This is a genomic window from Bordetella genomosp. 8 (assembly GCF_002119685.1).
Classification (GTDB): domain Bacteria; phylum Pseudomonadota; class Gammaproteobacteria; order Burkholderiales; family Burkholderiaceae_B; genus Bordetella_C.
Window position 1 is genome coordinate 5015738 of the sequence record NZ_CP021108.1, and the last position, 57446, is coordinate 5073183.

49 protein-coding genes (2 of these 49 running past the window's edge) are annotated in these 57446 nt (G+C 67.7%); 24 read left to right on the forward strand and 25 right to left on the reverse strand.

Annotation, left to right across the window (positions count from 1 at the left end):
- The 13 genes from tssK to tssA form a co-directional block, all read right to left on the reverse strand.
- A protein-coding gene (gene tssK / locus CAL12_RS22675) for a type VI secretion system baseplate subunit TssK (RefSeq protein ID WP_086066678.1) crosses the window boundary here: on the reverse strand, positions 1 to 567 show its 5' portion. The gene continues 825 nt to the left of window position 1, outside the view; the window shows 567 of its 1392 coding nt (coding positions 1-567); its start codon is at positions 565 to 567; its stop codon lies beyond the left edge, outside the window.
- Positions 551 to 1078, reverse strand: a complete 528-nt coding sequence (tssJ, locus tag CAL12_RS22680; protein WP_157793087.1) for a type VI secretion system lipoprotein TssJ — start codon at positions 1076 to 1078, stop codon at positions 551 to 553. Before tssJ ends, tssK begins: the two co-directional genes overlap by 17 nt.
- Positions 1071 to 1343: a hypothetical protein gene (locus CAL12_RS28165; RefSeq protein ID WP_157793088.1), complete on the reverse strand. Its 273-nt coding sequence runs from the start codon at positions 1341 to 1343 to the stop codon at positions 1071 to 1073. The genes tssJ and CAL12_RS28165 overlap by 8 nt, the downstream gene beginning before the upstream one ends.
- A 201-nt stretch (positions 1344 to 1544) precedes the next feature.
- On the reverse strand, positions 1545 to 1934 hold the full coding sequence (locus CAL12_RS22685; protein WP_086066680.1) for a DUF4280 domain-containing protein: 390 nt from the start codon (positions 1932 to 1934) through the stop codon (positions 1545 to 1547).
- Position 1935: 1 nt separating this feature from the next.
- Positions 1936 to 3930 (reverse strand): type VI secretion system Vgr family protein, encoded by a 1995-nt coding sequence (locus CAL12_RS22690; protein ID WP_157793089.1) that lies wholly within the window; start codon positions 3928 to 3930, stop codon positions 1936 to 1938.
- Positions 3920 to 6679, reverse strand: a complete 2760-nt coding sequence (tssH, locus tag CAL12_RS22695) for a type VI secretion system ATPase TssH (RefSeq protein WP_086066682.1) — start codon at positions 6677 to 6679, stop codon at positions 3920 to 3922. The genes CAL12_RS22690 and tssH overlap by 11 nt, the downstream gene beginning before the upstream one ends.
- 3 nt (positions 6680 to 6682) lie before the next feature.
- Complete coding sequence (tssG, locus tag CAL12_RS22700) at positions 6683 to 7747, reverse strand: type VI secretion system baseplate subunit TssG (RefSeq protein WP_086066683.1); 1065 nt, start codon at positions 7745 to 7747, stop codon at positions 6683 to 6685.
- The gene (gene tssF / locus CAL12_RS22705; protein WP_086066684.1) at positions 7732 to 9639 is read right to left on the reverse strand and encodes a type VI secretion system baseplate subunit TssF; all 1908 of its coding nucleotides are present in this window, start codon (positions 9637 to 9639) and stop codon (positions 7732 to 7734) included. The genes tssG and tssF overlap by 16 nt, the downstream gene beginning before the upstream one ends.
- 10 nt (positions 9640 to 9649) lie before the next feature.
- The gene (gene tssE, locus CAL12_RS22710) at positions 9650 to 10174 is read right to left on the reverse strand and encodes a type VI secretion system baseplate subunit TssE (protein WP_086066685.1); all 525 of its coding nucleotides are present in this window, start codon (positions 10172 to 10174) and stop codon (positions 9650 to 9652) included.
- Positions 10175 to 10291: 117 nt separating this feature from the next.
- A complete protein-coding gene (locus CAL12_RS22715; RefSeq protein ID WP_157793090.1) occupies positions 10292 to 10795 on the reverse strand; it encodes a type VI secretion system tube protein Hcp in 504 nt (167 codons plus the stop codon).
- Between the two features lie 104 nt (positions 10796 to 10899).
- Positions 10900 to 12402 carry a type VI secretion system contractile sheath large subunit gene (tssC, locus tag CAL12_RS22720; RefSeq protein ID WP_086066687.1) on the reverse strand — a complete coding sequence of 501 codons (1503 nt, stop codon included), beginning with the start codon at positions 12400 to 12402 and terminating at the stop codon, positions 10900 to 10902.
- Between the two features lie 25 nt (positions 12403 to 12427).
- Entirely contained in the window at positions 12428 to 13003 is a 576-nt protein-coding gene (tssB, locus tag CAL12_RS22725) for a type VI secretion system contractile sheath small subunit (RefSeq protein ID WP_086066688.1), read from the reverse strand.
- 14 nt (positions 13004 to 13017) lie between these two features.
- Positions 13018 to 14286, reverse strand: a complete 1269-nt coding sequence (tssA, locus tag CAL12_RS22730; protein WP_157793091.1) for a type VI secretion system protein TssA — start codon at positions 14284 to 14286, stop codon at positions 13018 to 13020.
- 316 nt (positions 14287 to 14602) lie between these two features.
- Between tssA and CAL12_RS22735 the strand changes: the two genes are divergently transcribed.
- Positions 14603 to 15595 (forward strand): DUF3626 domain-containing protein, encoded by a 993-nt coding sequence (locus tag CAL12_RS22735; protein ID WP_157793092.1) that lies wholly within the window; start codon positions 14603 to 14605, stop codon positions 15593 to 15595.
- An 83-nt stretch (positions 15596 to 15678) separates the two neighbouring features.
- Entirely contained in the window at positions 15679 to 16482 is an 804-nt protein-coding gene (locus CAL12_RS22740) for an alpha/beta fold hydrolase (protein WP_086066690.1), read from the forward strand.
- A gap of 34 nt (positions 16483 to 16516) precedes the next feature.
- Here the strand turns inward: CAL12_RS22740 and CAL12_RS22745 are convergent, their stop codons facing one another.
- Positions 16517 to 17107: a hypothetical protein gene (locus CAL12_RS22745; protein ID WP_086066691.1), complete on the reverse strand. Its 591-nt coding sequence runs from the start codon at positions 17105 to 17107 to the stop codon at positions 16517 to 16519.
- Positions 17108 to 17592: 485 nt separating this feature from the next.
- Between CAL12_RS22745 and CAL12_RS22750 the strand changes: the two genes are divergently transcribed.
- Positions 17593 to 18114: an MgtC/SapB family protein gene (locus tag CAL12_RS22750; protein WP_086066692.1), complete on the forward strand. Its 522-nt coding sequence runs from the start codon at positions 17593 to 17595 to the stop codon at positions 18112 to 18114.
- A 56-nt stretch (positions 18115 to 18170) separates the two neighbouring features.
- Here the strand turns inward: CAL12_RS22750 and CAL12_RS22755 are convergent, their stop codons facing one another.
- Entirely contained in the window at positions 18171 to 19619 is a 1449-nt protein-coding gene (locus CAL12_RS22755) for an aminotransferase-like domain-containing protein (protein WP_086066693.1), read from the reverse strand.
- A gap of 217 nt (positions 19620 to 19836) precedes the next feature.
- Here CAL12_RS22755 and CAL12_RS22760 point away from each other — a divergent pair, with 217 nt between their 5' ends.
- From CAL12_RS22760 to CAL12_RS22775, 4 genes are read left to right on the forward strand one after another with little or no spacing between them, the layout of a single operon-like run.
- Positions 19837 to 23103 (forward strand): response regulator, encoded by a 3267-nt coding sequence (locus tag CAL12_RS22760; protein ID WP_198298304.1) that lies wholly within the window; start codon positions 19837 to 19839, stop codon positions 23101 to 23103.
- The gene (locus CAL12_RS22765) at positions 23079 to 23933 is read left to right on the forward strand and encodes a CheR family methyltransferase (protein ID WP_232464604.1); all 855 of its coding nucleotides are present in this window, start codon (positions 23079 to 23081) and stop codon (positions 23931 to 23933) included. The genes CAL12_RS22760 and CAL12_RS22765 overlap by 25 nt, the downstream gene beginning before the upstream one ends.
- Positions 23930 to 24547 carry a chemotaxis protein CheB gene (locus tag CAL12_RS22770; RefSeq protein WP_086066695.1) on the forward strand — a complete coding sequence of 206 codons (618 nt, stop codon included), beginning with the start codon at positions 23930 to 23932 and terminating at the stop codon, positions 24545 to 24547. Before CAL12_RS22765 ends, CAL12_RS22770 begins: the two co-directional genes overlap by 4 nt.
- Positions 24544 to 25653 (forward strand): hybrid sensor histidine kinase/response regulator, encoded by a 1110-nt coding sequence (locus tag CAL12_RS22775; RefSeq protein WP_086066696.1) that lies wholly within the window; start codon positions 24544 to 24546, stop codon positions 25651 to 25653. Before CAL12_RS22770 ends, CAL12_RS22775 begins: the two co-directional genes overlap by 4 nt.
- Here the strand turns inward: CAL12_RS22775 and CAL12_RS22780 are convergent.
- The 3 genes from CAL12_RS22780 to CAL12_RS22790 are packed head-to-tail and all read right to left on the reverse strand — an operon-like array spanning position 25619 to position 28428.
- Entirely contained in the window at positions 25619 to 26596 is a 978-nt protein-coding gene (locus tag CAL12_RS22780; RefSeq protein WP_086066697.1) for a sterol desaturase family protein, read from the reverse strand. The genes CAL12_RS22775 and CAL12_RS22780 overlap by 35 nt on opposite strands.
- 19 nt (positions 26597 to 26615) lie before the next feature.
- Positions 26616 to 27422: a polysaccharide deacetylase family protein gene (locus CAL12_RS22785; protein WP_198298305.1), complete on the reverse strand. Its 807-nt coding sequence runs from the start codon at positions 27420 to 27422 to the stop codon at positions 26616 to 26618.
- Positions 27406 to 28428 carry a YVTN family beta-propeller repeat protein gene (locus tag CAL12_RS22790; protein ID WP_086066698.1) on the reverse strand — a complete coding sequence of 341 codons (1023 nt, stop codon included), beginning with the start codon at positions 28426 to 28428 and terminating at the stop codon, positions 27406 to 27408. The genes CAL12_RS22785 and CAL12_RS22790 overlap by 17 nt, the downstream gene beginning before the upstream one ends.
- A 203-nt stretch (positions 28429 to 28631) precedes the next feature.
- Between CAL12_RS22790 and CAL12_RS22795 the strand changes: the two genes are divergently transcribed.
- A complete protein-coding gene (locus CAL12_RS22795; protein ID WP_086066699.1) occupies positions 28632 to 29795 on the forward strand; it encodes a methyltransferase in 1164 nt (387 codons plus the stop codon).
- A gap of 144 nt (positions 29796 to 29939) precedes the next feature.
- On the opposite strand, the gene CAL12_RS22800 is transcribed toward CAL12_RS22795, so the two are convergent.
- Positions 29940 to 30623: a PepSY-associated TM helix domain-containing protein gene (locus CAL12_RS22800; protein WP_086066700.1), complete on the reverse strand. Its 684-nt coding sequence runs from the start codon at positions 30621 to 30623 to the stop codon at positions 29940 to 29942.
- A gap of 247 nt (positions 30624 to 30870) precedes the next feature.
- Here CAL12_RS22800 and CAL12_RS22805 point away from each other — a divergent pair, with 247 nt between their 5' ends.
- Positions 30871 to 31668 carry a fumarylacetoacetate hydrolase family protein gene (locus CAL12_RS22805; protein ID WP_086066701.1) on the forward strand — a complete coding sequence of 266 codons (798 nt, stop codon included), beginning with the start codon at positions 30871 to 30873 and terminating at the stop codon, positions 31666 to 31668.
- 6 nt (positions 31669 to 31674) lie between these two features.
- Here CAL12_RS22805 and CAL12_RS22810 read toward each other — a convergent pair whose 3' ends face one another.
- Positions 31675 to 32577, reverse strand: coding sequence for an IclR family transcriptional regulator (locus CAL12_RS22810; protein WP_086066702.1), 903 nt, complete (start codon positions 32575 to 32577; stop codon positions 31675 to 31677).
- A 191-nt stretch (positions 32578 to 32768) separates the two neighbouring features.
- On the opposite strand from CAL12_RS22810, the gene CAL12_RS22815 reads away from it, so the two are divergent.
- The 10 genes from CAL12_RS22815 to pgl all read left to right on the forward strand — a co-directional run bounded on the left by CAL12_RS22815 (position 32769) and on the right by pgl (position 46962).
- A complete protein-coding gene (locus tag CAL12_RS22815) occupies positions 32769 to 33761 on the forward strand; it encodes a Bug family tripartite tricarboxylate transporter substrate binding protein (protein ID WP_086066703.1) in 993 nt (330 codons plus the stop codon).
- A gap of 162 nt (positions 33762 to 33923) precedes the next feature.
- On the forward strand, positions 33924 to 34715 hold the full coding sequence (locus tag CAL12_RS22820; protein WP_198298306.1) for an enoyl-CoA hydratase/isomerase family protein: 792 nt from the start codon (positions 33924 to 33926) through the stop codon (positions 34713 to 34715).
- A gap of 15 nt (positions 34716 to 34730) precedes the next feature.
- On the forward strand, positions 34731 to 36869 hold the full coding sequence (locus tag CAL12_RS22825; RefSeq protein WP_086066705.1) for an acetate--CoA ligase family protein: 2139 nt from the start codon (positions 34731 to 34733) through the stop codon (positions 36867 to 36869).
- Positions 36870 to 37045: 176 nt separating this feature from the next.
- Positions 37046 to 37756, forward strand: coding sequence for an ROK family protein (locus tag CAL12_RS22830; protein WP_086066706.1), 711 nt, complete (start codon positions 37046 to 37048; stop codon positions 37754 to 37756).
- A 142-nt stretch (positions 37757 to 37898) separates the two neighbouring features.
- Positions 37899 to 39998 (forward strand): transketolase, encoded by a 2100-nt coding sequence (tkt, locus tag CAL12_RS22835; RefSeq protein ID WP_086066707.1) that lies wholly within the window; start codon positions 37899 to 37901, stop codon positions 39996 to 39998.
- The gene (locus CAL12_RS22840; RefSeq protein ID WP_086066708.1) at positions 39995 to 42838 is read left to right on the forward strand and encodes a bifunctional transaldolase/phosoglucose isomerase; all 2844 of its coding nucleotides are present in this window, start codon (positions 39995 to 39997) and stop codon (positions 42836 to 42838) included. Before tkt ends, CAL12_RS22840 begins: the two co-directional genes overlap by 4 nt.
- Before the next feature lie 76 nt (positions 42839 to 42914).
- The gene (gene gnd, locus CAL12_RS22845; protein ID WP_086066709.1) at positions 42915 to 43892 is read left to right on the forward strand and encodes a phosphogluconate dehydrogenase (NAD(+)-dependent, decarboxylating); all 978 of its coding nucleotides are present in this window, start codon (positions 42915 to 42917) and stop codon (positions 43890 to 43892) included.
- Positions 43892 to 45427, forward strand: a complete 1536-nt coding sequence (gene zwf, locus CAL12_RS22850; RefSeq protein WP_086066710.1) for a glucose-6-phosphate dehydrogenase — start codon at positions 43892 to 43894, stop codon at positions 45425 to 45427. The genes gnd and zwf overlap by 1 nt, the downstream gene beginning before the upstream one ends.
- Positions 45409 to 46236 carry a Cof-type HAD-IIB family hydrolase gene (locus tag CAL12_RS22855; RefSeq protein WP_086066711.1) on the forward strand — a complete coding sequence of 276 codons (828 nt, stop codon included), beginning with the start codon at positions 45409 to 45411 and terminating at the stop codon, positions 46234 to 46236. Before zwf ends, CAL12_RS22855 begins: the two co-directional genes overlap by 19 nt.
- A gap of 9 nt (positions 46237 to 46245) precedes the next feature.
- Positions 46246 to 46962: a 6-phosphogluconolactonase gene (pgl, locus tag CAL12_RS22860; protein ID WP_086066712.1), complete on the forward strand. Its 717-nt coding sequence runs from the start codon at positions 46246 to 46248 to the stop codon at positions 46960 to 46962.
- 76 nt (positions 46963 to 47038) lie between these two features.
- On the opposite strand, the gene CAL12_RS22865 is transcribed toward pgl, so the two are convergent.
- Positions 47039 to 48205 (reverse strand): mandelate racemase/muconate lactonizing enzyme family protein, encoded by a 1167-nt coding sequence (locus CAL12_RS22865; protein WP_086066713.1) that lies wholly within the window; start codon positions 48203 to 48205, stop codon positions 47039 to 47041.
- Positions 48206 to 48412: 207 nt separating this feature from the next.
- On the opposite strand from CAL12_RS22865, the gene CAL12_RS22870 reads away from it, so the two are divergent.
- Positions 48413 to 49363, forward strand: a complete 951-nt coding sequence (locus CAL12_RS22870; protein WP_086066714.1) for a LysR family transcriptional regulator — start codon at positions 48413 to 48415, stop codon at positions 49361 to 49363.
- On the opposite strand, the gene CAL12_RS22875 is transcribed toward CAL12_RS22870, so the two are convergent.
- Positions 49272 to 49835, reverse strand: a complete 564-nt coding sequence (locus tag CAL12_RS22875) for an ASCH domain-containing protein (RefSeq protein ID WP_232464605.1) — start codon at positions 49833 to 49835, stop codon at positions 49272 to 49274. The two genes, CAL12_RS22870 and CAL12_RS22875, sit on opposite strands and share 92 nt — an antisense overlap.
- A 152-nt stretch (positions 49836 to 49987) precedes the next feature.
- Here CAL12_RS22875 and CAL12_RS22880 point away from each other — a divergent pair, with 152 nt between their 5' ends.
- The 4 genes from CAL12_RS22880 to CAL12_RS22895 all read left to right on the forward strand — a co-directional run bounded on the left by CAL12_RS22880 (position 49988) and on the right by CAL12_RS22895 (position 55835).
- Positions 49988 to 50869 (forward strand): LysR substrate-binding domain-containing protein, encoded by an 882-nt coding sequence (locus CAL12_RS22880; RefSeq protein ID WP_086066715.1) that lies wholly within the window; start codon positions 49988 to 49990, stop codon positions 50867 to 50869.
- Positions 50870 to 50964: 95 nt separating this feature from the next.
- Positions 50965 to 53685 (forward strand): aconitate hydratase AcnA, encoded by a 2721-nt coding sequence (acnA, locus tag CAL12_RS22885; protein WP_086066716.1) that lies wholly within the window; start codon positions 50965 to 50967, stop codon positions 53683 to 53685.
- Positions 53682 to 54755, forward strand: coding sequence for a lactonase family protein (locus CAL12_RS22890; RefSeq protein ID WP_086066717.1), 1074 nt, complete (start codon positions 53682 to 53684; stop codon positions 54753 to 54755). Before acnA ends, CAL12_RS22890 begins: the two co-directional genes overlap by 4 nt.
- Before the next feature lie 84 nt (positions 54756 to 54839).
- Positions 54840 to 55835 carry a Bug family tripartite tricarboxylate transporter substrate binding protein gene (locus CAL12_RS22895; RefSeq protein ID WP_232464606.1) on the forward strand — a complete coding sequence of 332 codons (996 nt, stop codon included), beginning with the start codon at positions 54840 to 54842 and terminating at the stop codon, positions 55833 to 55835.
- 56 nt (positions 55836 to 55891) lie between these two features.
- On the opposite strand, the gene CAL12_RS22900 is transcribed toward CAL12_RS22895, so the two are convergent.
- The 3 genes in view from CAL12_RS22900 to CAL12_RS22910 are tightly spaced (at most 27 nt apart) and all read right to left on the reverse strand, a layout consistent with a single transcriptional unit that may run on beyond the window.
- Positions 55892 to 56827 (reverse strand): LysR family transcriptional regulator, encoded by a 936-nt coding sequence (locus CAL12_RS22900; RefSeq protein WP_157793093.1) that lies wholly within the window; start codon positions 56825 to 56827, stop codon positions 55892 to 55894.
- 27 nt (positions 56828 to 56854) lie between these two features.
- On the reverse strand, positions 56855 to 57172 hold the full coding sequence (locus CAL12_RS22905) for an NIPSNAP family protein (protein ID WP_086066719.1): 318 nt from the start codon (positions 57170 to 57172) through the stop codon (positions 56855 to 56857).
- Between the two features lie 26 nt (positions 57173 to 57198).
- Positions 57199 to 57446, reverse strand: partial view of a mandelate racemase/muconate lactonizing enzyme family protein gene (locus CAL12_RS22910; protein WP_086066720.1) — the 3' portion only. The gene runs 898 nt beyond the window's last position; 248 of the gene's 1146 nt are visible here — the last part of the coding sequence; the start codon falls outside the window, past its right edge — the gene reads right to left on this strand; the stop codon is at positions 57199 to 57201.

Below are 57446 nucleotides of genomic sequence, written 5' to 3' on the forward strand. Positions count from 1 at the left end.
GCGAACCACGCCCAGCACCGCATGGCCTTCCGCGACTTCATGGTGGAACGCCAGCCGCAGGCGCAACCGTCCGACCTGCAGCACGGCATCCTGGTCCGCGTCGGCATTGCTGTCGTGGACCGTGCATTCGGCGATGCGGTAGCGCGCCGGGGCCGCCCCCGGGTTGCCAGCCACACCGTCGGCCACACCACCGACCATATGATCGACCACATGATCGGCCACATCGTCGGCCGCGGCCTCGGGCGCGCCGGGCCGGGAAAGCGGCAACGCGAGCACCGCCAGCACGTCGCGCGCGCCATCGGGCACGTCGCGCGCCCCCGGCAGATCGTCGTCCAGCGGCAGGCTGAACGGCGTGCCGTCCGGCATGATGCCTTCGCAGGCCAGCAACGCCAGCTTGCCCAGGGCCAGTTGGTGTTCGTCCAGCTCCAGCCTGGAATATCCCCAGCGCCGCGGACCGCGGCCCAGCCGCCCGTCGATGTAATTGCGCCAGTAGCGATCGTGCTGCTGCAGATGCTGCTGCTGCAGCAACATGCCTTCCGACCAGACGATCTTATTGTTCCAGTACATCTATCCCCTCCTTCCAGGAACCCAAATCATTCTTGCCATCGCGCTCGGCCACGGCCACGCTGCCCGCGGCCAGCGTCACCACCCAATCGATGTCGCCGCTGTCCGGAAGACCGACCACGGCCCGCCATCGGGCGCGATAGATGTCCCGGTAGGCAACGAACACGGCCAGGTATCGCGTGCCCGGCACGAGCGATGGACGCAATACGAGCCGTTGGCCAGGCCGGACCGCCAGCACCGAGCGCGACAGCAGGTTCTTCCCCAGGATGCGCTTGTCGTTGTCGTACAGGTCGAAGAAATCCGCCTGGCAGAAATCGTCGGACTGCGCCAGCTCGTAGATACGCACGATGACGGGAGACGGCCGCCCATCGCGATCGGGATTGAGATCCGGCGCGGCCGTCAGCCGCAGGTGGATGTCGTGATCGGGGACCTCGGCCGTACCGCATGCCGCCAGGCATGCGAGCAGGCAACTGGTGGTCAGCAGGCGCGCGGCAAGGCGTCGGCACTCATGCATCGGCGTCCAGGCACCATGCCGTTGCCGGATTCGCCTGCATCGGCAGCCGGCAGGCGTAGTGCTCGGGCGAGACGGCGTCGCGCGCGGCCGCCCGGCAGTCTCCCGGCGACGGCCGGCGCGGTGTGCGCAGGCCCAGCGGGTCGGCATCCGCCAGCACGGCCAGGCGGCGGTCCAGGGCGGGATCGCCGGCCAGCAGGTCGACACGGGCCAGCGCATCCAGCGCGCCCGCGCGGGTATTGAAGGTGTTCCAGAAATTGTCGTTCATCTGCTCATCCTCGAAGCGGCCGGCGCGTGGGTTCGCGGCGGCGCCGAATTGATCCCGCGCCGCGCCACCCCAAGCGCCCCATGGTCAGGGGCCTGGATGCGCGCCGCGCGAGACCGGTACGATCGATACCCTTAAGGAATCCGATGCCTGAGGAGAGGATCGCATCATCCCGCGGTCCGGACACCGGGAAAAATCGTATGCTCAGGGCACCATGGTGCGCACGCATCCCGGCACGACGACGGAGATGACGCCGGCCCACTGGCACATGCAGCGCGAGTTGTTGTCCAGCGCCGGCAAGCCGCCCACCAGCACGGTGGGCGCGCCCGGCAGCCAGGGCGCCTCGACGATGGGAATGCATGGCATGGGCGTCAGCACGCCCATGGCGGCCGTGGTCGCCGCCTCCACTTCCGGATTCGCCAGCGACATGCACATCAGGAAGGGCGTGATGTTGAGCAAGGGCTTGTTGTCCTCGATGTTGGCGGCGGGCCGCCCTTCGACGAGCACGCGCGACTCGGGCTCCACGATCAACGTGGACGGCGCGGTGCCGAACGTGCACATCAACTCGGCGCCTAGTACGACGGGCAAGGCCATGTCAGTTTTGCTTCACCGACGTGCCGTCGTCGGCTTTCCTGGGATGATCGGGCGCGGTGGTTGAGCCGCCGGGCCCGCTGCCGGCGGCGCCACCCGAGTTCAACAGCACCATCGGGCCCGATATCTGCACGCCGGCGGGCGTCACCGATACGAAGCTGTCGCCGACCTTGAGCGACAGCATGGCCGCGGCCTCCAGGACCAGCGTCGCGCCGGCCTTGACGTGCACGAGCTCGCTCTTGACCACGTATTTTTCGCCGGCTTCATGGACGATGGCCAGGCTGGCGTTCAGCGACACGTCGCGCGCGCGCGTCAGCTGGCTCTCGCCGACGGTGACGTGCTGCGATTTCGCTTCGACCAGATGGGCGTTCTTCACGATCGTGTGGGCGTCGTTCCCCACGTAGGCCAGGCTGTCGCGCTCGATATAGTTATCCTGGTTGCCGTCGGTGTAGAGCAGGATCTGCAGCTTGTCGTCATTGAAGCGCAGTTCGTTGCGCTTGCCGGCATTCTTGCCACCCGTGCCCTGCGTATAGAGGGTCGACACCGCGGCGGCATCGGGCAAGACGTAAGGCGGCTTGTTCTTGCCGTTGTAAAGGCCGCCCACCACCAGCGGCTTGTCGGGATCGCCGTTCAGGAAATGGACCAGGACCTCGTGATCCTTGCGGGGCAGGAACATGGCGCCCCAACGGCCGCCGGCCCAGGGCTGCGCGGCGCGCACCCAGCAGCGTTGCATGATCCTGCTGGCCGCGGGCGGATTGAATTGCTCCCAATGGAACTGCACCTTGACGCAACCATGCGCGTCGGTGGCGAAGTCGTCGCCGTCCGGCGCCACGACGGTGGCGGTCTGCGGACCGACGTTGGGAACGTACGCCCACGGCGCCGGATAGTAATGGCTGTAGCGCGGGATCGCCGCGAACCGGCAATCGAACAGCGCGCGATGCCGGCGGCCCGCCGCCTTGCGCGCCAGGAACCGCTGTCCATCGTTCATCCGGTACTTCACGTCGGTGACCAGGTAATCGCCGTCCTGGTCCGCGCACGGATGGCCGGACAAGCCGAACCAGCCGCCGGCGGCCATGCCCAGGGCGGTGGCGCGGCCACGCACCCGCGCCGAGCGTGCCAGATGCGTATCGAGCTGAACGCGGGCATAGCGCTTTCCCACGGCGTCGTCCACATACCAGCGTGCCGGCTCCTGGTGCCCGTATTCCTTGTCTCCCGCCGGGTCGTCGGCCTTGGCCTTCAGACCTCCGGAAGCGCTGCGGCCGACATTCAAATAATCGAAGGCATTGGCCTCGCTCAATCCCGCCACGACGCGCCGCGATGCATGCCAGTCGTAGACGGCATCGGCGGCGGGCCCACCGTCCGAATCCCGCCTGACATGGTCGAACGGGATCGTCCGGTAGTCCTTGATGGCTTCATGCTGCTGCGTATCGTCCACCAGGACCAGCTTGTCCGTGCCATCCTGCTGGTGCTCGAAGTAATAGTAGATGCCTTCCCGTTGCAGCAGGCGGTTGAGGAAGTTGAAATCCGTCTCGCGATACTGCGTGCAATGGTCCAGCTTGGGATAGGACCGGGTGCAGGCATTGCGGAACTCGACCTTGCGCTCGTCCAGCAGCAACCGGACGATATCCGGCACGGACTGGTCATGGAAGAAGCGGCAATGCGAAGACCGCGTCAGGCGCCATACCGTCGGACGGACGATCGCGCGATAGGCCTTACGGGGCAGTTCGGCATTTTTTGTCAGCACGCCCAGCTCCAGCAGGCTGAACTGCGCGACGATCCCGTTCAGGAAGCGGTCGCCGCGCTGCCCCCGCACGGTGATGGAGACATTGCTGCCGAGGAACCTGGACGACGGCTCCCCGTTCGCGCAGGAAAACAGGATCTTGATCTTGTAGGGCCGGCCCAGGCGCTCGCGGCCTTTCACGTCGTGCAGCAGGGTGTCGGCCGGAAGCCGGGCGCCGGTTATCCGCAAGGGCCGTTCGCCCTGCGCGTCACTCGCCATCGGCAGCCTCCGTGCTTGCGTCGCTGAGCGCATAACGGAATTCGCCTTCGCCGGCATCCACGCGGATCTCGCGCGGCGCCCGCCCTTGCTTGCGCCACTCCAGCAGGCGCCGGCCGACGCCGGGCAATACCGCCTGCATCAGCACCGCGTCGACCAGGCGCGCGCCGCTCTGCCTTTCGGTGCAGCGCGCGGTGATCTCGTCGACCACCGCATCCGTGTAGGAGAAGGACAATGCGTCGCTGCCATGCAGGCGTTGTGCCAGGCGGTCTAGCTGCAGCTGTACGATGCGGCGCAGGTTCGCCGGGGCCAGCGGGTAATAGGGAATGGCGGTCATCCGGCCCAGCAGCGCGGGCGGGAATACCTGCAGCAGCGGCGCGCGCAGCGCCTCCAGCAGCTGTTCGGGTGCGGGGTATGGCACATCGTCCACGCACAGGCGTTCGATCACGTCGGAGCCCGCATTGGTGGTGAGCAGGATCAGGCAGTTGCTGAAGTCGATCACCCGCCCTTCCCCGTCTTCCATCCAGCCCTTGTCGAACACTTGATAAAAGACCTCATGCACGTCGGGATGGGCTTTTTCCACTTCGTCCAGCAGCACGACGCTGTAGGGGCGGCGACGCACGGCCTCGGTCAGGACGCCGCCTTCTCCGTAGCCGACGTAGCCGGGCGGCGCGCCCTTCAGGGTGGAAACCGTATGGGCTTCCTGGTACTCGCTCATGTTCAGGGTGATGACGTTGTGCTCGCCACCGTAAAGCACGTCGGCCAGGGCCAGCGCGGTCTCGGTCTTGCCGACGCCGGATGGGCCGGCAAGCAGGAACACGCCGACGGGACGGCCAGGGCGGTCCAGCCCGGCTCGCGCCGTCTGGATGCGGCGAGCAATGCATGCGGTGGCCGCGGGCTGGCCGACGATGCGGCGGTCGAGTGCCCTGTCGAGCTCGAGGAGGCCGTCGATTTCGTCGTTCAGCATCCGGCCCACGGGGATGCCCGTCCAATCCTGCACGACGGCGGCCACCGCGTGCCGGTCCACGCAGGCGGCCACCAGGGGCTGGTCGTCCTGGGTCGATACCAGTTCGGCCTCCAGCCACGCGAGCTCGGCCAGGCAGGCCTGCGCGGGATCGCCGCCATCGGCGTCCGCCCGGGTTTCCTGTCCGCCCTCCTGCCCAGCCCCCGGTCCAGTCCCCGGCGCGGCTCCCGGTGCGGCTTCTGGTGCGGCTTCGATCAGCTTGGCGCGGCACCGGGCAATCCGGGCGACCAGATCCGCTTCCGCGTTCCAGCGCGCTTCCAGCGCCATGCGGGCCTGCTCCTCGAGCACCAGCGCGGCCGCGATGTCGGCCGCGCGCGTGCCATCGCCCAGGCCCAGCGCGGCCTCGCGCTCCAGGAGGGCCAGTTCGGCGCGCAAGGCGTCGATATCGGCGCGGCGGCGGTCCAGGGCAGCGGGCGTGGCATGCCGGCTGACCGCCACGCGCGCGCACACCGTATCGAGCAGGCTGACCGCCTTGTCGGGCAATTGGCGATCGGGAATGTAGCGATGGCTGAGCCGTACCGTCGCACGCAGCGCGTCGTCCAGGATATGGACGCCGTGGTGCGACTCCATGGGCGCCACCAGGCTGCGCAGCATGCGCAGCGCCTTCTGTTCGTCAGGCTCGTCGACGGCGACCGGCTGGAAGCGCCGCGTCAGGGCCGGGTCTTTCTCGATATGGCGTTTGTACTCGGCCCACGTCGTCGCGGCGATGGTGCGCAAAGTGCCTCGCGCCAGCGCGGGCTTGAGCAGGTTCGCCGCGTCGCCGGTGCCTGCCGCGCCGCCTGCGCCCACCAGCGTATGCGCTTCGTCGACGAACAGGATGATGGGCTTCTCCGCGGCCTGCACCTGGTCGATCACCTGGCGCAGGCGCTGTTCGAATTCGCCCTTCACGCCGGCGCCGGCCTGCAGCAGGCCCACGTCCAGCGTGCGCAGCGCGACATCGCGCAACATCGGCGGGACGTTGCCCGCCACGATGCGCTGCGCCAGGCCTTCGACCACGGCGGTTTTGCCGACACCGGCCTCGCCCGTCAGGATGGGATTGTTCTGGCGCCGGCGCAGCAGGATGTCGATGACCTGGCGGATTTCGTCGTCGCGGCCGACGATGGGGTCCAGCTTGCCATCGCGGGCCAGCGCGGTCAGGTCGACGGTGTAGCGTTGCAACGCCTGCTGGCCGGGCTCCTGCCCCGGCAGCGATCCTGCGTGCTGGGCGGGCGGGTTGCCCTCCGGCAGGCCATCGGCGCCAGCCGCGGCCTCTTCCGGCGAACCGCGCAGCCAAGTGCCGAAGCCCTCGCCCAGGGCGGCGTCGTCGATGGCCGCGAACTGGCGCGAGATGCCGATCAGCGCGCGCCGCAGCGATGGGGTGCGCAGCATGCCCAGGACCAGGTGCGCGGTCCGCACCCGGGCTTGCGCGTACTGCAGCGACGCGTACATCCAACCGCATTCGGCCGCTTCCTCGATCTGGCCGGAAAGATCCAGCATCCTGCCCGCGCCGGGCGGCAGCCGGTCCAGCGCGCCCGTCAGATCGCGCGCCAACGCGGCGCTGTCGACCTGGAAATGGCGCAGGATGCGCAACAGGTCCGAGTCATGGAGCTGCAGGACCTGATGCAGCCAGTGCTCCAGCTCGACGTGCGCGTGCCCGCGCAGCTTGCAGAAGGTCGTGGCGCTTTCCATGGCTCGATAGGCGAGCGGGGAGAGTTTGCCGAATAAAGCAGCGCGGCTGATATCCGCCATATGTCAAAGTCCTTGGCCGCGCCGGTCAGCGCGTGTGTAAGTGTTTTCGCGCGGCTGGATGCGCACGGCCGGCGTTACGCCAGCCGCCGTGCGGCGGCCCAGCCAACTGGTGTATGCCAGCCGCGCGTGGCCATCCAGCCGCATGCATGCCGCGGCTGCGCGCGTCAGGCGCAGTTCGATGTCCCATTCCAGCAGGCCGCCGGTGTAGAGACGGACCCAGTCGACCAGACGTCCGTGGCTGGCCGTGCCGGGCAGCAGGCGCCGCATATCGTCGGCCCCAACCGGCCCTATCAGTACGCGGAATTTGCTTTGCCGGTCCCACACGCGCTTGCCGATGACCAGGCCGCGGCCCAGCGAGCGCGGGGGCACCCTGCTCCCCAACCGGGTGCGGTCGTCAGCGCCCAGCCGCAGCCAGGTACCGACGAACTGCCGGATCCGCACGGGTACGCCGAAGTACTGGCCCAGCAGCAGCCCCAGGCCGCTGGCGTGGCGGGTACGCGTGGACAGCAGGCCGCAGAATTGCAGCCTGTCCAGCAGGTCTCCCGCATCCGTCGCATCCCGCGCGCCCGCCTTCGCCGCGCCCGTGTCGGACCAGCCGCACAGGCTGGCGACGTAGTAGCCATAGCCGGTGCGGGCAGGCCGCCGCGGGTCCAGCCCGACCACGGGCTGGCCGGCGGCCCAGGCCCGATAGAACAGGCTTAGCTGCCGATGGTGGAACACGTCGGCGAACGCGGCGAGCGTCGCATCGCCGGCGTGGGCGATGCGGTTGTGCACATACTCGGCCAAGTGCAATGGCATAGGGCCGTTGGCGCCGAACAGGCCACCCACATTCACCGACAGCCGCGCCGGCCCGCCATCGCCGCCCGGCTGGTAGGCGTTCAGTTCGGCCGCGACGAAACCCAGGCGCGGCCGCTGGCCGATCCTGACCGCATCGTCGCGGGGATGCTGCGTATAGCCCAGCCGCGGCCGGTCGCGATGCGCGGCCTCGATGAGCCGCAGCGCCTGGAAGAAACCGAAGCGGCGCGTGTCACGCGCCAGCAGGCCGTCGGGGCCTACAGCATGTGGCACAGGCCCTCCTTGCCGGCCCACCGCATGATCTCGCCCCGTGCGGGCGTGCGAACGAGGGTTTCGGCAAAGTGGTTGATCGACACATAGCCCGCGAAGAAGGCCTGCAGCACGGCGGAAAGAAGAAAGGCGCCGCCACCCTGGAACGCGCCGTCGTCCAGGGTCAGGGTGACTTCCAGGCCGCGCCCGAACGCAGCGCGCCCGGGCATGGGCAACCTGCGGGTAATGCCGCGCGATCGCACGCCGGCGATACCGGATATCTGCCGCCTGCCGACGACGTCGGTCTCATGGCAGTACAGGTCCAGCAGCTCGCGTATGCCACACCCGTCCGCGCCGTCGTCGTCGAACAGCGAACGGTGATTGAGCGCCAGGTGGTTCAGCAGGCGCCAGGTCGAGGCGTTCGCCGTCATGCCGGGCCGCGGTTCGCTCGGCCCGGCGACGCAGCGGATGCTGCGCACCGGCATTTCGTCATCGAAGAAGAAATCGGTGGCACCCACGCCCACCGGCATCGACAATGGGAGGTCGCGGTTGGTGCACCACGCGTCTATCCCCAGCTGCCGGATGTCGTCGCCCAGCGGGGCGGCGTCCATGTCGAGCAAGGCGATGAACACATCGCTGCCCAGGTAGCGCGAGCGCGGACCATCACGCAGCTCCCTCTGCGTCGCGCGGCGCGGTTCGCGGCGCAACTGGAAGAACCCTCCGCCGCCACGGCGCTGCGCCTCCGGGTCGCGGACCCGGAAGAAAGGCTCGAATGTGCGTGGCGGGGTATCGGATGCGCCATAACCGTGAGCCGCCTCCACGCCATGGATCTCCAGATCGATCGGCCGGCTGCGATCCGGTACGACATGGAATTCGAACTTGCCCGGATCCAGGATGAGCCGGTCGGAACGGCAGGGAAACAGGTTGATCGCCGGCGTGCAGTTCAGGCAGAAGTTCGACGGGCCGACGACGCGGTCGAGATGCGGGTCGTGGTTGTCGAGCAGCAGCACGACGTCGAAGGCGGATCCGTCGCGGCCACGCAATGCGTCGGCCAGGCCATGCAGCTCGACGAACAGATAGCGCTCCGGGAAAGCGAAGTACTCCTGCAGCAGCCGGTAGCCACGAAAGGCCTGGCGGGAAGGCGGCAGCAGCGCCTCCTGGTCGGACAGCCCGGCCGCCGTGACGCAGCCTTCGCCCAGGGGTACGAGCCAGCCTCTCGCGGCGGTCCCCGTGCCGGCAGTCGCGGGCGACGCGGCGGGCGCCGACAGCCAGCCCTGGATGACGTGGCCCACCAGGAGTTCGTACAGCCGGGATGGCAGCGCGTCCGCGCCGCGCAGGAACAAGGCCAGCTTGTCCATCGCCAGGGACCGCGCGGGTATGCCGCCCGGCAAAGAGAACCGCAGGCGCAACATGGCTTCCGGCCGCCGGCCATTGTCCATGCGGGCGCCGTTGATGCCGCCCATATAGGGCGTGTATTCGGCGGCATCGAGGCGCAGCGGCCAGAGCGTCACATCGTGGGCGGTCCGGTACTCGCAGCGCGTCGTGCCGAACTTGTCCAAATGGCTTTTCAAGGACGTACCGCGCGCGACCCGATAGCCGCGCGCCAGGGCGGGATGCCCCCACTCGGGCTGGAACTGGATCACCGCCATGGAGGGCGTGGGCGCGAGAAACCGCGGGTAGATCATCTCGGCCAGATGCCGCGTGAAGCGCGGGAACTCGGCCTCCAGCCGCATGCGGGTGCGCGCGGCCAGGAAGCTGAAGCCTTCCAGCATGCGCTCCACATAAGGGTCGGCGCATTCGAAGCTTTCCAGCCCCAGGCGCCCGGCGATCTTGGGATAGGCCGCGGCAAACTCGCCACCCATCTCGCGCAGATAGCGCAGCTCCTCGCTGTAGTAACGCAGGAATTCCGGATTCATTCACGCCCCCTCATTCACGACCCTGTGTGGCGCCAGGGTCGACCACGATCTGGCCGTTTTCCAGATCCAGCTCGGTCATCAGGTACAGGCGTTCGGGATAGGGTTGCGCCCAGAGATCGCCCTCGACCAGGAAGGCCATGGTGTTGTGCCGGGCGTCCTGGTCGGGCGTCACGGGCGATACCTTGAGCGTGTCCGCCAGGATCCTCGGCTCGAAGCGCCGCAGGGTCTCGGCGATGTCCGACGCCAGCCGCAGCCTGTCGACGTTGGACGCGACCTTGCCGGCGTAGTCGGGCAAGCCCGCGTTCAATACGGATCCGGCGATCTCGGGATACGTTTCCAGCCCGCTTTGCGCTCCGGGGGTATGGAGCCGGCGCGCATTGAGCAGTTGGCGCACGTCGCGCAGCACGCCTTCGCGCAGCTGCCGCAGCGAGATCACCCTGTGCTCGCGCGATTCCAGCGCCGATCCAGGGTTGAGGTCGGTGAGCCTGTCGAGTAGCGCCGGCTGCAGCCGATTCCTGCTGACGAGTTCGGTCATCTCTCGTGTGCAACCATCAGGTGATGAAACGATGGGAAGGCGGCCGGACCGCCTTATCGGCGGCCCGGCCGTACCGGCTGGCGCTCGGATAAAGCGCAACCCGGTTCAAGCCGCCTGTCAGAGGGCTTCGTGCGTGACGCGGTCGTAGCCGCGGGTGCCGGTGGGTTTGAGCGTGCCGTCGTCGGTCACCTCGAAGGTATCGATCATGATCCGCTTGTAGTCGATGGCGAAGTTATCGACGCCGCCTACCGAACCGGGTTGGAAATCGATGATGTAGCAGTTGCTGAGTGTCCATTTCTCTGCGATCGTCGGCTTGCTCTCGCCGTCCCGCGTGTATTGGTAGATGGTGATCTCGGGCACCTCCAGCCGCTTGTCGAATGCGGAAGCCAGCTTGGGCGTCGCCGCCGACGTGGGCTTGGACACGACGACGTCGCTGTACACCACGCTGCCCGGGCGCATCTGGCCGCCCATCTTCAGGCGGCCGGCGTTGCCGGACTGGTAGTTGGCATGGAACAGGTCGACCTGCTTTTCCGCCCCGGCCAGCTCGGAAGCGCCGGGAATGTCCTTGCCGAAATCGCCGGTCCAGCGAATCGGTTGCTCTCTATAATCCATGTCGCTCATGCGTGACTCCTGATACGTGATACGCAAAAAATTGCCGAACATCGGAGCCAGCGGCGGATATGCCGCCGGCCCCATACGGCGGCGCCATGACGCGTCCGACGTATTTACTTCCCTTCGACGGCGGGAAGCTTGCTGACCAACCGCAGCGAAACGGTCAGCCCTTCAAGTTGGTAGTGAGGCTTCAGATATATCTTGGACGTGTAGAAGCCAGGATTACCCTCAACTTCCTCGACCGTCACGGCCGCGTCGCTGAGCGGCTTCATGGCCTTGACGAACTCCGACGACTGCGTCGGCATGCCGTCCATGTATTTCAGGATCCAGCGGTACAGCCAGCGCTGCATTTCTTCCTTCGTCTTGAAGGAGCCGATCTTGTCGCGCGCGATGCACTTCAGGTAATGCGCGAAGCGGCAGCAGGCGAACAGATACGGCAGCCTTGCGGACAGGTTGGCGTTGGCGGTGGCCTCCGGATCGTCGTATTCCGTCGGCAGCTGCAGGGACTGCGCGCCGATGAAGGCGGCGGTGCCGCTGTTCTTCATGTGCACCAGCGGCAGGAAACCCGCCTTGGACAATTCGGCCTCGCGGCGATCGCTGATGACCACCTCGGTCGGGCAGATCACGTCGACGCCACCGTCGTCGGTGGGGAACATATGCACCGGCAGCCCGTCCACCGCACCGCCCGACTCCACGCCGCGGATGCGCGAGCACCAGCCGTATTCGATGAAGGATCGATTGATGTTGACGGCCATGGCGTACGCCGCGTTGGCCCAGGTGAAGCGTTCCGGTTCTCCCGAGCCGGTGTCTTCTTCGAAGGCAAACTCATCCACCGGATTGGAGCGCGCGCCGTACGGCGTCCGGGCCAGGAACCGCGGCAAGGTCAGGCCGATGTAGCGCGAGTCCTCGGATTCGCGCAGCGCGCGCCAGGCGGCATGTTCCGGCGTCTGGAACAGCTTGTTGATATCGCGCGGGTTGGCCAGGTCGCGCCAGGATTCCAGCAGCATGACCGACGGCGATGCGCCGGCGAAGAAAGGCGTATGGGATGCCGCGCAGATCCTGGCGATCTGCGTCAGCAGGTCGACGTCGCGCGCGCTGTTGTCGAAGTAATAATCGCCCACCAGGGCGCCGTAGGGCTGGCCGCCGAACTGGCCGAACTCTTCTTCGTAGATCTTCTTGAAGAAGGGGCTCTGGTCCCACGCCGAGCCCTTGTATTTCTTCAGGGTCTTGTGAAGATCCGTCTTCGAGACGTTCATCACGCGGATCTTCATCTGCTCGCTGGTTTCGGTGTTCGACACCAAGTAGTGCAAGCCGCGCCACGCGCCTTCGACGCTGCGGAACTCGGCGCAGTTCAGGATCCCGTTGATCTGGAGGGTCAGCTTGCGGTCGATCTCGGCGATCATGGCCTGGACGGTGTCCATGACATCAGCCGAGATCAGCGTCGCGTCCTTGAGGGCATATTCCGCCAGGGTGGTGATGGACTGCTCCACCGCACGCTTGGCCTCATCGTTCTTCGGCTTGAATTCCTTCAGCAACAGGCTGGAAAAATCGCTGCTGGCGCCTTCGATCTCCACCTGCCCCTTGGCCTGTTCGGCCGCCGCCACTGCTTCACTCATGTTCTAACCTCGTATCCTGGGGAATTCACGATTGGGGTGCCGCGCCTTCCGGCTCGCCGGAAGCTGGCGCCTGGCCGGCGCCGGCATCGTCGCCTTCCCCGCCTTCGCCTGGCGTGGCCGGTTGCGCGAGCGTCTGCATCAGCGCCGGATCCGACAACAGCCTGGACACCATGTCTTCCGCGCTGACCTTCCCATCCATATAGGTCATCAGGTTGGCCAGGTGGCTGCGTGCTTCCAGCATCCGGCGCAGCGGTTCGACCTTGCGCGCGATGGCCGCGGGCGAGAAATCGTCCATGCATTCGAAGGTGATATCCACGCCCAGGTTGCCCTCGCCGGTCAGCGCGTTGGGCACCGACGTGGCCACGCGTGGCTTGATCGCGGCCATGCGATCGTCGAAGTTTTCGCTGTCGATCTCCAGGAACTTGCGCACGGCGACCGGCGGCAGCGCTTCGAGCGACTGTCCGGACAGGTCGGACATCACGCCCATGACGAAGGGCAGGTTCACCTTCTTTTCCGCACCGTTCACCTCGACTTCGTACTCGATCTGCACACGGGGCGGACGCATGCGTCCGATGGACTTCTGACTGTTTTCCTTGGCCATCCGGAATATCTCCGTTAGTGGGTTGAATAAGCTTCCGACGGATCGATGCCGGGTTGAGACACCTCGGGGCGAATGCCGAGAAGAATGCCGATCTCCGCGGATCCCTGCGGCGCCAGCTCGGACATGAGCTCGAGGAAGTTCATGGGGATGAGTCCCTTGGCGCGCTGGAGCAGGACAGGCACGGGGCTGCCAGGCTCCTGTTGGGCGTAGTACTCGCAGATGCGGTCCAGCAGGCGCGCGACATCATCGCGGCAGCGGATGTCGCCGTCCGCGCCGGCATGGGTGCCCGCATGTATGCCGTCGTGCATACCGCCATGAGCGCCGCTGGCTTCGTCGTCGGCAGCCGGTCCGTCCATGTCGGTTTCCTGACCCGCCGGGCGGCGTCCGGACCGCAGCACATCGGGATGGCGCGACAGGTAGTCGCGCATCACCCTGGCCGCATGGCGCAAGACCCGGGGCAGCTTCTCCACGGCCAGCGCGTGGCCCGGTTCGACGCGTCGAGACAGCAGGTCGTCGATGCGTTCGAGGCTGGCGCAGGCCTGCTCCAGCCAGGCCAGGCAGGTTTCGATATCCGCGCGGCTGGCGGCGTGCACGGCAGCCTCGATGGCTTCCGGCTCCGGGGCGGTTTCGCCCTGGCGCGGGGTAAGTTCGCCTGTGACGAGTTCGATATCGCGCGGCGTCACGGCGCCGAAGCCCGCCGCGCGCACCAAGGCCGCCAGCCGCGCCTGGCGCAGCAGGCCATCGATGTCGTCGAGTTCGACGAGGATGTTCAGGCGCTCGACCGGATCGTTGTCTTCGTCCAGGGCGGGATGCAAATGTTCCCAATGGCGTTCGATGCAGGCCTCGAGCAGCGCCAATCCGTCGAGCAGGCCGGCATGTCCATGCAGGCCGGTCAGGCAACGGACGTTCCACACCAGCACGCGCAGGTCGCGAGTGCGCGCCAGCAGCTTCAGTACCGCCGGCCCGGCCGATCGCCAGTCGGGATCGGCGGCGTCGATGCGCATATCGCCGTATTCCACCGCCGTCGTGCCCTGCATGAGGCGGGTCAGTTCGATGTAGTCGGCGTCGTACTGCAGGTCGGGACCGCAAGGCGCGTCGGGCGCGATGTCGCCCAGATACGCGTCCAGGTCCATGGCGCCTGCGCGCTGTCGGGCGTGCCCCGCATCCTTGCCCGGCACGTCCCGCGCGACGCCGTGCGCCAGGCCGGAGGCCTGCGCGGCCTCCGGTGGCGCGGCGTCATCCTGATGCGCGGCTCGCTCGGTAAGTACATCTTGAACAGACACGATAATGTCTCTCTGGGACAGCAGCACGCTGGCTTGTGACTGGGGCTGCATCGATACGAAGCGAGTCGCTTCGATCTGGCGATGCGGGTTGCGCGAGGCACATCCTGTGGGATGCACGCCGACGAACGAAACTTTACGTGCGCGGCAAGGTCGCAAGAATCCGAGAAATCTGAGGACGTCGAAAAATCGCGCGCATGGGATCGCCGCATGTTGCGCGTCGATCACTTTGAGATTTATCGGCAGGCCACGATCGCGGCACGCCGCTATGTTTTCGTCTCAGGCAATCCTGCCCGACCGCAACATGACGGAGACATCGATGCCCACGACGATCGACGACCCTAGACTCGCCCGCATGCGCCTGGCGCGCAACCAGGTATTGGGAACGCGCCAATACCTGAAGGACGATGGCGATTACAGGGAACGCGCCTTCCAGCGCTATCTGCGCATATGCCGCCCACCCCGTGGCCAGGACACCCGCAACTTCCAGGCCATGGTGACGCTCCTGACGGATGCACGCGTCACCATCAACTTCAATGCGGCGACTTTCTTCACGGCGGAGTGCCCCTACGAAAGCTATATCAACTGCTTCGAACGCGCCGCCCAGGGCCTTGCGCCTTCCCATTCGATCAAGCAACGGGACCAGGTCGAGACGCGCGTGTTCGATTATCCCGGGAAGGACGAATACCATGCCGCGCTCGGCGCCGGCAGGAAAGCCGCGCAGGTCCGAAGGCAGATCCAGCACTACGCCGCCGACTGGCAGCGCTATCCGATGATGCGACCGCGTTATGGCGCTCTGGACTTCGCCTACTGCGTCAACGGCGGCGTGGGCAGCGAGTACTACGGCAAATCCTTCTTCATCCTGGAGGACTACATCAAGGCGGCCAGCAGTTACTCGCATACGGACTCCTTTTTCGTCGAACAGGACTTCCGCGCGCGGCGGGCCGAATACGGCGGCGTGGCTCCCCAGGCGCACCAGGCCATCGCGTTGTTCCACGAGATGCCCAAGCTGCTCTACTACTGCCATCCCTTCATGCTGAAGCAGATATATCGCTATGCCAGTGGCGCGGCCAGCCGCGGCAGCGAACTGAGCCTGCCCGGCGTCCATGATGGCAAGCTGAACTACATCGAGTGCCAGATGCAGTCGGACGTGCAGTTCTCGCGCGACGTGCGGGGCATGGTCATCTCGCACAGCGATATCCGGACCGCGGTCGCGGCCTACCGCAACAAGGGCTACCAGGGCTACCAGATGCAGAAGTTCGCGCAGCGCTTCGCGCACCGGCATGGATTCCCCGTCCGCTTCGTCGCCTGAGCGCATCCGGGATGGCGGCCGCCTCGGCGGGCTAGAATCGAGGCGCCGAGTCCAAGCCAGCCGCCCCTGATCCGCCATCCGCGATGCCTCACGATTTTCCCTATCCGATCCATCAAGCCGCCGCCGGCGACCTGGCGCATGCCGTCCATGGCGCCGGCCAGCCGGTCGTGCTGGTGCACGGATCGCTCTGCGATCTGCGCTATTGGAAAGCGCAGGTGCCGGCGCTGTCGCGCGACTTCCGCGTGTATTCCCTGAGCCTGCCTGGGTATTGGCCGGCACCGGCGGACACCGACCTGGCGGGCTTTTCCGTCGAGGACCATGCGGATGCCCTGGCGGCCTTCATCGACCGGCATTGCGGCGGGCATGCGCACGTCGTGGGACATTCGCGCGGCGGACGCGTCAGTTTCGAGCTGGCACGCCGGCATCCGGACAAGGTGGGCGCGCTGGTGCTCGCCGATCCCGGGCTGGTGCTGAGCGAGCATGACGACAACCGGGACGATTTCCGCCGCAGGGCGCTGGAATGCATACGCGCCGGCCGGATCGAACCCGGGCTGGCCCTGTTCATCGACACGGTCAGCGGCGAAGACACCTGGCGCCGCATGGTGCCGTGGTTCAAGGACATGGTGATCGCCAACGCGCATACGCTGACGGCGCAGGCGCATGAGGCGTCCTACATGCTGACGCCGGCGGACGCCGGCACGGTGCCGCACCCGGCATTGCTGATAGGCGGGGCGCTCAGCCCGCCTCCCTACCCCGCGGTGCTGGATGCCTTGCAGGATTGGCTGCCGAACGCGCAGTCGGTGCGGATCGCGGGTTCGTCCCATGGCATGAACCTGGGGAATCCGCGCGCCTTCAACGAAGCGGTCCGACGTTTCCTGACGGCCTAGGCGTGCTTCCTGGCTGGCGGCTTGGGGGGCGGGCTTAGCCGCCGGAGCCGCGGATGCTGTCCAGGGTAAGCCTGCCGCTGAACAAGTCTTCCAGCCGCTTGGAACGCGCGGGCAAGGGCGGCGGCAGTCCGGTGTCGGGCCGTTCGGCGGGCGGCGTAGCGGGACTTATCCCCGGTTTCAGGCGCACCCCGTAGAACGCCGGACTGCGGGATGGCGTGTCCGTGCTGACGGTTCGCGCCGGACTGGACAGCGATCGCGTCGTCCAGGTGCCATGCGAGCCGGGGGAATCGTCGACGCCCGTCGTGCTCGTCATGCCTGTCATGCCTGTCATGCCGGTGATGCCGGTCATGCCCGTCATGCCCGTGGCCATGACCGGCCGCAGGTCCAGCCTGGCCAGGCTGGCACGGGGCCCGCCGCCCGGGCGCGTGCCGATTACCGTCGCCTTGTGGGTACGGGCGTGCATCAGCCGCCCCACCAGCCGGCTGATCGAGCGTGCGGCGCGCGTGACGCGCCCCTTGCACGTCCGGAATACGCGCGCGCCCAGCCGGCCGCGCGGCGTCTCGATGCCGGCCATGCCTGCCGCGCCCAGGGCGGACGGCGAGGCGCCGGTTAACTGTATAGCCATACGATGAATCTCCAAGGCCCTGCCATGAAAGGGCGTTCTCCGCTCGACGACCGAGTTCCGGCGGGATGCTGTTGCGGGTCGGCGTCCATCCTCGGGCGCGCGGGGCGGTGCGCCGGCAAGCTGCCGGAAGGACGCGGCCTGTGCCACGACGCGCGGATCACGCGCGCCGGGCGCAGGCCGCATGCGAACCGGCCACTGTATCGTCGCCAGGATTTCCGGTCTGTCAGGCCTGGCCGCGCAAGGACCGGCACGCCGCGCGTCCCGCGACGGAAACGCCGCCCGGCAAGCTTCCTGCACGGGCAGCCATTCGTAGGACTGTTTGACCACATGTAGGACCAACTAACCCACCAAACCCACCCAACACCTTTACAACCTCGATCCGGACCCGCATGCCGCGCGGCGGGCCGCTCCGGCATGGCCGCGTGGTAAAACACCGGCGACGGCCCGCCGGCGGCGCCCTCCCCCATCCCCATACGGACCGAAGCATGACCACCCTTTCCGCCACCGTGTGGCAGACCCTGCAGGAAGAGTTCTCCGATATCGCCGACGCGCAGGCCTATACGCGCATCGTCACGCGGCTGCTCATTGCCGTGCTGCTGGGCGGCCTGATCGGCTACGAACGCGAACGCAGCGGCAAGGCCGCCGGCCTGCGCACCCATATGCTGGTGGCCCTGGGCGCGGCGCTGTTCGTATTGGCGCCGCAGCAAGGCGGGATGGAGGTCAATGACCTGAGCCGCGTGCTGCAGGGCGTGATCGCCGGCATCGGCTTCCTGGGCGCCGGCGCCATCATCAAATCGAGCGCCGAAGGCGAAGTCCGCGGCCTCACCACCGCGGCGAGCATCTGGCTGACGGCGGCGATAGGCATCGCGGCGGGCATGGGCAAGGAAGTCGTGGCCATCGTCAGTGCCCTGATGGCGCTGGTGATATTGGATGTGCTGCACCGGGTGGAGCGACGCATCAACGGCAGCGCGGCGAATCCGCGTCCGGGTTCGGACGGCCAGGCCTGACCTGCTGATTTCGCCCCGCCCGCCCGTATCTCCGCGGTATCGCCGCGGCCATCCCCTCAGGCGGATACCTGCCGGGCAACGATCTCGCCCAATACCCGCATCGCGTCTTCCAGCGTGTCGTCCCACGGATGGCCGTAGTTCAGCCGCAGGCAGTCGCGAAACTCGCCGCGCGGCGAAAAAATGGGCCCCGGCGCAACGCTGATGCGCTGCTCCAGGGCCGCGCGATAGACGGCCAGGGCATCGGCGCCGGGCGGCAGTTGCACCCACAGGAAATACCCGCCCTGCGGGCGCGACGCGCGCGTACCTGCGGGGAAATAACGCGCCAGCGCCGCCATCATCATCTGTTGCTGGCGCGCCAGGGTCAGGCGCAGCTGGCGCAGATGGCGGTCGTAGCCGCCGTGGTCCAGGTACTCGGCCAGGGCCAGCTGGTTGGGGCTGGGGGAAGCCAGCGTCGTCATCAGCTTCTGCCGTTCCACGTCACGCGCATAGCGTCCGGCGGCGACCCAGCCGACCCGATAGCCCGGCGCGAGGCATTTCGAGAAAGACGCGCAGTGCAAGACCAGGCCTTCGCGGTCATAGGCCTTGGCGGGCAGCGGCCGCACCCGCCCGAAATACAGCTCGCCATAGACGTCGTCCTCGATCAGCGGGATGCCATGCTGGGCCAGCAAGGCCACCAGGGCCTGCTTGCTGGCGTCCGGCATCAGGCTGCCGGTGGGATTCTGGAAATTGGACATGATCCAGCAGGCGCGCGGGCGATGGCGCTCGATGGCCTGCGCCAGCGCGTCCAGCTGGATGCCGGTGCGCGGGCTGGTCGGCACCTCCACGGCATGCAGCTTCATGCGTTCCAGCGCCTGCAGGGTGGCATAGAAGGCCGGCGACTCGATCAGCACCGTGTCGCCCGGCCGCGTGACCGCCAGCAGGGCAAGCTGCAGGGCTTCCATCGCGCCATTGGTGATGACCAGGTCGTCGCCCCGCACGTCCATGCCGTCGATCAGGTAGCGCACGGCGATCTGCCGCCGCAGGGCGGCATTGCCCGTGAACATGTCGGCGATGCTGCTGCGCGGGTGCATGCGCCGCAGGCCCGCCTTCAACGAGGACGCCAGGCGCATCAAGGGAAACAGCGTGGGCGAGGGGAAGGCGGAGCCCAGGGGGACGGTATCGGCGTCGCGTACCGATCCGAGGACGTCGAAGACCAGATCGGCGACGTCCACCTGCGCGGCGCCGCCATCGGGACGCGATATCTCCGGCTCGGGTGGCGCACGCCGCGTCGGGCTGACGTAATAACCGGAGCGGTCGCGCGCCTGGATGTAGCCGCGCGACTCAAGAAGGTAATACGCCTGGAATATGGTGGACACGCTGACGCGCCGCGCGGCGCTGGCCTGGCGCACGGACGGCAAGCGATCGCCCGCCCGCAGCGTGCCGGCTTTGATCGACCTGGCGATATCGGCGGCGACCGCTTCGTAGCGTTTGAGGGGCGCGCCCGAGGTGGAAGGGGAATCTGGCATGGCTGCTAAGGTAACAATTCCCACATGCCGGCGCGACAAAAGCGCCGTTTTGTTGTCGATTTGACCATACCCACCGCCTTGCGGGGCCTGGCCTGCCTGGGAGACCGGGTGCCGGGCACGATACTTGCTACTACGGCGCCCGCCGCGATACATGAAGTAACGTGCGGTACTATTTCTTCCGCCGCTGCGATAAGGCGAAGCTTTCAACCGGAACTCCATGCAACTGTCCCCCAAGAACGACGACATGCCCGTCCACCTGGGCATAGCGATCCTCAGCGTGTTGATACTGGCCATCGACATCGTGACGCCGCTGGGCGTGGCGATCTGGGTGTTCTACATGCTGCCGGTCGTGCTCAGCGTCTTCCAGCGCAACCGTTACGTCCCGCTGATGGTCGCGCTGCTGGAACTGGTGTTCATCATTGCGGGCACCTTCCTGCCCTTGGGCGGCAATATCCCGACGCAGAACCTGATCAACCGCAGTTTCGGCCTGGTGACGATGTTCACCGCCGCGCTGCTGTGCATGCAGGTCATCTCGGCACGGCTGAACGCGCAGCGGCTGATGTGGCTGCAGCAGGCCGAGAACGCGCTGGCGCAGGACCTGCTGGGCGAACAAAGTGTGCAGGATATCGGGCAGAACGCCCTGCGGGCGCTGGCCAGGGTCACGAACGCCCAGGTGGGCGCGATGTACCGGCTGCACCGCGGCGCCCTGTCATGGGTCGGAGGCTATGCGCGCGACCAGGCCGAGACGCCCGATGCCATGCCGGGCCGCGGCATGGCGCTGGAAGTCGCCAACCAGGGCACCCCCCTGGTCGTGCGGGACCTGCCGCCGGATTACACGCGTGTTTCGTCCGGCACCGGCGAAGCCGCGCCGCGCGTCCTGGTGCTTGCCCCCATCACCGCAGACGGACGCGCGCAGGGGGTGGTGGAACTGGGATTCCTGCAGGACGGCGGCGATTTCGAGCGCGAGCTGGAGTTGTTGCGTACCGGCGGCGAGGTCATCGGCGTCGCCCTGCGCTCGGCCCTTTACCGTGAGCACCTGAAGGAGCTGCTGGAAGAAACGCAGCGCCAGAGCGAAGAACTGCAGACGCAGCAGGAAGAGCTGCGGGTCTCCAACGAGGAGCTGGAAGAACAGGGCCGTGCGCTGCGCGAATCGCAGACCCGCCTGGAAGAACAGCAAACCGACCTGATGCAGAGCAATGCGCGGCTGGAAGAGCACACGCAGCGCCTGGAGCAGCAGAAGCGCGAATTGCAGCGGGCCCGCGCCACGCTGGAAACCAATGCGCGCGAGCTGTCCCGCGCCAGCCGCTACAAGTCGGAATTCCTGGCGAATATGTCGCATGAGCTGCGCACGCCGCTGAATAGCTCGCTGATCCTGTCGCAGATGCTGGCCGATCCCAAATCGGCCAACATGGCGCCCGGGGAGATACAACGCTACGCGCGCACCATCCATGCGTCGAACGCGGATCTGCTGACCTTGATCAACGACATCCTGGACCTGTCCAAGATCGAGGCGGGCCACGTGGACATGGCGCCGGAGACCGTGTCGGCCGCCGGCGTGCTGGAACCGCTGCGCCAGATGTTCGAGCCCATCGCCGCCGGCAAGCAGCTGGATTTCCGCATCGACATCCACGATAGCGCGCCGGCCACCTACGTGACCGACGCCGCGAAGCTGCAGCAGGTGCTGAAGAACCTGCTGGCCAATGCCTTCAAGTTCACCGAGCGGGGTGAAGTGGTGCTGACCGTAGGGGGCGCGGCCGACGGGCGCGTGGCCTTTGCCGTCAGCGATACGGGCATCGGCATCCCGCCGCAACAGCAGGAAGTCATCTTCGAGGCGTTCCGCCAGGCCGACGGCACCACCAGCCGCAAGTACGGCGGCACCGGGCTGGGGCTGTCGATCTCGCGCGAACTGACACGCCTGCTGGGCGGCGAGTTGCGCGTGGAAAGCGAGGCCGGCAAGGGCAGCACGTTCACCGCCGAAATCACCGCCGACCTGGCCGCCCATCTGGCCGCCACCGAACAGCAGGCAGCCACCACCGCCGACGCCGCGAGCCCGCACAGCGAGGCCGAAGCGGGCGCGGACCCCGCCCTGCCCGCCGCCGCGGGCGCCCGGCCCGGCGCGGCGTCGTCCGCCGACGGCGCTGGCATGCGTGCCGCCTTCGCGCGCTTCGATCGCCACCAGCGCGCCGAGGCCGGGGAAGTCGCCCCACGCGCGGCGGCCGGCCCCGCCGGCGCCGGCGAACGCACGCTGGGCCCCGCGCCCAACATCGGCGTCTTCCGGCCGGCGCGCGGCGATATCGAGGAACGCCGCCACGAGCGCATGGTGATGGTGATCGAGGACGACGAGCGCTTCGCCGACATCCTGTACGAACTGGCGCACGAACTGGGCTTCGATTGCGTGCTGGTCTCGCACGGCGCGGAAGCGATGCGCCTGGCGCGCGAGCTGCGTCCCAGCGGCATCCTGCTGGACGTGGGCCTGCCCGACCAATCGGGCCTGAGCGTGCTGGACCAGCTGAAGCAGGACCCGAGCACCCGCCACATTCCCATCCACGTCGTATCGGTGGCTGACCACATACAGACGGCGCTGGAGCTGGGCGCGGTCGGCTATGCGCTGAAGCCGGTGGCTCGCGAGGAACTGGTGGAAGCCTTCAAGCGTGTCGAGGAAAAGTTGCAGCGGCGCGCCAGCCGCCTGCTGGTGGTGGAAGACGATCCCGACCTGCGCGCCAGCATTTCGCTGCTGCTGCAGGCCGACGATATCGAGATCACCACGGCGGGCACGGTGGCCGAGGCCCTGGAACACCTGGCCGCGCGCACCTTCGACTGCATGGTCATGGACCTGATGCTGCCCGACGCTTCGGGCTACGATCTGCTGGAACAGATGGGCGCCGGCCGCAAGTATGCCTTCCCGCCGGTGATCGTCTACACCGGCCGCGCGCTGACGCGCGACGAAGAACAGCGCCTGCGCCGCTATTCGCGTTCCATCATCATCAAGGGCGCCAAATCGCCGGAACGGCTGGTGGACGAAGTGACGCTGTTCCTGCACCGGGTGGAAGCGACCCTGCCACCGGACCAGCAGAAGCTCCTGATGCAGGCACGCCAGCGCGACATGGTGTTCGAAGGCCGCCGCGTCCTGCTGGTGGAGGACGACGTGCGGAATATCTTCGCCTTGTCCAGCGTGCTGGAACCGCTGGGCGCCAAGCTGCTCGTGGCCCGCAACGGCCGCGAGGCGCTGGACGCGCTGGCCAAGGACGCGCACGTGGACATCGTGCTGATGGACCTGATGATGCCGGAAATGGATGGCCTGACCGCGACGCGGGAAATCCGCAAGCGGCCGGAATTGCGCGACCTGCCCATCATCGCCCTGACCGCCAAGGCCATGACGGATGACCGGCGCAATTGCCTGGAAGCGGGCGCCAACGACTATATCTCCAAGCCGATCGACGTGGACAAGCTGATTTCGCTATGCCGAGTCTGGATGCCCAAGTAAGCGGCCCCGCCGCGATGGACGCGCTGTTCGACCTGGAGCTGAAGCTGCTGCTGGAAGCCGTCTACCTGCGCTACCAGCACGACTTCCGCGGCTACGCCGTGGCGTCTATGCGCCGACGCGTCAAGCAGGCGATGACGCACTTCGACTGCGACACGGTCAGCCAGCTGCAGGACAGGGTCCTGCACCAGCCCGAGATTTTCGCGCGCATGCTGCAGTACTTCACGGTACAGGTCAGCGAAATGTTCCGCGACCCGGACTATTTCCAGGCCGTTCGCGAACACGTGGTGCCGGTGCTCAAGACCTATCCGTCGGTGAAGATCTGGGTGGCGGGCTGCAGCAGCGGCGAGGAAGTCTGGTCGCTGGCCATCCTGCTGGATGAAGAACAGCTGCTGTCGCGCACGCTGATCTACGCCACCGACATCAACACCGAAGCGCTGCGCCAGGCCGAGAGCGGGATCTACCCCGTGGACCGCATCGCCCAGTTCAGCCGTAACTACCGGGACAGCGGCGGCACGCGCTCGCTGTCGGATTACTACACCGCCAACCTGCATGACGCCCGTTTCGACCGCCGGCTGCGCGAGCAGATCGTATTCGCCGATCACAGCCTGGCGACCGACAGCGTGTTTTCGGAAGTGCATTTCGTCTCCTGCCGCAACGTGCTGATCTACTTCAACCGGGAACTGCAGGATCGCGCGGCGCAACTGTTCCATGAGGCGCTGATACGGCGCGGATTCCTGGGATTGGGAACGCGCGAAAGCCTGCGCTTTTCCTCGCAGGCCGGCCGGTTCACGGAAGTCGCGCCGCGCCAGCGCATCTACCAACGCCTATGACGACCGCCGCCCCGCCCTCCTCCCCCGCGATAACGCTGGTCGCCATCGGCGCATCGGCCGGCGGCGTGGACGCCATCGGCACCGTGCTGGAGGCCCTGCCGGCCGATTTTCCGGCGGCGATCGCCATCGTCCTGCATCTGCCGCCAGACCGGCACAGCCTGCTGGCCGAGCTGTTCGCCGCCCGCTGCGTCCTGCCGGTCAAGGAAGTGGAAGACAAGGAATTCATCGTGCCCGGCATGGTCTATATCGCGGCGCCCGACTACCACATGCTGGTCGAGCCGGACCGTTCCTTCGCGCTGTCGCAGGACGAAGCGGTGAACTTCTCGCGGCCGTCGATCGACCTGCTGATGGAATCCGCGGCCATCGCTTACCGCGAGCGGTTGCTGGGCATCGTATTGACGGGCGCCAGCCAGGACGGCGCCGCCGGGCTGCAACGCGTGCGCGCGCTGGGCGGGCAGGCCTGGGTGCAGGATCCCGATAACGCGGACTCTCCCGCCATGCCGGCCAGCGCCATCGCGCAGGCCGGCGCGGACCGCATCATGGACAAGGCCACGCTGGCGCTCGCGCTGGCGGCCTTAGGCAAAGACCCTAGAAAAAACGGAAATCGACCGTGACTGAAAGCGTCAACATCCTGGTGGTCGACGACATCGCCCAGAACCTCGTGGCGGTGGAAGCCCTGCTGGCCAGGCCAGGCATCCACATCCTGCAAGCGCGTTCCGGCGTGGAAGCGCTGGAGCTGCTGCTGGTACACGAAGTCGCCCTGGCACTGATCGACGTGCAGATGCCGCAGATGAACGGCTTCGAACTGGCGGAACTGATCCGCGGCAGCGAGCGCACCCGCAGCGTGCCGCTGATCTTCCTGACCGCCGGCACCAAGGAGCGCGAAGCGCATTTCCGCGGCTACGAGGCCGGCGCGGTGGATTTCCTCTACAAGCCCCTGGACGCCGACGTGCTGATCAGCAAGGTCAATGTCTTCGTCGAGATGCACAACCAGAAGAAGCTGCTGGCGCGCCAGCTGGAGGAACTGCGCCAGGCCCTGACGCTGAACGAGATGTTCACCGCGGTGCTGGGGCACGACCTGCGCAACCCGCTGTCAGCGGTGCTGCACGGATCGGAGCTGCTGCTGCGCGGCTCCAGCGATCCCAAGGTGCAGACCAATGCCCAGCGCATCCGCTTCAGCGCCGGCCGCATGGCGCGCATGGTGGAACAGCTGCTGGACGTCGCGCGCATCCGTTCGAACGGCCTGGTGTTGCAGCCGGTGCGCAGCGATTACGCCGGCGTCTGCCGCGCCATCGTGGACGAAATCGCGGATCCCGCGCAGCGCGAACGCGTGCAGCTGCACGTCCAGGGAGACTGCCACGGCGATATCGACGTGGACCGCTTTTCGCAGGTGGTGTCGAATCTGCTGGGCAACGCCTTGCAGCATGGCGACCCCGCACATCCGGTGCTGATGCGCATCGACGGCATGGCGCCGGACCGCATCGTCGTGCAGGTCGCCAACCAGGGCGTCATCCCCGCCGACCAGTTGCCCAATCTGTTCAACCCCTTCCATGCCAGCCTGGAAAGCCGCGCGAGCAAGAACGGCCTGGGCCTGGGGCTTTATATCGTGAAGAAGTTCATCGATGCGCACGGCGGCACGGTGAACGTGCGGTCCACGCGCGCCGACGGCACCGTGTTCGAGATCGTCATGCCGCGCGCGAGCGGCGGCGGCGCAGCGTAAACAGGCGCTTGAAGCCCAGCCACTGCTGGGCCAGGAAGGTTTCGCCGTAATCGTGGCCGCCGGCATCCGGCAGCTGGTCGGCGATGCCCGTGGGGCCGAACTTGCCGTCGAAGCGGCCGGTGCGGAACAGGACGTCCCATATCGGAAAGATCACGGCGTAATTGCTGCCCACCACCTTGCCGGTGGGCGTGGTTTCGTAGGCAATGCCGTGGTGCTCGCGATGGAAGCGCGGGCTGACCAGCAAGCGCTCGCCCCAGCGGCCGAAATGCAGGCGCAGGTTGGCGTGGGAAAAGCTCTCGACCAGCTGCAGGATGGCGACGATGGCGACGAACTGCGCGGGCGGCACGCCGATCAGCTGCGACACCACCACGATCACGATGTCGTGCAGGACATCGTCCAGCAGATGGTTGCGGTTGTCGCTCCACATGGTCATCTGCCGCTGGCTGTGATGCACGGCGTGCAGCGCCCACATCCACTCGAAGGTGTGCTGGGCGCGGTGATACAGGTATTCGACCAGGTCGAAGATGAGCAGGTAGATCGCCAGGCTGATCAGCGGATTGTCCGTCACGCCGGGCCACAGCTGGTCCAGCTGCAGGGTCGACAGGCCCCACACATGCAGGGTGCCGAAGATGCCGTCCCAGAAGGGATCGATGGCGAAGAACAGCGCGACGCGGAACACGCCCAGGCGATGGATGACGGTGTACAGGATATCCAGGCGCACGGCGCGGCGGTCGGTCACCGCCTCGACCGGCCGCCAGCGCTGCAGCGGCCCGATCACGCAGATCAGCACGGCAATCTGCAGCAGGCCGGCGATCAGCCACAGGGTGGCGTCGTAGGCGTCTTCGATGACGCCGGACAGCCCGAGCTTGTACAGCACGGGCTGGATGACGGACTCGAACAGCCCTTCCTGGGCCATGCCGATGAGATGATTGAACGTATCCATCGCGAAAAAACCGGTAAACCTATTGACGATGCGCCGCGACCCAGGCGCGGTAAGCGGGATGCTGGTCCAGCGTGGCGAAGCAATAACCCTTGTCCCGCAGCCCAGTGATCAGGGGTTCCAGCACGGCGGGCGCCCAGGGATCCTGGCGCGACCAGATTCCCAGGTGGGCCATCAGGATATCGCCGGGCTTGATATTGGCGAGCGCGCGGGCAAGCAGCTGCTTGTTGGGGTATTTGTCGCTGGGCAGTTCATCGCCCAGGAAGCCGGCCGACGCCCAGCCGACGTGGCGATAGCCGCACTGCTGCGCCGCCTTGAGCAGCGCGGGCGAGGTGCGCCCGCCCGGCGCACGGAACAGCGGCAGCATGGCGTGGCCCGTCATTGCCTTGAACCGCGCGGCGGAACGCTGCAGTTCGTCGCAATACTGCTGCGCGGTCAGGACTTCCTTCTTGCCGGCATTGGGACCGAAGTCGGGCCGCATCTCGAAGCGGTCGCCGGGCAGGTCCTTCAGCCAGTGGACGTGATCGTAGGTATGCGAACCGAACACGTCGCCGTCGGCCACGCGGGCGCGCCACCAGGGCGCCCAGTGGTCGTCCAGCGAACTGCCGTTGGTCTGCGTGCGTTCATTGGCCAGGAAGAAACTGGCCTTGACGTCGTGCCGCTTCAGCACGTCGGCGATCAGGGGCGCCACGCCCATGTGGCCGGTGTCGAAGGTCAGATAGACGGGCTTGGCGCACAACGGCGCCGGCGCGGCGGCGGCGCCGCCGGCCATGGCCGTGGCAAGCAGGCCGCACAACGCGGCCGAGGCGCGTCTAGTGCATCGCGACATGATCCAGTGTCCATACCCCGTGCGGCGACCGGCCCACATTGATCTGCCGCACGACTTCCTTCTTGTCGATATCGATGAAAGTCAGCTTGCGCGCCCAGCGCGAGGTGACCAGCAGGGTCTTGCCGTCCGCCATCAGGTCCATGCAGTCCGGACCGCCGGGCGCCGGATACTCGGCCACGGCCTTCAGGTTCTTGAAGTCGATGCGGCTGATGGTATTGGCGGCGCGGTTGCTGACGAAGATGTGCTGGCCGTCACCCTGGATGCGGAAAGCATGGGCGCCGGCATTGGTCTTGATGCGCGTGATCAGCTTGGGCTTGCCCGGACTGGTCAGGTCGTAGGCTTCGACGTAGCTGTCGCCGGTCAGGGCGACCAGCATGACCTTGTCGCCCGGGACGATATAGACGTCAGCCGGCGTCTTGCCCACGGGCAGCGTCCAACGCTTTTCCTGCGTCGCCAGGTCGATGGCCACGACTTCGTCGCTGTCCTGCAGCGACACGTAGGCCGTGGTGCTCTTGCTGTCGATGCCGATGTGGCTGGGGGTCTTGCCGGCCGGCACGCGCTTCATCAGCTTGAGATCGAAGCCGTCGGCGCGCGGCACGTATTGATAGATGTCGACGTGGTCCAGCCGGTTGGCGGCCGTGACGAACCATTTCATGTCGGGCGAGAAACGCAGCTGGTAGGGGTCGACGATGCCCGTGATGGTGCGCTGGATCTGACCGGTGCGCGGATCCATCAGCGTCAGCGTATCGCCCACCGAATTGGCGACGATCAGCGATTTCTGGTCCGGCGAAAAATACAGGTGATGCGGCTCCTTGCCGGTGGGCAGGCGACGGATTTCCTTGTAGGTGACCGGGTCGATCACGCTGACGTTCGCGTCCAGGGAATTCAGGACGAAGATGGGATCGTTGTGGGAGGGACGGGCGGCCTGGCCTTGGGCCTGGGCGGGAGCGACGAACGCGAGGCAGGCGGCCAGCACGGCGCCGCAGGCAAAAGACAAACGATTCAAAACGGATCTCGCAGTATCGGTGAATAGCGTCCTGGATTTTGACACACGCCCCGCGGGTTGGAACGGGAGGCCGCCGGAAAGTTCGCTTCCCGGCACGTAAAATATCAAGTTATTCCGCCGGAACAACAACGCCGCGCGGCCAGCCCATCATCCAGGCCCGTAGCCAGCACGCCGGTACGGACCTGCCGCGACCCGCGCCCACGATGCACTCCCCTGCTCTACCTCAGCCGCCCCAGTTGTCCTGGACCCAGAACGGCGCCGACCATCACGCGGACTGGCGTTCCGAAAGCGGCGCGCCGCCGCCGCGGCGGGTGGTGGTCGCGGACGACACCATGAACGCGGATACGGCCTATCGCCTGGCCTGCGAAGGCAGCGCGCTGCTGTGGCGCGGCGACTTCCAGAACGCGCGGCAGCTGCTGCAGGCCCTGACACGGCGCATCGACCGGCGCCCGGCCTCGAAAAAACGGCCGGCGGATTTCCCGGAAGCCTTCCATCTGCACCGCCAGGCGCGCGCCCAACGGGCCCGCGCGCTGGGCATGCTGCTGATTCCCTTCGAGCCGGGCCACGTGATTCCCTTGCGGCGCGCGCCCGACGTGGCGCGTGCCTGCCGCGCCGTCCACGGCGAAGCCGAGCGGCCCTATGTCGCGTCCCTGCGCGAACTGCTGGGGCTGGTCGGCGCATGGCAGTGGCGGGAAAAAGGCGTTGAAATCGCCGCGCTGGGCGCACGCGTGTACCCGCATTACGGCGTGTATTCGCCGGTGCGCGGCGAGTACCTGGACCTGATCGCGCAGGCGCCCCTGCCGCGCCCGGCGGGCGTGGACCTGGCGTTCGACATCGGCACGGGCACCGGCGTCATCGCCGCGCTGCTGGCGCGGCGGGGCGTGCGGCAGGTGGTGGCAACCGACATGGACCCGCGCGCGCTGGCATGTGCCGAGGAAAACCTGGAGCGCCTGGGCTTGCGGGATCGCGTACGGCTGGAACGCGCGGACCTGTTCCCGTCCGGCCAGGCGCAATTGGTGGTGTGCAATCCACCGTGGGTGCCGGCCCGCGCCAGCGCGCCGGTCGAATATGCGGTCTACGACCCGGAATCGCGCATGCTGCGTGGTTTCCTGCAAGGACTGGCCGGGCATCTGGCCGATGATGGCGAAGGCTGGCTGATTCTGTCCGACCTGGCGGAACACCTGCGCCTGCGCACGCGCGAAGAATTATTGCAGTGGATAGAGGCTGCGGGCCTGGCGGTGGCCGGTCGGCTGGATACCCGGCCCGTACACGGCAAGGCATCCGACCCGGACGATCCCCTGCATGCCGCCCGCGTGCGCGAAGTGACGTCGCTGTGGCGCCTGCGGCGCCGCGCGGCAACTGCCTGATTGGGCCGGCCGGCGCGAATCGGCGCGGCATGGCCGCCACGGGCAGGCCCCCCACCGGTCGGCGTGCAACGGCCCGGCCTGGACTGGCCTGGACTGGCCCGGCCTGGACGGGCCCGGCACGGGCCGGACCAGCCTGGACCGTGGCTAGACCGTGACGGCGGCGACCCAGAGTGTCGCGACGATGGACACGCCCAGGATGGCCGCGCCCACCGTGCGGCGGCGGTTCAGGCCGGTCCAGAGCAGCACCCCGGTAAGGGACAGCAGCACCATCCCGCCGGCGATGGTATCGGCGATCAGCACCCAGGCCGCGGTCACGCCGTTGGCGCGATGCAGGTTTTCCAGGGTGGCGAGCAGGCCCGGCTCCATGCGGCGGACGCTGACCTGGCCGGCGCCGGCCCAGTATTCCGCCTGGACGATGGTCTTGGGCGAACGGAAGGCGATCTGCCAGTGTTCCGGCTGGGTCACGGCCTTGTCGCCCCAGGCCACCGGCTTGGCGGGATCGCGCTGGATCCGCTCGGCGGGCTTGGGCAGCTTCAGTTCGGCCTGTAGCCAGGCGGCCATCTCCTGCGCCGACGCCGGGGCGGGCACCGGCAGCGGTAGTTGCACATTGGCCACCTGCGGCGCGCCGGTGCTGATCTTCATCACCGCGCGATGATTCTGGAAAAAACCCGTCAGCCCGAACAGCAGGCCCAGCACCGCGCCCCACAGGCCGATCCAGCTGTGTGCCTTGCGCAGCCATTTCAGGAAAATGCCGCGGCGATGCCCGGCGGCTTGGACGGGATCGGCGCGGCGCGCAGGGGCGGTGTTGGCAGGCAGGATGTGGCTCATCGGACGCGGGCCTTGCCGGGGTGCGCGACCGGGATGGCGGCGCGGCGGCTGGCCTTCTTTTCGAAAACGCTAATGATATTCGATCTCAGTGCGTTTCCCTGCATACCGCTCGAACATGGGGCGCCGGCCGTGGCCTGGATGCGACGCTGGGGAAATCGGGACGGTATTAAGATGGAGGCCGACCGTCAGGCCGGCCCGCGTAGCCGGCAACCATGCGGACGGCAGCCAACACCTAGAGGAGCTCAAAGTGACCGATGTTTTTGATCCGGCCCCGGCAGCCGCATTGCTGGCTCGGACGTGGCGCGAGGGACGCCAGATTAGCGAAATTCCCGCCGATATCCGTCCGCGCAACCTGGCCGAGGGCTACGCCTTGCAGGACGCATTCATCAAGGCCTACGCCGCCGAGACGGGCGACCGCGAGGCCGGCTGGAAGCTGGGCGTGGGCAGCGTCGCCGCCATGCAGGCCGCGGGTACGGAACGACCCCTGGTGGGCCGTGTGCTGGCGGGCCACCGCTACGACAACGGCGCGACCGTGCAGGTGCTGTGCCAGGCGCCTATCACCGTGGAGTTCGAAATCGCTTTCGTCCTGGGGCGCGATATCGCGCCGGGCGCGGCGCCGTCCGACCCCATGCAGGCCGTATCGTCGACCCACATTGCCTTCGAACTCGTCCTGTCGCGTTTCATCAACCGGCGGGCGGTGGGCTGGCCCAGTTTCGTCGGCGACAGCGTGGGCTTCGAGGCCTCCATACTGGGGCCGCGCATCGACGCCGCCGCCATCCAGCGCGGCGTCGCCACGGTGGACGTGCAGGCCGACGGCCAGACCCGCGGCACGGCCCTGAGCGGCGACGACGCGATCGACCCGACCCAGATGCTGCGCCATCTGTTCGACCATGCCTGCTACCACGGCCTGACCCTGCGGACAGGCGACGTGGTCACGACGGGCGCGGTGGCCAGGCCATTCGATATTCCCGCCGGCAAGACCGAACTCAGCGCCCGCTTCCTGGGGCAGACGCTGAGCGCCCAGGTGGTGCCGGCGCAAGCCTGAGCCGGTTCAGCGCGCGGCGGTGTCCTCCAGCGCCGCAAGGATGCGGCGCTTCAGGCCGAGCAGGTCGTCGGCCAGGGAGGCTGCCACGGTGATCGGCGGCTCGGCCGTCGTCACGCTGACGTTCAGGGCGTACACGGCGCCGTTGGGCAACACCAGCGGCGTGGACAGCGCCACCACGGCGGGCTGCCAGGCCGCCACGCAGTAGCCCGCGTCGCGCACGCTGGCGCAGGCGGACTCGATATCGTCGGCCAGCGTCTGGCCATGCCCGGGACGCCTGTGCATCATCGCGGCGATCCAGTCCCGCCGCGTGGCTTCCGGCAGCGCGGCCAGGTAGGCACGGCCCAGCGACGTCAGCTCGATCGGCACGCGCTGGCCCGCCACCACGCTGCGCAGCGACACCTTGCGGCTGTAGCGCACCGATTCCAGGTAGACCATATCGTCGCCGTCGGCGACCGCGATGCCGACGTTGATGCGGCGGGCCTGCGCCAGTTCGCGCATGCACGGGGCGGCCATCTTCATGATGGGCGAGCCGCTGCGCATGGCGTGCGCCAGGCTCAGCACCGGCGCGCCCAGGCGATACGCGCGCAGCGTCGGTTCGTATTCCAGGAACCCGGTGCGCACCAGGGTCTGCGACAGGCGGCTGACGGTCGCGCGCGACAGGCCGGTGCGTTCGGCCAGTTCGCCGTTGCCCAGCACTTCCAGGCCTGGCCGGAAGGCGCGCAGCAGGGCGATGCCGCGCTCCAGCGACCGGTTCGCGGGCGATGCGCCGGGCGCGAACCGGGCGGGCGCCGCCGCGGCCGGCGACCGAGTCGCCCCTGCCGCGCCGGGTCTGGCGGGCCGGGTGGCGGACCGCGCGGCCGTCGGTGCGGGCGGCTGGGCGGCGGGCGTGGGGCGGCGAGAGGGTGGCATGGATCGTCCAGGGCCGGCGGCGACCCATTTCCATCAGGTGAAAATACCGGCGCGCCCGACGCGACATTGTCACCTAAACTGGCCGCATCGCAAAAGACGATCGCACCGCCTTGCGCAGCCGTCTCCAGGCCCTTGCCTGAACAGCCGCATCCATGCTGCCCACCCGGCGGTGCGCGCTTCCGGAGACGCTGATGACCTTTCCCACGACCCTTACACGGCGCGCCGCCATTGCACTCGCCACCAGCTGCCTGGCGCTGGCCGGGCTGGCATCGACCGCGGCCCAGGCCGCCTATCCCGAACGCCCGATCCGCCTGATCGTCCCCTTCCCGCCGGGCGGCGGCACCGACCTGGTCGGCCGCCAGCTCGCCGAGGGCATGACGCAGAACCTCGGCCAGACGGTGGTCGTGGAAAACCGCGGCGGCGGCAGCACCATCATCGGCACCGAAGCCGTGGCCAAGGCGCAGCCCGACGGCTACACGCTGCTGCTGGCCACCTTCGCGCATGCCGTCAACCCGGCCTTGCACAAGAAGCTGCCCTACTCCACTTTCGATGCCTTCGCGCCGGTGGCCCTGATCGGCCGCTCGCCCAACGTGCTGGTGGTGTCGCCGAAGGCACCGTTCAAATCGGTGCAGGAGCTGCTGGCCTACGCGCGTTCGCATCCCGGCAAACTGACCTTCGGCTCCTACGGCAACGGCACGTCCGCCCACCTGGCAGGGGAAATGTTCAAGAGCCTGGCCAAGGTCGATATCGTGCACGTGCCCTACCGCGGCTCCGGCCCGGCGCTGACCGACCTGATGGGCGGCCAGATCGACATGATGTTTTCCACCGTGTCCAGCGTGGCGCAGCTGGTGAAGAACGACCAGTTGCGCGCCCTGGCGGTCACGTCGGCGCAGCGCTCGCCCTCGCACCCCGACTGGCCCACCGTGGCCGAGGCCGGCGTGCCGGGCTACGTCGTCGAAAGCTGGTACGGCATCTATGCGCCAGCCGGCACGCCGGCGGACGTGATCGCGCACCTGAACGCCGCATTGAAAGTGGCCGTACAGGCGCCCGGCTTCCGCCGCAACGTGGAAGAGGAAGGCCTGGTGATCAATGTCGGCGAGCCCGCGCAGTTGGACACCTTCGTGCGCGGCGAGGCGCAGCGCTGGGACAAGATCATCAAGGACGCGGGCATCTCCGAACAATAGACGCTCGATAGACGCCCCGTGGGCGACCCGGCCGCCGCGTCGTAAAGCGGCGGCCTGCCAGGATCCGCCGGCGCATCGTGCCCGACCGCCAGGCCCTGGCCACCTCAGCACAGACGTTTCCCCATCCATCCACCGAGAGCCGCGGCTCGCAGAGAAGAGATCATGTCGAACCCCACCCTACAAATGCAGGTCGACGACGGCGTGGCCGTCATCACGCTGAACCGTCCCGAAGTGCGCAACGCGATCGACGACGAAATGCGCCAGGACTTCATCGCCATGCTGGACCAGGTGACGCGCGACAACGCCATCCGCGCGCTGGTGCTGACCGGCGCAGGCAAGGCCTTCTGCGCCGGCGGCGATATCCGCGGCATGCGCGAGCGGATGGCGGCCCCGGCCGGCCAGGTCGCCTTCAACGGCTGGAGCCGTCAGCAACGCACGCATCATGCGATCGCCGCCCTGCACGACCTGACCAAGCCGACCATCGCCGCCGTGAACGGCGCCGCGACGGGGCTGGGCTGCGACCTGGCCCTGTGCTGCGATTTCGTGATGGCGGCCGATAACGCGACCTTCGCCATGACCTACATCCTGCGCGGCCTGATACCCGACGGTGGCGGCATGTACTTCCTGCCGCGCCGCGTAGGCCTGCAGCACGCCAAGGAATTGATCTACAGCGGCCGCACGGTCGCGGCGGAAGAAGCCCACGCCCTCGGCATGGCCGACCGCGTGGCGCCCGCCGGCGAGCTGCTGCAACAGGCTTGCGACTGGGCGCGCACGCTGAGCGCGGGATCGAGCGCCGCGCTGGCCCTGAGCAAGACCATCCTGAACCAGACCTTCGAGCTGACCGCCGACCAGGTGTTCCAGATGGGCAGCCAGGCGCAGGCCATCTGCTACACCACCGAACAACACCAGGCTTCGGTGCAAGCCTTCCTGGACAAATCCGCGAAGAAGAGCTGAAGGAAGGGCTGAACCATGAACGCCATCCATACCCTGCTCCACCCGCGCAGCATCGCCGTCATCGGCGCGTCCGCGGATGCCGGCAAGACCGCCGGCCGCCCCGTCGCCTACCTGCAGAAACACGGCTACGGCGGCGCGATCTATCCGGTCAATCCACGCGCCGACCAGGTGGCGGGATTGACCTGCTATCCGGACATCGACAGCCTGCCGGACGTGCCGGACGTCGGCCTGGTGCTGGTGGCCCCCGACCGCGCGATCGAGGCCGTGGGCGCATTGTCGCGGCGCGGCACGCCCGCCGCCATCGTGCTGGCCAGCGGCTTCGGCGAAACCGGCGAAAGCGGCGCGCGCCGCCAGCAGGCGCTCAAGGAAGCCGCCGGCGGCATGCGGCTGCTGGGTCCGAACACCATCGGCCTGGTCAACCTGACGGACCGCATCATGCTGTGCGCCAGCGGGGCACTGGAGATGGAATCGCTGCAGGGTGGCGGCATCGCGGTGGTGTCGCAGAGCGGCGGCATCCTGGGTTCGCTGCTATCGCGCGCGGCGGCGGCCGGGCTGGGTTTCTCCAAACTCGTTTCCACCGGCAACGAAGTCGACCTGGAAGCCGCGGACTTCATCGACCACCTGGCGGACGATCCGGCCACGCAGGTGATCGCCTTGTACATGGAAGGCCTGCGCAATCCGGAAAAATTCCGCCAGGCGGCCCTGAAGGCGGCCCGCGCCGGCAAGCCGGTGGTCGTCTACAAGGTCGGCCGTTCGGAATCCGGCGCGCGGTCGGCGGCGTCGCACACCGGCGCGCTGGCCGGCGAAGACCGAGTCTACGACGCCCTCTTCAGCCAGGTCGGCGCCATCCGCGCCCAGACCTTCGCCGACCTGCTCGACATCCCGGCCGCGCTGGCCACGCGCCGCGTCCTGCGCGGCAAGCGTATCGCCATCCTGACGTCGACCGGCGGCGCGGGCACGCTGGTGGCCGACAGCCTGGGCGTCGCGGGTTTCGAAACGCCGCCGCCGGGGCCGGAGACGGCCGCGCAGCTGCGCGATCTGCAAAAGAACGACCAGATCGTGCTGGACCGCAACCCCATCGACGTCACGCTCGCCGGGCTGCAGCCGGAGCTGCTGCGCAATACCATCGCCACGCTGCTCGATAGCGCCGATTACGACGCCGTCATCACGATCGTCGGATCGTCCGCGTTGGCGCAGCCGACGCTGGCCGCCGGCGCCATCGCGGCGTCGCTGGACCGGAGCGACAAGCCGGTGCTGGCCTATGTCAGTCCCTATGCGCCGGCGGTGCTGTCCAACGTCAACCGGGCGGGCGCGCCCGCCTTCACGGCGCCGGAAAGCTTCGCGGCGGTGCTGTCGGCCATGCTGGCGCGCACGGCGCGCGAGAACGCCGCGGCGGGCGCGGGTGCGGCCGGCGCGGCTGGCGGACATGCCGGGGCAGGCGGAGCCAGCGCGGAAGCCGCGGCTGGCGCGAGCGCCTCGGGCGCCGACGCGGCGGGCCTGCCTTCCGGTTCGCTGAACGAAGCCCAGGCGCGCGCGCTGTTCGCGCGCTACGGCGTTCCTTCGGTCGGCGAGCGCGCGGTGGCGGACGCCGCGGAAGGCCAGCGCGAAGCGCAGGCCTTCGATCGCCCCGTCGTGCTCAAGGTCCTGTCCAGCCGCATCACCCACAAGACCGAAGCCGGCGGCGTCGCGGTCGGCGTCGCACCGGAGGCGGTGGGCGAGGCGATCCAGGCCATGGCGGCACGTGTGCGCCAGCGTACCGGCATCGAGCCGGAAGGCTATCTGCTGCAGGAAATGGCGTCCGGCGTGGAAATGATCGTCGGCGTGCATCGCGACCCGCAACTGGGCCCGACCCTGCTGGTGGGACTGGGCGGCGTCACGGCCGAATTGTTCCAGGACACCGCGCTGCGCCTGCTGCCGGTGGACCGCGCCACCGTGGGCGAGATGCTGCGTTCGCTCAAGTCCTGGCCGCTGCTGGACGGGTATCGCGGCCGGCCCAAGGCCGACGTCAAGGCGCTGGAGGACGCGGTGCTGAACTTCGCGGCCATGGCCGGGCAGTTGGGCGATCGCCTGGTCGAAGCGGAGATCAACCCGCTGTTCGTCCAGGAAGAAGGCCGCGGCGTGCGCGCGGCGGATGGCGTCGCAATTTTGAAATAAGGCGCTTCAACGCCCGGGCCCGGGGCCAGACGCCTCCAGCCGGGCGTCCCTGCGGGCTTCTGCGGGCGCCCCTGCCGGCGCCCCTGGCCAATACCATCCGTCAAACTCTTGGTGTACCTTACGGCAGAGCGGCGTGGATTTTCCGCGCGGCTCGTCGCCCAAGGAGTACATGACGCATGAAGCCCGGCATACTGGCCATCGACATCGGCGGAACCGGCCTCAAGGCTGCCGTCATCAACGAAAAAGGCCAGATGCTGGCCGAGCGCGTCCGCGTGCCCACCCCGCATCCCTGCCCACCCAAGATCCTGCTTGAGAACCTCAAGCGCATGGTCGCCGGCCTGCCCGAATTCGACCGCATCTCCATCGGTTTCCCCGGCGTGGTGCGCGAAGGCAAGGTACTGACCGCCCCCAACCTGGATACCAGCCTCTGGGCCGGCTTCCCGCTGCGGCAGGCGATCTCGCGCGCCTTCGGCAACAAGCCCGCCCGCCTGCTGAACGACGCCGACATGCAAGGCCTGGGCCTGGTCAGCGGCCGCGGCCTGGAGTTCGTGATGACGCTGGGCACCGGCGTCGGCACCGCGCTGTTCCGCGACGGCGAACTCATGCCGCATATGGAGCTGGCCCACCATCCCATCCATAAAGACAAGACTTACGACGAATACCTGGGCGAAGCCAAGCGTAAAACCTTGGGGAAAAAACAATGGAACCGACGCGTGCGGCGGGCGATCGAACTGATCGACATACTGTTCATGCCGGATCGCATCTATATCGGCGGGGGTAATGCCGCAAGGCTCGACTTCCCCGCCGACGACCACCTCAGGATCGGCTCCAACGATGCCGGGCTGGAAGGCGGCGCCGCCCTGTGGCGCGAGGCGCGCCGTTCATGAACGGCCCCTGAATACCCACCCGCGACGGCCCGGCGCCCGGCCGTTCGCGACGCCAGACGCCCTTGGTCCACCCGGCGGCCAAACGGGCATGACGATTGCTCCCGAAGCCGGTTTGTCCGCGTTTCCGCCAGAGAGAGGTCTCATGAATACTCCACCGTCCCCCGATCCCGCGCGCAATGACGAAAAGCTGGACCTGCTGTGCATCGATACGCTGCGCACCCTGGCCATGGACGCCGTTCAGAAAGCCAATTCCGGCCATCCCGGAACGCCCATGGCGCTGGCGCCGGTCGCCTACACGCTGTGGCACGATTTCCTGCGCTACGACCCTGCCCATCCCGACTGGCCCAACCGCGACCGCTTCGTACTGTCGGCGGGCCACGCCTCGATGCTGCTGTACGGCTTGCTGCACCTGGGCGGCGTGATCGAAATCGACGCCGACGGCAAGCCCAGCGGCAAGCCGGCCGTCAGCCTGGATGACATCAAGCAGTTCCGCCAGCTCGATTCCAAGACGCCCGGCCATCCCGAATACCGCATGACCACCGGTGTCGAAACCACCACCGGCCCGCTGGGCCAGGGCTGCGCCAACAGTGTCGGCATGGCCATCGCCCAGCGCCACCTGGCGCAGCGTTTCAACGCCCCCGGACGCGAAGTCTTCGACTACAACGTCTACGTCATCTGCGGCGACGGCGACATGATGGAAGGCGTCTCCGGCGAAGCCGCGTCCATCGCCGGCCACCTGGGCCTGTCGAACCTGTGCTGGATCTACGACAACAACACCATCAGCATCGAAGGCCATACCGACCTGGCCTTCAGCGAGAACGTCGCCGCGCGCTTCGCCGCCTATGGCTGGAACACGCTGCACGTCACCGACGCCAACGACCGCATGGCGGTGGCCGCCGCGCTGCGCCAGTTCCAGGCCACCACCGACCGGCCGACGCTGATCGTGGTCGACAGCGTGATCGGCTTCGGCTCGCCGAACAAGCACAATACCGCGGCGGCCCACGGCGAAGCCCTGGGTGAAGAGGAAGTCCGGCTGACCAAGAAAGCCTACGGCTGGCCGGAAGACGCGCAATTCCTGGTGCCCGACGAAGTCCGCGACCGCCTGCGCGACGCCCTGGCCGCGCGCGCCCAGCCGGCCTACGCGCAGTGGACCAGGACGATGGAGCAGTTGAAGGCGCAGGACGCGGCCATGCATGAAGAACTGCAACGCATGCGCCAGGGCCAGTTGCCCGACGGCTGGGACAGCGAAGCGCCCGTCTTCCCGCCGGACGCCAAGGGACTGGCGACCCGCGACTCGGGCGGCAAGGCCTTGAACGCCTTCGCCAAGCACATTCCGCTGCTGATGGGCGGCGCCGCCGACCTGGCGCCCTCGACCAAGACCAAGCTGACCTTCGACGGCGCCGGCAGCTTCGAGCGCGACGACTACGGCGGCCGCAACATGCACTTCGGCGTGCGCGAACATGCCATGGGCGCCATCGCCAACGGCATGGCGCTGTCGCACGTGCGCCCCTACACCGCCACCTTCCTGATTTTCAGCGACTACATGAAGCCGCCGATCCGGCTGGCCGCGCTGATGGAATTGCCGGTTGTGTTCGTGTTCACGCACGATTCCATCGGCGTGGGCGAAGACGGCCCCACCCACCAGCCGGTCGAACAGATGGCGCAACTGCGCGGCATACCCGGCATGCGCGTCCTGCGGCCCTGCGATGCCAATGAGACCGTGGAAGCATGGAAGGTGGCCCTGCAACAGACCAAGCACCCCACCGCGCTGGTACTCACGCGCCAGCCCCTGCCCACGCTGGACCGTTCCAAGTACGCGCCCGCGACCGATCTGCGGCGCGGCGCCTACGTGCTGGCCGACTGCGCGCCGCAACAGCCCCAGGTCATCCTGATGGCCACCGGCAGCGAAGTATCGCTGTGCCTGCAGGCCTACGATCGCTTGCGCGCCGACGGCATCGCCGCGCGCGTGGTGTCCATGCCCAGCTGGGACCTGTTCGAAGAGCAGGACCAGGCGTATCGCGACAGCGTGCTGCCGCCAGACGTGACCGCGCGCGTGGCAGTCGAGCAGGCCGGCTACATGGGCTGGGACCGTTACGCCGGCACGAAGGGCGAGGTCATCGCCATGCGCACTTTCGGCGCGTCCGCGCCCATCGCCAAGCTGCAGGCGAAATTCGGCTTCACGGTGGACAATGTGGTTCGCGCCGCGCGTGAGCAGGTTCAAGAGAAAAGGAGTACGAAATGAACACAACGACCAAGAACCCGCTGGTCCGGCTGGCGGAAGCCGGACAGGCCATCTGGCTGGATTTCCTGAGCCGTGAATTCCTGGCGCAGGGCGGCCTGGACAAGCTGGTGCGCGAGGACAGCCTGACCGGCGTCACCTCCAACCCGTCCATCTTCGAAAAGGCGATGGGCCATGGGGAATCCTACGACGAGCAGCTGCACGCCATCCTGTACCAGGCCGATGCCGAGCCCGGCGACGTCTACGAGCAACTGGCGGTGCGCGATATCCAGCACGCCGCCGACGCGCTGCGGCCGGTGTACGACCGCCTGAACGGCAAGGACGGCTACGTCAGCCTGGAAGTCTCGCCCTACCTGGCCTACGACACCGAAGGCACCCTGAACGAAGCGCGCCGCCTGTGGAAGGCGGTGGACCGGCCCAACCTGATGATCAAGGTGCCGGGAACGCCGCAAGGCGTGCCGGCCATCCGCCAGCTGATCGAGGACGGCATCAACGTCAACGTCACGCTGCTGTTCTCGCGCGACGCCTACCGCGCGGTGGCGCTGGCCTATATCGACGGCCTGGAAGCCCGCGCCAAGGCCGGCAAGCCGGTGGACAGGCTGGCCAGCGTGGCCAGCTTCTTCATCAGCCGTATCGATAGCCGCATCGACAAGAACATCGACGAAGCCCTGAAAAACCCGGGCGCCGACGGCGACCGCCTGAACGCGCTCAAGGGCAAGATCGCCATCGCCAACGCCAAGCTGGCCTACCAGGACTACCTGGGACTGATCGGCGAGGACCGCTGGAAGGCGCTGGCGCAGAAAGGCGCGCATCCGCAACGCCTGCTGTGGGCCTCCACCGGCACCAAGAATCCCGCCTATCCGGCCACGCTGTATGTCGACGAACTGATCGGCCCGGATACGGTCAACACCATGCCCGCGCCCACCATGGACGCATTCCGCGAGAAAGGCACGGTCGAAACGACACTGACGCGCGATGTCGACACGGCGCGCCGGCAGCTGGAAGACGCGCAGAAGCTGGGGCTGGACCTGGATGGCGTCACGCGCGAACTGGTGGAAGACGGCACCAGGCAGTTCTCCGACGCCTTCGACGCGCTGCTGGGCGCGGTGGCCGCCAAGCGCATGACCTACCTGGGCGAACAGGTCAACGGCGTGGCGTACGAACTGCCCAAGCCGCTGGCCGATGCCGTCGACAAGTGCCTGGACCGCGCGCGCGCCGACGGCTGGGCGCGGCGCCTGTGGCAGCATGATGCATCCATGTGGACCGGCCAGCAGGAAGACCGCTGGGTGGGCTGGCTGGCCGCCGGACAGGGCAAGCAGGTCGATGCCGACGCCGTTGCCGCGCTGGCGCGCGAGCTGCAGGCCGAACGCTACACCCACGCCGTGCTGCTCGGCATGGGCGGCTCCAGCCTGGGACCGGAAGTGCTGGCGCAGACGCTGGGCGAATCGGGCCAGGGCCTGGCGCTGCATGCGTTGGACTCCACCAATCCGGAAGAAATCTGCGCCGTCGAACGCGGCATCGATTTCGCGCGCACGCTGTTCATCGTATCGAGCAAGTCGGGCTCCACGCTGGAGCCGGAGATCCTTAACGCGCATTTCCACGCGGCCACCGTGGCGGCCGTCGGCCAGGAAAACGCCGGCAAGCATTTCATCGCCATCACCGACCCGGGATCGAAGCTGGAAGCGGCCGCCAAACAGGCCGGCTACCGCGCCATCTTCCATGGCGATCCGACCATCGGCGGCCGCTATTCGGTGCTGTCGGTGTTCGGCCTGGTGCCGCTGGGCGTCATGGGCCACAACGTCGCGCACTTCCTGGAGACAACCCAGACCATGGTGCGCGCCTGCGGCCCGTCGTCGCCGCCCTCGGTCAACCCGGGCGTGCGCCTGGGCGCCATCCTGGGCGAGGCCGCCCGCGCCGGCCGCGACAAGGTCACCATCTTCGCATCGCCCGCGGTCGCCAGCATCGGCTCGTGGCTGGAACAGCTGCTGGCCGAATCCACCGGCAAGCACGGCAAGGGCATCGTGCCGGTGGATCTCGAACCGATAGGCACGCCCGACGTCTACGGCCAGGACCGCGTGTTCGCCTACCTGCGCTGCGCCGAAGACGACACCACCCAGCTCGACGCCAAGGTGCAGGCCCTGGCCGCCGCCGGGCAGCCGGTCATCCGCATCACGCTGCCGCGGCCGGCCGCCATCGGACAGGAATTCTTCCGTTGGGAAGTCGCCACCGCCATCGCCGGCGCCGTCATCGGCATCGATCCCTTCGACCAGCCCGACGTCGAAGCCAGCAAGATCAAGACGCGCGCCCTGACGGACGCCTACGAGAAAACCGGCCAGTTGCCCGCCGAGACGCCCATCGCCGAAGACGGCGAACTGGCCTTCTACGGCGACAAGTCGCTGGCCGCCGATGGCACCGTCGAAGGTGTGCTGAAGGCGCATCTGGCCCGCCTGGGCCAGGGCGACTACGCCGCGGTGCTGGCCTATGTGGCGCGCAACGCCGCGCACGAACGGCAGATCGCCGGCCTGCGCGCGACGGTGCGCGACCGCCGCAAGGTCGCCACGGTGGGCGGCTTCGGCCCTCGCTTCCTGCATTCCACCGGGCAGGCCTACAAGGGCGGCCCGAACAGCGGCGTATTCCTGCAGATCACCGCCGATCCGGCGCGCGACCTGCCCATCCCGGGGCGCAAGATCAGCTTCGGCACGGTGCAGGCGGCGCAGGCGTCCGGCGACCTGCAGGTGCTGGCCGAGCGCGGCCGGCGCTATCTGCGGGTACACATCAAGGGCGGAGACGTGGAAAGCGGCCTGGCGCGCCTGGCCAAGGCCGTCAAGCAGGTGACGAACTGATCCGGGCCGAGCAGGCCCTGGTTTTCCGGACCGGGCGCGGCTAGCCGCGCCGGTTTATTTACGCGGAGATTTTGCTATGCAACTCGGATTGATTGGACTTGGGCGCATGGGCGCCAACATCGCGCGCCGCCTGATGCGGAACAAGCACGAAGTCATCGTGTACAACCGCAGCCTGGACAAGGTCAAGGAACTGCAGTCCGAAGGCGCGACGGGCGTCGACAACGTGGAAGCCCTGATCGCCAAGCTGGAGAAGCCCCGCGCGGTCTGGGTCATGCTCCCGGCCGGCGCCGTCACCGAACACATGATCGATACGCTGGCGGGCCTGATGGAGCCGGGCGACATCATCATCGACGGCGGCAACACCATGTACAAGGACGATATCCGCCGCGCCAAGGCGCTGGCGGCGCGCCAGATCGAATACGTGGACGTCGGCACCTCGGGCGGCATCTGGGGCCTGGAGCGCGGCTACTGCATGATGATCGGCGGCGAGGACAAGGTCGTGAAGCACCTGGACCCGATCTTCTCCTGCCTGGCGCCGGGACTGGGCGACATCCCCCGCACCCCGGGCCGCGAAGGCCGCGACGCGCGCGCCGAACAGGGCTACATCCATGCCGGTCCCGCCGGTTCGGGCCACTTCGTCAAGATGGTCCACAACGGCATCGAGTACGGCATCATGCAGGCCTATGCCGAAGGCTTCGACATCCTCAAGACCAAGGGCTCCGACCAGTTGCCGGAAGACCAGCGCCTGAACATCGAAGTGGCCGACGTCGCCGAGGTCTGGCGGCGCGGCAGCGTGGTTTCGTCCTGGCTGCTGGACCTGACGGCCATCGCGCTGGCCAAGGATCCCAAGCTGGCGGGCTTTTCCGGCGACGTGGCCGACAGCGGCGAAGGCCGTTGGACCATCGATGCCGCCGTCGAGCAGGCCGTGCCTGCGCCGGTGCTGGCGAGCGCCCTGTTCGCCCGCTTCCGCTCGCGCCAGGACGCCACCTTCGGCGACAAGATGCTGTCCGCGATGCGCTTCGGCTTCGGCGGCCACGTCGAGGAGAAAAAATAATGACGGCCGCGCAATCGACAAACCGCACCCCGCGGTCGCAGATGGCGCCGCCGGCAACCCTCTTCCTGTTCGGCGCCCATGGCGACCTGGTCAAGCGGCTGCTCGTCCCGTCGCTGTATAACCTGACGCGCGACGGCCTGGTCGGCGACGCGCTTCATATCGTCGGCGTCGACCACAACAAGGTCAGCGACGAGGAGTACCGCGGCAAGCTGGCCGACTTCATGCAGGAAATGTCCGCCAAGCGCGGCAAGAGCGAAGGCGGCGAGCCGGCGCTGGACGACAAGCTGTGGGACGGCCTGGCGCAGCGCATCACCTACCTGGAAGGCGACTTCCTGGATGACGCGACCTACCAGGCCATCAAGCAGCGCATCGAGGCCTCCGGCACCCGCAACGCCGTGTTCTACCTGGCCACGGCGCCGCGCTTCTTCTGCGAAGTGGTCACGCGCCTGGCGCATGCCGGATTGCTGCAGGAAGGCGACGACCAGTTCCGCCGCGTCATCGTCGAAAAGCCCTTCGGCTCCGACCTGAAGACCGCGCAGGACCTGAACGCCGGCATCCTCGCCGTGATGGACGAAAAGCAGGTCTATCGCATCGACCATTACCTGGGCAAGGAAACGGTGCAGAACATCCTGGTCAGCCGTTTTTCCAACGGCCTGTTCGAGGCGTTCTGGAACAATCATTACGTCGACCACGTGCAGATCACCGCCGCCGAAACGGTGGGCGTGGAGCAGCGCGGCAATTTCTACGAGCGCACCGGCGCGCTGCGCGACATGGTGCCCAACCACCTGTTCCAGCTGCTGGCCATGGTCGCCATGGAGCCGCCCGCGGCCTTCGGCGCGGACGAGGTGCGCAGCGAAAAGGCCAAGGTGGTCGCGGCCATCCGCCCGCAGTCGCCGGAAGAAGCGCGGCGCAATTCGGTGCGCGGCCAGTATGCCGCCGGCGAGACCGGCGGCCAGCGCGTGCCCGGCTATCGCGAGGAAAACCGCGTTGCGCCGGACAGCTGCACGGAAACCTTCGTCGCGCTCAAGCTGTGGGTGGACAACTGGCGCTGGGCCGGCGTGCCCTTCTACCTGCGGACCGGCAAGCGGCTGGGCGTGCGCAGCACGCAGATCGCCATCTGCTTCAAACCCGCGCCGATGTCGCCTTTCCGGGACACGCATGTGCACCGCCTGCGCCCCAATTACCTGATCATCCAGATCCAGCCCGACGAAGGCATGTGGTTCGACTTCCAGGCCAAGAAGCCCGGCACCACGCTGGAAATCGACAATATCCAGATGGGTTTCGCCTATTCGGATTTCTTCAAGATGCAGCCGTCGACGGGCTACGAAACGCTGCTGTACGACTGCATGATCGGCGACCAGACGCTGTTCCAGCGGGCGGACAACATCGAAAACGGCTGGCGCGCGGTGCAGCCTTTCCTCGACGCCTGGCACGACTGCAAGGACGTGCAGATGTATCCGGCGGGCACGGACGGCCCCGAGGCCGCCGACGAACTGCTGCGGCGGGACGGGCGCGCATGGCACAGCCTGAAGTAGGCCCGGGCGCCATCCGGCTGCTGGTATCGGACGTCGACGGCACGCTGGTCCGGCCGGACAAGCAGATCAGCGCGGCCACCATCGCGGCGGTGCGCGCGCTGCGCGGCGCGGGCATCGCCTTCACGCTCGTCAGCAGCCGGCCACCGCGCGGCATGCTGCCGCTGATCCGCCTGCTGGACCTGGACGTACCGACCGCCGCCTTCAATGGCGGCGCCATCGTCGATACCGGCGGACGCACCATCGAGTCGCATCCGCTGTCGGTGGAAAACGCCCGCATCGCCTTGGACACCTTCGCCGGCCAGCCCGTGGAAACCTGGGTATTTGCCGACGACAAATGGCTGCTGCGCGATCCGGACGGGCCTTACGTGCCGCTCGAGCGGCACACGCTGGGCTTCGACGGCACCCTGGTCGACAGCTTCGAGCCCTACCTGGACCGCATCGGCAAGATCGTCGCCGCCAGTGCGGACGCGGACGGCCTGATCCGTCTGGAAAAGGAGATCAACCCGCGCATCGCGCCCGGCGCGCATGCCTCGCGCTCGCAGGTCTACTACCTGGACGTCAACCATGCCCGCGCCAACAAGGGTGACGCGGTGGAAGCGCTGGCACGCCACCTGGGCGTATCGCTGGCGGAAACCGCGGTGATCGGCGATGGCGACAACGACGTGCCCATGTTCCAGCGAGCCGGCCTGTCCATCGCCATGGGGCAGGCAAGCGCGCAGGTGCGGTCCCAGGCCACGGTCACCACCGCCAGCAATGCCGACGACGGGCTGGCGGCGGCGGTGCACCGCTTCATTCTTCCCGCGGCCTGAGGAGTCATCATGGACAAGGAACAAAGCTGCATCTTCGAGAATACCGCCAGCCTGGTGACCCATCTTGCCGACTGGCTGACGGCGCGCATCGCGGCCTGCGACGGACGCTTCGCGCTGGCCCTGTCGGGCGGCAGCACGCCCAAGCCCCTGTATGAACTGCTGGCGCAGCCGGAACGCGCCAGCCGCATCGACTGGTCGCGCGTGCACCTGTTCTGGGGCGACGAACGTTTCGTGCCGTATGACGATCCGCAGAGCAACTACCGCATGGCCCGCCTGGCGATGATCGACCACGTGCCGATCCCGCCGGGCAACGTGCACCCCGTGCCGGCGGACGGCACCCCGGAATCGGCCGCCGCGGCTTATGCCGAGACGCTGCGCGAATACTACGGATCGGCGCGGCTGGAAGCCGGGCGCCCGCTGTTCGACGTGAATCTCCTGGGCATCGGCGACGATGGCCACACGGCCTCGCTGTTTCCTGGCGCGCCGCAGGTCGAGGACACGCGCGACTGGACCGTCGCGGTGGTGGGCGTGAAGCCGGAACCGCGCATATCGCTGACGCTGCCCGCGCTGGACAGCGCCGCCGCCGTGGTATTCCTGGCGGCGGGAGACAAGAAGCGCACCGCCGTCAGCCGCGCGCGGGCGCACGATCCCGGCGTGCCCTCCGGCCGCGTACGGCCGCAGGGCGAACTGCTGTGGTACCTGGACAGGGACGCGGCGGGCGAGTAGCCGCGGCCGGCAACCGACCCGGCCATGGCCATGGCCGGGATGGCGGCGCCGGCGCCACGGAGCGGATGCGCGCCGCTCAGGCAGACAGGCGATTCATCTCCGCGTACAGGTCGCTCTTGCCCTCGAAACCGATGCCCGGCAGGTCCGGCATGGTGATGTGGCTGTTCTCCACCCGCACCCCGTCGGGGAAACCGCCGTAGGGCTGGAAGAGGTCGGGGTATGACTCGTTTCCACCCAGGCCCAATCCGGCGGCGATGTTCAGGGACATCTGGTGGCCGCCATGCGGGATGCAGCGGCTGGGCGACCAGCCGTAGCTTTTCAGCATATCCAGCGTGCGCAGGTATTCGACCAGGCCGTAGCTGAGCGCGCAGTCGAACTGCAGCCAGTCGCGGTCGGGACGCATGCCGCCGTAGCGGATCAGGTTGCGCGCATCCTGCATGGAGAACAGGTTTTCGCCGGTGGCCATGGGCTTGTCGTAGTGCTGCGCGAGTTCGGCCTGCAGCTCGTAGTCCAGCGGGTCGCCGGCTTCCTCGTACCAGAACAGGTCGTATTGCGAGAGCGCCTTGGCATAAGCCACGGCCGTCTTCAGATCGAAGCGGCCGTTGGCGTCGACGCACAGCCGCTGGCCGTCCTGCAGCACGTCCAGCACGGCGTCGATGCGGCGCAGGTCGTCGTCCAGCGACGCGCCGCCTATCTTCATCTTGACGACCGAATAACCGCGATCCAGGTAGCCGCGCATTTCGTCCTGCAGGCTTTCCAGTCCCTTGCCGGGGTAGTAGTAGCCGCCGGCGGCGTAGACGAACACCCTGCGTTCGGGCTTGCCGTCGCCGTAGCGCTCCGACAGCAACTGGAACAAGGGCTTGTTGGCGATCTTGGCGACCGCGTCCCACACCGCCATGTCCAGGGTGCCCATGGCAACGGAACGCTCGCCATGGCCGCCCGGCTTCTCGTTGATGAACATGCGGTCCCAGATCTTGTGCGGATCCAAATTCTGGCCGGTGGCATCCAGCAAGGCGTCGGGTTCGGCGGACAGCACGCGCGGGATGAAACGTTCGCGCATCAGCGTGCCCTGACCATAGCGGCCATTGGAATTGAAGCCGTAGCCCACCACGGGCTTGCCGTCGCGCATCACGTCGGTGATGACGGCGACCAGGCTGAGCGTCATTTTGCTGAAATCGATATAGGCATTGCGGATGGGCGAGCTGATGGGCTTGGTCTGCTCGCGGATTTCGACGATGCGCACGGGAGTCTCCTGTCTGTATGCATGGCCCGGCGGGGCATGGGGTCGACTAGAGATTAACGAACTGCCGGAGTTTTTTTATTCACCAACAGGAAGATTATTATTAACTTTTGGCGAAAACCGGATGCTGGATGGAGGGCATGGATGCGCCCCGGCGCCAGGCGCCGGACGCTGCACGCCGGATAACGGCCCGAACGGGAGCGCGCACGCATGAAATCCGACATTGCCTCCGAGCTGATGTTCTTCGTCCTGCTGGCCAAGCACGGCAACCTGTCGGCCACCGCGCGCGAACTCGACATGACGCCGCCGGCCGCCACCAAACGCCTGGCCCAGCTGGAGCAGCGCCTGGGCGTACGCCTGGTGAATCGCACGACGCGGCGCGCCAGCCTGACCAGCGAAGGCGAAACCTATCTGCGCCACGCCAGCCGTATCCTGGCCGACATCCGCGAGATGGAAGACCAGGTCACCAGCAGCCGTGCCGAACCGCGCGGCGTGCTGCGCGTCAACGCCACCCTGGGCTTCGGCCGCACCGTGATCGCCCCGCTCGTGTCCGACTACGCCCGCCTGCACCCCGACGTCGAGGTCCGGCTGGAAGTCACCGACCGCCCCGTGGACCTGGTGGAACAGGGCCTGGACCTGGCGGTGCGCTTCGGTACGCTGCCCGACAGCCGCCTCAGCGCGCGCCGCCTGCAAAGCAACCGCCGCTTCCTATGCGCCTCGCCCGCCTACCTGGCCCGCCATGGTGCGCCGCAGCGCCCCGCCGACCTGGCGGCGCACCGTTGCATCATCCACAGGCAGAATGACGAGGCCTATGGCGTCTGGCGCTTCACACGCAATCGGGAAACCCAGGCGATCAAGGTCGGCGGCACGCTGGCCAGCAACGACGGCGACATCGTGCTGGGCTGGGCGCTGGACGGCCACGGCATCCTGATCCGCTCGGAATGGGACCTGGCCAAATACCTGGAGACAGGCCGCCTGCGCCGGCTGCTGCCGGCCTACACGCTGCCTTCGGCCGACCTGTTCGTGTACTACCCGGCCAGCCGCCATCTGTCCGCCCGGGTGCGGACCTTCATTGATTTTCTGGCGGCGCATTTCCAGGCGCCTGCGGGACGTCCGGCGGCAACGCCTGGCGGTCGTAGGGCAAGGCCTCCGTCAGCCTGAATTCCAGGGCCCAGACCCAGGGATTCACCGCCCAGGCGCGCGCGCCATTGGTTTCGCACCAGGCCACCGCGAATATGGATTTCAAGGGCATGCCCGGCAGGAAGCCGCCGCGCGCGCTCTGGCCTTCGGCACAGCCTTCGGCGACGACGTCGGCCTCGCTGATATCCTGCAGCCGCTGGATGCGCACGCCCACCAGGGTTACCACCCCGAAGGCGGTGCCTGCATCGTCGTACACCCGGATGCTCTGGCCCGGTTCACCGTATGGACACACCATGCGGCGTATCCGTCGGCGCGAAGGCGTCGGCGGCGGCTCTTCCACCGCCATCCACTTGCCGCCCGGGCCGATTTCCCGCAGCCAGCTGACCGTGTTGTCGGGCGGCTGCGGCTTGAGTATCCGACGCGCCTGGACCTTCCTGCCGGCCAGGACATCGTCGATCACGTTGCGATCGAATCTTAGCGGTTGCGCTTTCATCGCTGCGGTCGTGAAATCCCACCTGAGTTAGACGAAGTCGTGCAATTATGCGCCCTGCCATCGTCGCCGAAACCAGCGAGAGGCCTCAAGCCTAACAGAAGACCGGCATGGCCGCCGGAAGACGCGCACGGCCACAGCCGGATACATCGATCATGCGATACGACCTGACCAGCCTGGATTTGTTTATCGCCGTGGCCGAGGACAAGAACCTGACCAAGGCAGCGCAGCGCAAGCATCTGGCCGTATCGGCCATCAGCAAGCGCATCGCCGAACTGGAGACGCAGGCGGGCTCGCCCCTGCTGGTGCGCTATGCGCGCGGTGTGGACCTGACACCGGCGGGGCAATCCCTGCTGCACTACGCGCGCCAGATGCAGCATACGCTTTCCCTGATGGACGAAGAACTGGCGGGCTATGCCGCCGGGGTGAAGGGCCACGTGCGCATCCACGCCATCACGTCCGCCCTGGCGCAATTCCTGCCGGGCGACATCGAACGATTCGCCAACGACTATCCGCAGATCAAGTTCGACATCGAGGAACGCGTGGGCACGGCGGTGGTGCGGGCCGTGGCCGATGGCCATGCCGACCTCGGGATCTTCGCCGAACAGACGCCGGCGCATGGCCTGCAACTATTCCCCTACCGGCAGGACGAACTGGTGGTCGTGGTGCCGGCGACGCACGCCCTGGCGCGCCGCCAGAAGGTGCGTTTCGACACGGTGCTGGATCACGAGTTCGTCGGTCCTCACCTGGATAGTTCGGTGCACGCGCTGTTGACGGCGGAGGCCAAGAAGCGCGGCAAGCCGCTGCGGCCGCGCATACGCATCAGCGGCTTCGATTGCATGTGCAAGCTGGTGGAAGCCCAGCTGGGGATTGCCGTGCTGCCACGGGCGGTGGCCGCGCCCTACCTGCGCGGCGGCAAGTTGCGCGCGCTGACCCTGGCCGAACCGTGGGCCAGGCGCAGCCTGCTGATCGGCGTACGCAGCCTGGAAACGCTGCCGCCCACCGCACGGTCGCTGGTGGGGTATCTGCGCGCATAGCGCCGCGTGTGCAGGGCCCAGCGTTCTTCAACGGGAAACGCTCGCTTGGCGAAGCGTCAATTTTCCTGGCGGCGGACGGGGATTACGATCCGTCCATGAATCGACCCGATCCCGCACTGCTCGACCGCCTTGCCGTCAACGGGCAGGACTATGCCTATGTCGCGCTGCAACGCATCCTGCCGGCGGACCGCCTGCGGGCCCTGCCCTACTCGATCCGCCTGCTGATCGAGAACGTGGCGCGCTGCCAGCCCGAGGCGCTTCCCGCCGTGCTGGCGCGCGCCACAGGCGGCGGCCCGGCCTGCGAAGTGCCCTTCCACCCCAACCGGCTGATGTTCCACGACACGACCTGCCTGCCGGCGCTGGCCGACTTCGCGGGCATGCGCGACGCCGTCGCCGAGCTGGGAGGCGACCCGTCGCGGGTCAATCCGCTGATTCCCGCCGTGCTGACGATCGACCATTCGGTGATCGTGGAACACTACGACGACCCGGACGCGGTTCAGGCCAACCTGGATATCGACTTCCGGCGCAACGGCGAACGCTACCGTTTCATCCGCTGGGCCGAACAGAGCCTGGACAACTTCAAGGTCATCCCGCCGGGCACGGGGATCATCCACCAGATGAATATGGAAGCGCTGGCCGAAGTCGTGTGCGCCGCGCGCACACAGGACGGCCAGGCCCTGCTGCATCCGGACGATATGGTGGCCACCGACAGCCACACGCCGATGATCAACGGCATCGGCGTGCTCGCCTGGGGGATAGGCGGCCTGGAGAGCCAGGCGGCACTGCTGGGCGAGCCGGTCCCCATCGCCTACCCCGAGGTCGTGGGCATACGCCTGACAGGCCGCCTGGCGCAGGGCGTGACGGCCACCGACCTGGCGCTGACCCTGGCCGAACTGCTGCGCGCCCACGGCGTGGTGGGCAAGTTCGTGGAGTTCTGCGGGCCCGGATTGTCGACATTGGGGTGGGCGGCGCGCGCCACCGTGGCGAATATGGCGCCGGAGTATGGCGCCACCGTGATGTTCTTTCCCTTCGATGACGAAGCCATGGATTTCCTGCGTCTTTCCGGCCGGACGGAAGCGCAGCGCGAACGCGTGCGAGCCTATCTGCTGGCGCAGGGGCTGTGGCGGCGCGATGGCGAGCCGGAGCCGCGCTTCGACGCCGTGATCGCGCTGGATCTGGGGGCCGTGCAACGCAGCGTGGCGGGGCCGCACCAGCCCCACGAGCGGCAGGCGCTGGCGCGCGCCGGGGCGTCCTTCGTCGAGCGCATGGGCGTGCAGGCGCCCTCGCCGGCCTCGCAGGGGACAGGCGGACTGGCAGGCGCATCGCCGACCCAGCCTGGGCCGACGGAGCAACCGGCGGGAAAGCCGACGGACGAACCCATGGACGGCGCCGTGCTGGTCGCCGCCATCACCAGCTGTACCAACACCGCCAACCCGCTGCTGATGCTGCAGGCGGGCCTGCTGGCGCGCCGCGCGCGCGAACGTGGACTGCGACGCAAACCGTGGGTGAAGACATCGCTGTCGCCCGGGTCTCGCACGGTGGGCGACTACCTGGCCGAGGCCGGCCTGCTACAAGACCTGGAAGCCCTGGGCTTCGGCCTGGTCGGCTACGGCTGCATGACCTGTATCGGCAACTCCGGCGGCCTGGCGGCGGCCGGGGAAGCCATGGTGGACCGGGGCCTGCGCGGCGTCGCCGTGTTGTCCGGCAACCGCAATTTCGAAGGCCGCGTCAACCCCCGGCTGCCGGCCGGCTACCTGGCCTCGCCCGCGCTGGTCGTGGCCTACGCGATCGCCGGCAACATCCGCGTCGACCTGGAGCAGGACCCCTTGGGCGTCGCCGCGGACGGCCGGCCGGTCTGGCTGCGCGACCTGATGCCCGCCGACGAGGACGTCGCCGCGCTGGCCGAGCGCGTGCTGCGGCCCGAGCTCTTCCGCCAGCGCGCGGCGACCATCTGGGCGGGCACCCCGCAATGGCGGGCGCTGTCGGCGCCGCCCAGCGTGCGCTACCCCTGGGACGCCGGCTCGACCTACCTGCGCCGGCCCCGCTATCTGGAGTCGGTCGCGCCGCAAGCCGCGCCGCTGGCCGCGCTGCGCGATGCGAGAGCGCTGATGGTATTCGGCGACAACGTCACCACCGACCACATCTCGCCGGCCGGCACCATACCGCCGTCCAGCGCGGCCGGACAATGGCTGCTGGCGCGCGGCGAAGCGCGCGAAGACCTGAATCAATATTCCACGCGCCGCAGCAACCATGAGGTCATGCTGCGCGGCGCCTATACCAACAAGGCGGTACGCAACCGGCTCGTGGGCGACCAGGGCGGCGCCGGCGCCTGGGCCTGGGACGCCGACGGGCGCGAGGTCCTGCCGGTCTACGATGCCGCCGCGACCTACGTAGCGCGTGGCATTCCCCTGCTGGTTTTCGCCGGATGGAACTACGGCGCCGGGTCCAGCCGCGACTGGGCGGCCAAGGCGCAGGCGCTGCTGGGCGTGCGCGCCGTGGTGGCGCGCAGCTTCGAACGCATCCACCGCAGCAACCTGATCGGCATGGGTGTGCTGCCACTGACTTTCACCGGCGACGACCACGGCGACATGCTGGCGCTCGATGGCAGCGAACGTTTCGATCTCCTGGGCCTGGACGACCTGAAGGTGGGCGACAACCTGCTGACGCTGCGCATCCGGCGCGCGGGCGATGCGGCGCCGCGCGAACTGCGGGTCTCCCTGCGGCTCGATGCCGAACAGGAAATCCGCTACCTGACGCATGGCGGCGTGCTGCCCTACGTGGTGCGCAAGATGGCCTTCACGGAGCCGCGCGCATGAGAGCCAGCGTCTACGTGGGGTGCCGGACTTCCCGGGAGCGCAATGCGCGCGGACACGGCATCACGGCCTGGCATCGCGATCCCGTCACCGGCGCGCTGAGCCTGGAGCAGGAAGTCGTGGACCTGGTCAACCCTTCCTATCTGGCGCTGGGCCCCCTGCCGGCAACGGGAAGCGGCCGCGTGCTGTACGCGGTGCACGGCGACGCCAGCGAGATCAGCGCCTTCCGCGTCGATCCGGACACCGGGCGCCTGGCTTTCCTGAACCGCCAGGGCACGGAAGGTCGCAACCCCGTGCACCTGGCGATCGCACCGCGCGGCACGCACATCGTCGTATCGAACCATGCGACCGGCACGCTGGCGGTGCTCCCGTTGGCAGGCGACGGCACGCTGCTGCCGGTCAGCCAGCTGGTCTCGCTGCCGGGCGAGCCCGGCCCGCACCGCATCGAGCAGAAGCACGCGAAGCCGCACTTCAACCCTTTCGTGCCGGGCGGCGACGGGCTGATCGTGCCGGACAAAGGACTGGACCGGATTTTCGCCTTCCGTCTCATCGATGGCAGGCTGACGCCAGCCGCGGCGCCCTGCGTCGTGGCGCGCGAAGGCGCCGGACCGCGCCATATCGCCTTCCATCCGACCGCGCCCTGGGCTTATGTGGTGAACGAGCTGGACTCCACCGTCACGGCCTATCGCCATGACGCGGGCACAGGCGGCCTGGCGCCGTTCCAGATACTGTCCACGCTGCCGGACAGCTACACCGGCAACAGCCGCGCCGCGGCGATCGTGGTCGACGCAACGGGCCGTCATCTCTACGCATCGAATCGCGGCGACGACAGCATTGCCCTGTTCGCCATCGACGCCGCCAGCGGCCGCCTGCGCTACCTGCGCGCCTGGGCCACCGGCGGCCGCACGCCGCGCTTCTTCACCCTGGACCCCGCGGGCCGCTACCTGTACGCGGCCAACGAGGACAGCGACACCATCGTGGCCTTCCATGTCGATCCCGGCACCGGCGAACTCGCCGACGCCGGCGTGGTCGCGGCCACGGGCAGCCCGGTCTGCATGGTGTTCGGCGATTGACCGTCCCGGCCGTCGGGCGGAATCGGGCGGCTCGCCCGGATCCGCCGATCGAGCCGCAATGAAACAGAAAACATGAGGAGACCGATGATGAAATCCCTGATCCCACGCCTGCGCGCCGCGCTAGGCATCGCCGCGCTGCTGGCCATCCCCTGCGCCGCCAACGCGGCGGATACCTATCCCACCATGCCGATCCGCCTGATCGTTCCGTACACCGCCGGCGGCGGCGTCGACCTGATCGCGCGGCTGATGGCGGAGCGGCTGCACGACACGCTGGGGCAATCCATCATCGTCGAGAACAAGCCAGGCGCCAGTGGCATGATCGGGGCGAACTACGTTTCCAAGGCCAAGCCCGACGGCTACACCATCCTGCTGTCCGCGGCAGGCGAAATCGTGGTGAACCCGTCGCTGTACAAGGAAAAAATGATGTTCAACCCGGAGCGCGAGCTGGCTTCGGTGACGCTGGTCGCGCGGATTCCCAATGTGCTGGTGGTGAACCCGTCGGTTCCGGTCAAGACGCCCGCCGAGCTGGTGGCCTACGCCAAATCGCAACCCGGCAGGCTGACGTTTTCTTCCAGCGGGATCGGCAACCTGCAGCACGTTTCCGGCGAACTGCTGGACCGCATGGCGGGCGTCGACATCCGCCACATTCCGTACAAGGGCGCGGCGCAGCAGATCGCCGACGTGGTCGCCCAGCACGTGACGATGACCTTCACCAGCGTGGCGGCCGCGATGCCCTTCATCAAGAGCGGGCAGGTGCGTCCCATCGCGGTCACGTCATCGCATCGCCTGGAAGCCCTTCCGGATGTGCCTGCCCTGTCGGAAACGCCCCAGCTCGCCGGCTACGAGGTCGTCAACTGGTTCGGCCTGTTCGCGCCGGGCGGAACGCCGACGCCCATCCTCGACAAGCTGAACACGGCGGCCCTGCAAGCCATGAAGGATCCCCGGCTGCTGCAGGCCCTGAAGGACCAGGGCGCCGAACCCGCGCCGTCGTCGCGCGGCGAATTCGACGCCTTCCGCCGCGCCGAGACCGCCAAGTTCGCCAAGGTCATCAAGGAAACCAACATCACGCTGCAGGAGTAAGGAGGCCCACCACGGACGCCCCGGCCGTGTGAATGGCCAGCCCACGCACGACGCGATCAGACCGTCAGGCGCGTGGACGTGCAGGCTCCCGCCTCGGCGGCCGCGAAGTGAGGCAGCAATACCGCGGGACGGAAGTGCGCCGCCATCTTTATGAATTCGAGCGCGGCGCTGGACACACGCAGGCTGGCCGAGCGAATGAAGCACGTCTCGGCCGGCCGGCCACTGCCATCGATGCGATGCGTGGCGACCATGCCATCCCTGACATATGGCCGCACACCTCCTGCCGGCAGCAAGGCGACACCCAGCCCCGCGCCTATGCTGTTCATGATCGCATCGAGCGAGTACAACTCCATCGTGCGGCGCGGCGGGGCGCCTTCCCGATGGAGCAATTCCGCAAGTTGCGGCCGATAGGCGCAGCCGCTGGGAAACACGATCATCCGCAGCGAGCGGGTGTCCAGGACTTCCTGCAGCGAACGTACTGAAGGCGGGCTCACCAGCACCAGCTCATCCATGAACATCGGCTCAGAGACCAGCCCGGGAACGCAGATCGGTCCCGCCACGAATGCACCGTCCAGCTTGTGCGAACACACGTCCTCGATCAGGCGCCCGGTGGTCGACGTCGTGACGGACAGATCGACGTCGGGCCAGGTCTGGGCGTACCGGGATATCAATCGCGGCAGCCTCTGCGACGCTGTCAGGGCGCCCGCGCCTATGGTCAGGGGACCTGACGGCGCGCCGGTGTCCGCGGTGGCCTGTTTGGCCTGATCCATCAACTCGATGACCTGGAGCGCATAGGGCTGCAGGCGCTTGCCCGCAGCCGTCAGGACCACGCCCCTGGAATGCCGCTCGAACAGCGGCGTCCCCAGTTCCTCTTCAAGCCGCCGCATTCGAGCGGTCACGTTGGACTGGACGGTGTTCAGCTCCGCCGACGCGCGTCCTATGCCGCCCGTGCGCGCCACCATATTGAAGATCTTCAGGTCCCAGAGATTCATGTCGGCCACCCGGCAAGCCCATGTTGATCAGATTTTTGACCAGGGCGCGGGATTTAACAACTGACTTTCCTGCAGTTGGATGTACGCGCCGGCTGCCGTCAACTTCTTGTATGCCTGCCAGTCGGGGTCCGCCTCCATGGCCGCGCGACGCGCCTGGCGATCGGCGAAGTCCTCGTATTTCCACAGATGGACCACCTGGTTGACAGTGCCTATCTCGGAAATGAAGTACCCCACGGGTTCCCCCACGTGCTTCCGTTGCGCTGGAAATCCTCTTTCCTGGTACAGGCTGAGATATTCCTTCAGCTTGCCGGGGACGATGGTGTAGCGCCTCAATTCGATCAACATCTGGACAGCTCCTTGTCTGGAAACGGTTACTTCCGATGGTCTTTACGGTCGAGCAGCCAGCGCGACACGCCGGCAATGTCAGGCTCGACACCCAGTCCCGCGCCTTGGGGCAAGGGGAACCTGCCGTCGCGGACCCGGGGAAAAGGAAGCGCAAGGGGCTCCCGCAGCGGATTCTCCATGACGTCATGCTCGAGTATTCCGTCCCCGCCCACGGCGGACAGCAGATGGGCCGATGCGGACAACCCAATGCCGCTACCCAGCCAGTGCGGGCAAT

What these genes read in the sequence shown, in the direction of transcription:
- tssJ (WP_157793087.1), bottom strand. Translation starts at nt 1,078, where the DNA reads ATGCATGAGTGCCGACGCCTTGCCGCGCGCCTGCTGACCACCAGTTGC.
- CAL12_RS28165 (WP_157793088.1), bottom strand. Translation starts at nt 1,343, where the DNA reads ATGAACGACAATTTCTGGAACACCTTCAATACCCGCGCGGGCGCGCTG.
- CAL12_RS22685 (WP_086066680.1), bottom strand. Translation starts at nt 1,934, where the DNA reads ATGGCCTTGCCCGTCGTACTAGGCGCCGAGTTGATGTGCACGTTCGGC.
- CAL12_RS22690 (WP_157793089.1), bottom strand. Translation starts at nt 3,930, where the DNA reads ATGGCGAGTGACGCGCAGGGCGAACGGCCCTTGCGGATAACCGGCGCC.
- tssH (WP_086066682.1), bottom strand. Translation starts at nt 6,679, where the DNA reads ATGGCGGATATCAGCCGCGCTGCTTTATTCGGCAAACTCTCCCCGCTC.
- tssF (WP_086066684.1), bottom strand. Translation starts at nt 9,639, where the DNA reads ATGAATCCGGAATTCCTGCGTTACTACAGCGAGGAGCTGCGCTATCTG.
- tssE (WP_086066685.1), bottom strand. Translation starts at nt 10,174, where the DNA reads ATGACCGAACTCGTCAGCAGGAATCGGCTGCAGCCGGCGCTACTCGAC.
- CAL12_RS22715 (WP_157793090.1), bottom strand. Translation starts at nt 10,795, where the DNA reads ATGAGCGACATGGATTATAGAGAGCAACCGATTCGCTGGACCGGCGAT.
- tssC (WP_086066687.1), bottom strand. Translation starts at nt 12,402, where the DNA reads ATGAGTGAAGCAGTGGCGGCGGCCGAACAGGCCAAGGGGCAGGTGGAG.
- tssB (WP_086066688.1), bottom strand. Translation starts at nt 13,003, where the DNA reads ATGGCCAAGGAAAACAGTCAGAAGTCCATCGGACGCATGCGTCCGCCC.
- CAL12_RS22735 (WP_157793092.1), top strand. Translation starts at nt 14,603, where the DNA reads ATGCCCACGACGATCGACGACCCTAGACTCGCCCGCATGCGCCTGGCG.
- CAL12_RS22740 (WP_086066690.1), top strand. Translation starts at nt 15,679, where the DNA reads ATGCCTCACGATTTTCCCTATCCGATCCATCAAGCCGCCGCCGGCGAC.
- CAL12_RS22745 (WP_086066691.1), bottom strand. Translation starts at nt 17,107, where the DNA reads ATGGCTATACAGTTAACCGGCGCCTCGCCGTCCGCCCTGGGCGCGGCA.
- CAL12_RS22750 (WP_086066692.1), top strand. Translation starts at nt 17,593, where the DNA reads ATGACCACCCTTTCCGCCACCGTGTGGCAGACCCTGCAGGAAGAGTTC.
- CAL12_RS22755 (WP_086066693.1), bottom strand. Translation starts at nt 19,619, where the DNA reads ATGCCAGATTCCCCTTCCACCTCGGGCGCGCCCCTCAAACGCTACGAA.
- CAL12_RS22760 (WP_198298304.1), top strand. Translation starts at nt 19,837, where the DNA reads ATGCAACTGTCCCCCAAGAACGACGACATGCCCGTCCACCTGGGCATA.
- CAL12_RS22765 (WP_232464604.1), top strand. Translation starts at nt 23,079, where the DNA reads ATGCCGAGTCTGGATGCCCAAGTAAGCGGCCCCGCCGCGATGGACGCG.
- CAL12_RS22770 (WP_086066695.1), top strand. Translation starts at nt 23,930, where the DNA reads ATGACGACCGCCGCCCCGCCCTCCTCCCCCGCGATAACGCTGGTCGCC.
- CAL12_RS22780 (WP_086066697.1), bottom strand. Translation starts at nt 26,596, where the DNA reads ATGGATACGTTCAATCATCTCATCGGCATGGCCCAGGAAGGGCTGTTC.
- CAL12_RS22785 (WP_198298305.1), bottom strand. Translation starts at nt 27,422, where the DNA reads ATGTCGCGATGCACTAGACGCGCCTCGGCCGCGTTGTGCGGCCTGCTT.
- CAL12_RS22795 (WP_086066699.1), top strand. Translation starts at nt 28,632, where the DNA reads ATGCACTCCCCTGCTCTACCTCAGCCGCCCCAGTTGTCCTGGACCCAG.
- CAL12_RS22800 (WP_086066700.1), bottom strand. Translation starts at nt 30,623, where the DNA reads ATGAGCCACATCCTGCCTGCCAACACCGCCCCTGCGCGCCGCGCCGAT.
- CAL12_RS22810 (WP_086066702.1), bottom strand. Translation starts at nt 32,577, where the DNA reads ATGCCACCCTCTCGCCGCCCCACGCCCGCCGCCCAGCCGCCCGCACCG.
- CAL12_RS22815 (WP_086066703.1), top strand. Translation starts at nt 32,769, where the DNA reads ATGACCTTTCCCACGACCCTTACACGGCGCGCCGCCATTGCACTCGCC.
- CAL12_RS22820 (WP_198298306.1), top strand. Translation starts at nt 33,924, where the DNA reads ATGTCGAACCCCACCCTACAAATGCAGGTCGACGACGGCGTGGCCGTC.
- CAL12_RS22825 (WP_086066705.1), top strand. Translation starts at nt 34,731, where the DNA reads ATGAACGCCATCCATACCCTGCTCCACCCGCGCAGCATCGCCGTCATC.
- CAL12_RS22830 (WP_086066706.1), top strand. Translation starts at nt 37,046, where the DNA reads ATGAAGCCCGGCATACTGGCCATCGACATCGGCGGAACCGGCCTCAAG.
- tkt (WP_086066707.1), top strand. Translation starts at nt 37,899, where the DNA reads ATGAATACTCCACCGTCCCCCGATCCCGCGCGCAATGACGAAAAGCTG.
- CAL12_RS22840 (WP_086066708.1), top strand. Translation starts at nt 39,995, where the DNA reads ATGAACACAACGACCAAGAACCCGCTGGTCCGGCTGGCGGAAGCCGGA.
- gnd (WP_086066709.1), top strand. Translation starts at nt 42,915, where the DNA reads ATGCAACTCGGATTGATTGGACTTGGGCGCATGGGCGCCAACATCGCG.
- zwf (WP_086066710.1), top strand. Translation starts at nt 43,892, where the DNA reads ATGACGGCCGCGCAATCGACAAACCGCACCCCGCGGTCGCAGATGGCG.
- CAL12_RS22855 (WP_086066711.1), top strand. Translation starts at nt 45,409, where the DNA reads ATGGCACAGCCTGAAGTAGGCCCGGGCGCCATCCGGCTGCTGGTATCG.
- pgl (WP_086066712.1), top strand. Translation starts at nt 46,246, where the DNA reads ATGGACAAGGAACAAAGCTGCATCTTCGAGAATACCGCCAGCCTGGTG.
- CAL12_RS22870 (WP_086066714.1), top strand. Translation starts at nt 48,413, where the DNA reads ATGAAATCCGACATTGCCTCCGAGCTGATGTTCTTCGTCCTGCTGGCC.
- CAL12_RS22875 (WP_232464605.1), bottom strand. Translation starts at nt 49,835, where the DNA reads ATGAAAGCGCAACCGCTAAGATTCGATCGCAACGTGATCGACGATGTC.
- CAL12_RS22880 (WP_086066715.1), top strand. Translation starts at nt 49,988, where the DNA reads ATGCGATACGACCTGACCAGCCTGGATTTGTTTATCGCCGTGGCCGAG.
- acnA (WP_086066716.1), top strand. Translation starts at nt 50,965, where the DNA reads ATGAATCGACCCGATCCCGCACTGCTCGACCGCCTTGCCGTCAACGGG.
- CAL12_RS22890 (WP_086066717.1), top strand. Translation starts at nt 53,682, where the DNA reads ATGAGAGCCAGCGTCTACGTGGGGTGCCGGACTTCCCGGGAGCGCAAT.
- CAL12_RS22895 (WP_232464606.1), top strand. Translation starts at nt 54,840, where the DNA reads ATGATGAAATCCCTGATCCCACGCCTGCGCGCCGCGCTAGGCATCGCC.
- CAL12_RS22900 (WP_157793093.1), bottom strand. Translation starts at nt 56,827, where the DNA reads ATGAATCTCTGGGACCTGAAGATCTTCAATATGGTGGCGCGCACGGGC.
- CAL12_RS22905 (WP_086066719.1), bottom strand. Translation starts at nt 57,172, where the DNA reads ATGTTGATCGAATTGAGGCGCTACACCATCGTCCCCGGCAAGCTGAAG.